Annotated in this window: 47 protein-coding genes and 1 pseudogene (2 of these 48 cut by a window edge); 22 read left to right on the forward strand and 26 right to left on the reverse strand. The window is 39.2% G+C overall.

Annotation, left to right across the window (positions count from 1 at the left end):
• Window positions 1–2,712, reverse strand: partial view of a M4 family metallopeptidase gene (locus LVD16_RS01570; RefSeq protein ID WP_233771830.1) — the 5' portion only. It extends 294 nt beyond the left edge of the window; 2,712 of the gene's 3,006 nt are visible here — the first part of the coding sequence; the start codon lies at window positions 2,710–2,712; its stop codon lies beyond the left edge, outside the window.
• A 225-nt stretch (window positions 2,713–2,937) separates the two neighbouring features.
• Entirely contained in the window at window positions 2,938–5,832 is a 2,895-nt protein-coding gene (gene gcvP / locus LVD16_RS01575; protein WP_233771831.1) for an aminomethyl-transferring glycine dehydrogenase, read from the reverse strand.
• A gap of 222 nt (window positions 5,833–6,054) precedes the next feature.
• Here gcvP and LVD16_RS01580 point away from each other — a divergent pair, with 222 nt between their 5' ends.
• A complete protein-coding gene (locus LVD16_RS01580) occupies window positions 6,055–7,572 on the forward strand; it encodes a M28 family peptidase (protein ID WP_233771832.1) in 1,518 nt (505 codons plus the stop codon).
• Between the two features lie 77 nt (window positions 7,573–7,649).
• Here the strand turns inward: LVD16_RS01580 and lipA are convergent.
• Both lipA and LVD16_RS01590 read right to left on the reverse strand, forming a co-directional pair.
• A pseudogene (gene lipA, locus LVD16_RS01585) lies at window positions 7,650–8,536 on the reverse strand (lipoyl synthase).
• A gap of 71 nt (window positions 8,537–8,607) precedes the next feature.
• Window positions 8,608–9,333, reverse strand: coding sequence for a hypothetical protein (locus LVD16_RS01590; protein WP_233771833.1), 726 nt, complete (start codon window positions 9,331–9,333; stop codon window positions 8,608–8,610).
• Window positions 9,334–9,429: 96 nt separating this feature from the next.
• On the opposite strand from LVD16_RS01590, the gene LVD16_RS01595 reads away from it, so the two are divergent.
• Window positions 9,430–9,825 (forward strand): OsmC family protein, encoded by a 396-nt coding sequence (locus LVD16_RS01595; RefSeq protein ID WP_233771834.1) that lies wholly within the window; start codon window positions 9,430–9,432, stop codon window positions 9,823–9,825.
• Here LVD16_RS01595 and ytxJ read toward each other — a convergent pair.
• The 3 genes from ytxJ to LVD16_RS01610 all read right to left on the reverse strand — a co-directional run bounded on the left by ytxJ (window position 9,815) and on the right by LVD16_RS01610 (window position 14,581).
• Entirely contained in the window at window positions 9,815–10,156 is a 342-nt protein-coding gene (gene ytxJ, locus LVD16_RS01600) for a bacillithiol system redox-active protein YtxJ (RefSeq protein WP_233771835.1), read from the reverse strand. The genes LVD16_RS01595 and ytxJ overlap by 11 nt on opposite strands.
• 3 nt (window positions 10,157–10,159) lie before the next feature.
• Complete coding sequence (locus tag LVD16_RS01605; protein ID WP_233771836.1) at window positions 10,160–12,466, reverse strand: hypothetical protein; 2,307 nt, start codon at window positions 12,464–12,466, stop codon at window positions 10,160–10,162.
• 138 nt (window positions 12,467–12,604) lie between these two features.
• Window positions 12,605–14,581, reverse strand: a complete 1,977-nt coding sequence (locus LVD16_RS01610) for an alpha-ketoacid dehydrogenase subunit alpha/beta (RefSeq protein ID WP_233771837.1) — start codon at window positions 14,579–14,581, stop codon at window positions 12,605–12,607.
• Window positions 14,582–14,662: 81 nt separating this feature from the next.
• Between LVD16_RS01610 and LVD16_RS01615 the strand changes: the two genes are divergently transcribed.
• From LVD16_RS01615 to LVD16_RS01640, 6 genes are all read left to right on the forward strand, one after another.
• Window positions 14,663–15,910: a M16 family metallopeptidase gene (locus LVD16_RS01615; RefSeq protein ID WP_233771838.1), complete on the forward strand. Its 1,248-nt coding sequence runs from the start codon at window positions 14,663–14,665 to the stop codon at window positions 15,908–15,910.
• Window positions 15,907–16,386 (forward strand): 2-C-methyl-D-erythritol 2,4-cyclodiphosphate synthase, encoded by a 480-nt coding sequence (ispF, locus tag LVD16_RS01620; RefSeq protein WP_233771839.1) that lies wholly within the window; start codon window positions 15,907–15,909, stop codon window positions 16,384–16,386. The genes LVD16_RS01615 and ispF overlap by 4 nt, the downstream gene beginning before the upstream one ends.
• Window positions 16,379–17,068, forward strand: coding sequence for a tRNA (5-methylaminomethyl-2-thiouridine)(34)-methyltransferase MnmC2 (mnmC2, locus tag LVD16_RS01625; protein ID WP_233771840.1), 690 nt, complete (start codon window positions 16,379–16,381; stop codon window positions 17,066–17,068). The genes ispF and mnmC2 overlap by 8 nt, the downstream gene beginning before the upstream one ends.
• A 219-nt stretch (window positions 17,069–17,287) precedes the next feature.
• On the forward strand, window positions 17,288–21,799 hold the full coding sequence (gene gltB, locus LVD16_RS01630; protein ID WP_233771841.1) for a glutamate synthase large subunit: 4,512 nt from the start codon (window positions 17,288–17,290) through the stop codon (window positions 21,797–21,799).
• Between the two features lies 1 nt (window position 21,800).
• The gene (locus LVD16_RS01635; RefSeq protein WP_233771842.1) at window positions 21,801–23,264 is read left to right on the forward strand and encodes a glutamate synthase subunit beta; all 1,464 of its coding nucleotides are present in this window, start codon (window positions 21,801–21,803) and stop codon (window positions 23,262–23,264) included.
• Between the two features lie 69 nt (window positions 23,265–23,333).
• Window positions 23,334–23,795: a GreA/GreB family elongation factor gene (locus tag LVD16_RS01640; RefSeq protein WP_233771843.1), complete on the forward strand. Its 462-nt coding sequence runs from the start codon at window positions 23,334–23,336 to the stop codon at window positions 23,793–23,795.
• A gap of 43 nt (window positions 23,796–23,838) precedes the next feature.
• Here LVD16_RS01640 and LVD16_RS01645 read toward each other — a convergent pair whose 3' ends face one another.
• The 4 genes from LVD16_RS01645 to rimO all read right to left on the reverse strand — a co-directional run bounded on the left by LVD16_RS01645 (window position 23,839) and on the right by rimO (window position 29,203).
• Window positions 23,839–25,587, reverse strand: coding sequence for an RICIN domain-containing protein (locus tag LVD16_RS01645; protein WP_233771844.1), 1,749 nt, complete (start codon window positions 25,585–25,587; stop codon window positions 23,839–23,841).
• Between the two features lie 135 nt (window positions 25,588–25,722).
• A complete protein-coding gene (locus LVD16_RS01650; RefSeq protein WP_233771845.1) occupies window positions 25,723–26,295 on the reverse strand; it encodes a 5-formyltetrahydrofolate cyclo-ligase in 573 nt (190 codons plus the stop codon).
• A complete protein-coding gene (bshC, locus tag LVD16_RS01655) occupies window positions 26,288–27,838 on the reverse strand; it encodes a bacillithiol biosynthesis cysteine-adding enzyme BshC (RefSeq protein ID WP_233771846.1) in 1,551 nt (516 codons plus the stop codon). The genes LVD16_RS01650 and bshC overlap by 8 nt, the downstream gene beginning before the upstream one ends.
• Before the next feature lie 48 nt (window positions 27,839–27,886).
• Complete coding sequence (rimO, locus tag LVD16_RS01660) at window positions 27,887–29,203, reverse strand: 30S ribosomal protein S12 methylthiotransferase RimO (protein ID WP_233771847.1); 1,317 nt, start codon at window positions 29,201–29,203, stop codon at window positions 27,887–27,889.
• A 153-nt stretch (window positions 29,204–29,356) separates the two neighbouring features.
• Between rimO and LVD16_RS01665 the strand changes: the two genes are divergently transcribed.
• Together LVD16_RS01665 and LVD16_RS01670 are read left to right on the forward strand one after the other, a co-directional pair.
• Window positions 29,357–29,806: a DUF6452 family protein gene (locus LVD16_RS01665; RefSeq protein WP_233771848.1), complete on the forward strand. Its 450-nt coding sequence runs from the start codon at window positions 29,357–29,359 to the stop codon at window positions 29,804–29,806.
• Window positions 29,769–30,506, forward strand: coding sequence for a DUF6048 family protein (locus LVD16_RS01670; protein ID WP_233771849.1), 738 nt, complete (start codon window positions 29,769–29,771; stop codon window positions 30,504–30,506). The genes LVD16_RS01665 and LVD16_RS01670 overlap by 38 nt, the downstream gene beginning before the upstream one ends.
• On the opposite strand, the gene ftsY is transcribed toward LVD16_RS01670, so the two are convergent.
• The 4 genes from ftsY to rpmB form a co-directional block, all read right to left on the reverse strand.
• Window positions 30,507–31,469 carry a signal recognition particle-docking protein FtsY gene (gene ftsY, locus LVD16_RS01675; protein ID WP_233771850.1) on the reverse strand — a complete coding sequence of 321 codons (963 nt, stop codon included), beginning with the start codon at window positions 31,467–31,469 and terminating at the stop codon, window positions 30,507–30,509.
• A 136-nt stretch (window positions 31,470–31,605) separates the two neighbouring features.
• Window positions 31,606–31,761, reverse strand: coding sequence for a DUF4295 domain-containing protein (locus tag LVD16_RS01680; RefSeq protein ID WP_233771851.1), 156 nt, complete (start codon window positions 31,759–31,761; stop codon window positions 31,606–31,608).
• A gap of 2 nt (window positions 31,762–31,763) precedes the next feature.
• Entirely contained in the window at window positions 31,764–31,946 is a 183-nt protein-coding gene (rpmG, locus tag LVD16_RS01685) for a 50S ribosomal protein L33 (protein WP_233771852.1), read from the reverse strand.
• Between the two features lie 28 nt (window positions 31,947–31,974).
• Entirely contained in the window at window positions 31,975–32,214 is a 240-nt protein-coding gene (gene rpmB / locus LVD16_RS01690; protein ID WP_233771853.1) for a 50S ribosomal protein L28, read from the reverse strand.
• A gap of 256 nt (window positions 32,215–32,470) precedes the next feature.
• Here rpmB and rocD point away from each other — a divergent pair, with 256 nt between their 5' ends.
• From rocD to hemB, 3 genes are all read left to right on the forward strand, one after another.
• Complete coding sequence (gene rocD, locus LVD16_RS01695; protein ID WP_233771854.1) at window positions 32,471–33,718, forward strand: ornithine--oxo-acid transaminase; 1,248 nt, start codon at window positions 32,471–32,473, stop codon at window positions 33,716–33,718.
• 7 nt (window positions 33,719–33,725) lie between these two features.
• Complete coding sequence (locus LVD16_RS01700) at window positions 33,726–34,583, forward strand: substrate-binding domain-containing protein (protein ID WP_233771855.1); 858 nt, start codon at window positions 33,726–33,728, stop codon at window positions 34,581–34,583.
• Between the two features lie 84 nt (window positions 34,584–34,667).
• On the forward strand, window positions 34,668–35,651 hold the full coding sequence (gene hemB, locus LVD16_RS01705) for a porphobilinogen synthase (protein WP_233771856.1): 984 nt from the start codon (window positions 34,668–34,670) through the stop codon (window positions 35,649–35,651).
• Here hemB and LVD16_RS01710 read toward each other — a convergent pair whose 3' ends face one another.
• From LVD16_RS01710 to LVD16_RS01735, 6 genes are read right to left on the reverse strand one after another with little or no spacing between them, the layout of a single operon-like run.
• Window positions 35,652–35,855: a hypothetical protein gene (locus tag LVD16_RS01710; protein WP_233771857.1), complete on the reverse strand. Its 204-nt coding sequence runs from the start codon at window positions 35,853–35,855 to the stop codon at window positions 35,652–35,654.
• A 19-nt stretch (window positions 35,856–35,874) separates the two neighbouring features.
• Window positions 35,875–36,252, reverse strand: a complete 378-nt coding sequence (locus LVD16_RS01715; protein WP_233771858.1) for a co-chaperone GroES — start codon at window positions 36,250–36,252, stop codon at window positions 35,875–35,877.
• Between the two features lie 2 nt (window positions 36,253–36,254).
• Window positions 36,255–37,553, reverse strand: coding sequence for a DNA recombination protein RmuC (locus LVD16_RS01720; RefSeq protein ID WP_233771859.1), 1,299 nt, complete (start codon window positions 37,551–37,553; stop codon window positions 36,255–36,257).
• Window positions 37,554–37,583: 30 nt separating this feature from the next.
• Complete coding sequence (locus LVD16_RS01725) at window positions 37,584–38,075, reverse strand: hypothetical protein (RefSeq protein WP_233771860.1); 492 nt, start codon at window positions 38,073–38,075, stop codon at window positions 37,584–37,586.
• A gap of 55 nt (window positions 38,076–38,130) precedes the next feature.
• Entirely contained in the window at window positions 38,131–39,291 is a 1,161-nt protein-coding gene (locus tag LVD16_RS01730; RefSeq protein WP_233771861.1) for a homogentisate 1,2-dioxygenase, read from the reverse strand.
• Between the two features lies 1 nt (window position 39,292).
• Entirely contained in the window at window positions 39,293–40,924 is a 1,632-nt protein-coding gene (locus LVD16_RS01735) for a S41 family peptidase (protein ID WP_233771862.1), read from the reverse strand.
• Between the two features lie 260 nt (window positions 40,925–41,184).
• Between LVD16_RS01735 and LVD16_RS01740 the strand changes: the two genes are divergently transcribed.
• From LVD16_RS01740 to LVD16_RS01760, 5 genes are read left to right on the forward strand one after another with little or no spacing between them, the layout of a single operon-like run.
• Complete coding sequence (locus LVD16_RS01740) at window positions 41,185–41,925, forward strand: iron-sulfur cluster repair di-iron protein (protein WP_233771863.1); 741 nt, start codon at window positions 41,185–41,187, stop codon at window positions 41,923–41,925.
• Window positions 41,925–42,344 carry a Holliday junction resolvase RuvX gene (gene ruvX / locus LVD16_RS01745; RefSeq protein ID WP_233771864.1) on the forward strand — a complete coding sequence of 140 codons (420 nt, stop codon included), beginning with the start codon at window positions 41,925–41,927 and terminating at the stop codon, window positions 42,342–42,344. Before LVD16_RS01740 ends, ruvX begins: the two co-directional genes overlap by 1 nt.
• A gap of 42 nt (window positions 42,345–42,386) precedes the next feature.
• Complete coding sequence (def, locus tag LVD16_RS01750; RefSeq protein ID WP_233771865.1) at window positions 42,387–42,941, forward strand: peptide deformylase; 555 nt, start codon at window positions 42,387–42,389, stop codon at window positions 42,939–42,941.
• Complete coding sequence (locus tag LVD16_RS01755) at window positions 42,941–44,089, forward strand: methionine aminotransferase (RefSeq protein WP_233771866.1); 1,149 nt, start codon at window positions 42,941–42,943, stop codon at window positions 44,087–44,089. Before def ends, LVD16_RS01755 begins: the two co-directional genes overlap by 1 nt.
• Window positions 44,077–44,865 carry an amidohydrolase gene (locus LVD16_RS01760; RefSeq protein ID WP_233771867.1) on the forward strand — a complete coding sequence of 263 codons (789 nt, stop codon included), beginning with the start codon at window positions 44,077–44,079 and terminating at the stop codon, window positions 44,863–44,865. Before LVD16_RS01755 ends, LVD16_RS01760 begins: the two co-directional genes overlap by 13 nt.
• Here LVD16_RS01760 and LVD16_RS01765 read toward each other — a convergent pair.
• The gene (locus LVD16_RS01765) at window positions 44,862–45,227 is read right to left on the reverse strand and encodes a hypothetical protein (protein WP_233771868.1); all 366 of its coding nucleotides are present in this window, start codon (window positions 45,225–45,227) and stop codon (window positions 44,862–44,864) included. The genes LVD16_RS01760 and LVD16_RS01765 overlap by 4 nt on opposite strands.
• Window positions 45,224–47,419, reverse strand: a complete 2,196-nt coding sequence (locus tag LVD16_RS01770) for a T9SS type A sorting domain-containing protein (protein ID WP_233771869.1) — start codon at window positions 47,417–47,419, stop codon at window positions 45,224–45,226. Before LVD16_RS01770 ends, LVD16_RS01765 begins: the two co-directional genes overlap by 4 nt.
• 112 nt (window positions 47,420–47,531) lie before the next feature.
• Here LVD16_RS01770 and LVD16_RS01775 point away from each other — a divergent pair, with 112 nt between their 5' ends.
• Window positions 47,532–48,836 carry a UDP-N-acetylmuramoyl-tripeptide--D-alanyl-D-alanine ligase gene (locus tag LVD16_RS01775; RefSeq protein ID WP_233771870.1) on the forward strand — a complete coding sequence of 435 codons (1,305 nt, stop codon included), beginning with the start codon at window positions 47,532–47,534 and terminating at the stop codon, window positions 48,834–48,836.
• Here the strand turns inward: LVD16_RS01775 and LVD16_RS01780 are convergent.
• Genes LVD16_RS01780 through LVD16_RS01790 form a run of 3 tightly spaced genes read right to left on the reverse strand, consistent with a single transcriptional unit; the run spans window position 48,831 to window position 54,089 of the window.
• The gene (locus LVD16_RS01780) at window positions 48,831–49,709 is read right to left on the reverse strand and encodes a YicC/YloC family endoribonuclease (protein ID WP_233771871.1); all 879 of its coding nucleotides are present in this window, start codon (window positions 49,707–49,709) and stop codon (window positions 48,831–48,833) included. The two genes, LVD16_RS01775 and LVD16_RS01780, sit on opposite strands and share 6 nt — an antisense overlap.
• Window positions 49,710–49,748: 39 nt before the next feature.
• On the reverse strand, window positions 49,749–53,012 hold the full coding sequence (locus LVD16_RS01785) for a BamA/TamA family outer membrane protein (protein WP_233771872.1): 3,264 nt from the start codon (window positions 53,010–53,012) through the stop codon (window positions 49,749–49,751).
• Between the two features lie 21 nt (window positions 53,013–53,033).
• The gene (locus LVD16_RS01790; protein WP_233771873.1) at window positions 53,034–54,089 is read right to left on the reverse strand and encodes an NAD(P)/FAD-dependent oxidoreductase; all 1,056 of its coding nucleotides are present in this window, start codon (window positions 54,087–54,089) and stop codon (window positions 53,034–53,036) included.
• 76 nt (window positions 54,090–54,165) lie between these two features.
• Between LVD16_RS01790 and LVD16_RS01795 the strand changes: the two genes are divergently transcribed.
• The 3 genes in view from LVD16_RS01795 to porU are tightly spaced (at most 59 nt apart) and all read left to right on the forward strand, a layout consistent with a single transcriptional unit that may run on beyond the window.
• Window positions 54,166–54,813 (forward strand): MBL fold metallo-hydrolase, encoded by a 648-nt coding sequence (locus LVD16_RS01795; protein ID WP_233771874.1) that lies wholly within the window; start codon window positions 54,166–54,168, stop codon window positions 54,811–54,813.
• 8 nt (window positions 54,814–54,821) lie between these two features.
• Window positions 54,822–55,514: a CDP-diacylglycerol--serine O-phosphatidyltransferase gene (gene pssA / locus LVD16_RS01800; RefSeq protein ID WP_233771875.1), complete on the forward strand. Its 693-nt coding sequence runs from the start codon at window positions 54,822–54,824 to the stop codon at window positions 55,512–55,514.
• A 59-nt stretch (window positions 55,515–55,573) separates the two neighbouring features.
• Window positions 55,574–57,671, forward strand: the 5' portion of a protein-coding gene (gene porU, locus LVD16_RS01805; protein ID WP_233771876.1) for a type IX secretion system sortase PorU. The gene runs 1,307 nt beyond the window's last position; 2,098 of the gene's 3,405 nt are visible here — the first part of the coding sequence; its start codon is at window positions 55,574–55,576; its stop codon lies beyond the right edge, outside the window.

Raw genomic sequence — 57,671 nt, forward strand, 5'->3', positions numbered from 1 at the left:
TGCAGCAAAAGAACTAGTAATATTAACTGTATAGTCTTCTACTTCACCATAGTTAAAACTACCGCAAGAAGAAGGTGCAGTGTTGTATCTCATTACTACTCTCATTCTAGTACTACCTAAAGTAGCTGAAGAAGGCACAGCAATAGTTGAGGATAATGTACCGCTACTAGTAGAAGAACCACTTACAACTTGTTCTCCTGAGTCTGCAAAGTCACCATCTTGGTTAAAATCTATGTACACCTTCCAGTATTCTCTGTAAGAATTTCCTGAGAAAGCTGCGCTGAAGTTGATAGTGTAAGAACCACCTCTACCAAGGTTTGTACTTTGAGAAGTGAAATTACCATAACCCCCGTTTGATCCTGTACTGTTAGAGATAGAACCTAATTGTACCAGATCGATCCACTCATAACTGGCGTTATTTCCAGAAGCAGTACAGTAAGTAACAGGTCCGCTACCTGTAGTTGTGAAACTAGTTGTAGCTGGAGAAGAAGTATTTCCTGCTGCATCTTTTGCTCTTACAGATACAGAGTAGCTTGTAGAAGCACTTAAGCCAGTAAGATTATAAGATGTAGAGCCAGTAGAACCTACTACTGAGCCATTCAAGTACACATCGTAAGCAGTAACTGCAACGTTATCAGTAGAAGCTGACCAGCTTAGTGTAGCACTAGAAGAAGTTATGCTGCTAGCAGAAAGGCTTCCTGGAGTTGATGGTGGCTGAGTATCTCCAGCGCCTCCACCTTCTACACAGAATGATACCGTTTCAGAAGAACCGAAGTTACCACCGCTAGCTAATACGTTTGAGCTACCATTGTCAACCAATGAATAACTACCATTTCCGTAAGAGCAGCAGATTCCGTCTCCATAAGCATCTGTAATAGTGAAGTTATAGTCACCATCCGCTAAGATGAACGTTCTTGTGATTGTAGAACCGTCAGGCTCTGAACCATATGTTCCACCAGAAGCAACTGTACTGCCTCCACTATTTTTTAGAGTCCAGCTGGTTTCTTCAGGGTAGTTATCTAATACCAATGTTAAAGTAACTGTACCAGTAGCACACTCATCGGGAGTACCGCCACCGCCATACTCTGAACCAATACCTACTGCATACCAGGCATTCTGTGTAGCAATAGCTTCCGCTGAACCAGCTCCGTATAATGACTCTGCTGCTTGAATACCATAATTTCTGGCATCAGCATAGTCAGAATTTGATGATAGATAAGCACTTTCTAATAAATAAGCGATCTCGGCAGATTTGTCGATGCCGATTCCAGTTACACTAAAGCTATCTCCATTGTCATTAGTTCCTGTTTTACCTTCAGTAAGAATATAGAACCAATGGTTAAGCACACCACTGTTAGTATGAACACCACCGTTATCAGCAGATCCAGTAGCCCAGTAAGATCCTTTATAAGTATCTGGCTGACCTTGAGAATTAGGATTTTCTAATGAACGAATAATTGCGCCAAGATCTTCACCTAAAGTCCAGGTTTGCTTTTCAGGAGCTGCATAATATTCTACGCAAGCAGCCCAGATATCACTAAAACCTTCGTTCATAGCACCAGACTCATATGAATAATTTAAGTTGGCAGTGTAAGTACATACAGCGTGACCAATTTCATGAGCCGCCACATCTAAACTAGTAAGTGGAGAAAGGCTTGTACCATCACCATAAGTCATTCTTGATCCATCCCAGAAAGCGTTATCATTATTAGGATAGCCGTAAGCTATAAGGTTGAAGTGTACATAACTTCTGATAGCCGCTCCGGCGTTATTGTAACTATTTCTATTGAATTTTGTAAAGAAATAGTCGTAGGTCATTTCAGCTCCCCAATGTGCATCTAAAGCAGCATTGTCTTTAGCGGAGTTATTCCATTCGCCAGAAGTCCAGTTGTTATCATTATCTACGAAATCTACGGCATTATTATAATTAGTACCGTTGTTCATATCATAGGTTAATACACCACTTCCTCTGCTCATGTCTCTTAATCTGTATCCACCAGAAAAGCTATCTGTATGAATAGATCTGCTTCCACTATATCTTGTAGCAGCAGTTCCTACTGCATCAGCATGGTGGATGATGTCGTTCTCTCTAATAATTTCACCAGACTTAGCATCTACATAAACATAAGAGCGACTTAATGGATTAAGTGCATAAACATCAAACTTGTAAGCTAACTTTTGATCAACAATCACAAGCTCGCCTTTAGGCTTCTCGTATGCAATCATTTGAGCTTCAGATGGCTTTTCCCATAAGTAAAGCTTAGCACCTACATGCTGCAAAGCTCTACCAAGCGCCTCTGAGTCAGATACCGATGGGGAGATATCTATTTTCTCGAAAAGCTCATATTCACCATTCATTGATTTGATGATACCATCTTTGGAGTGAACGATGTAAACTCCATCTTCTACTTTAATACCGTCATAGAATTGTTGAAAACGAGTATGCTCTACACCAGTTTTATCAACTATGGCTTTAGCTGATCTTAACTCATGACCATCTTTTAAACCTAGTTGGTTTTGGAATACATTCTGTACCTCCGAGGTTCTCATAACCTGTTGATCAGAATTAAAAGTAAGCTGTTTGTAGATACCCTTCTTCTTGTCTTTGGTAGGTTTTAAAACTTGCCCGTTACCCTGGGAGTAGGCTGTGGCTACAGCCATAAGGATTAAACATAGCGACACCAACAGTCGCCTACAGTAAATGTGAGACATATTGAATTGGTTTAGGTTAAAAATAATCTCACAAATATGCCAAATAAAATTTCAAATAAAAGGCAATAAACCTATAATTTAGCCGTTTTTAGGTGTTTATACTTAGAAAATAAGCAAGCAAATATGCGCTTTTCAGAATATTATTCGGATAAAAAATTTCGATTGATTTCATTTAAACCAGTTTAGCATAAAAAAAGCCGGAAGATATCTCCCGGCTTAATTTTTTTATGCACCCAGCACCTCTGGGCTGGCATATTCTTCTAGTGGGAGGCAACTACACACCAGATTTCTATCTCCGTAAGCATTATCCACTCTACCTACGGTTGGCCAGAACTTACCATCATAAATATAAGCCAATGGATAAGCAGCTTTCTCTCTACTATATGGTTTATCCCAGTTCGTAGCTGTAATAAGAGCAGCAGTATGAGGTGCATTTTTCAAAACATTGTTCTCCTTTTCGAAAACACCATTTTCTACTTCTTGAATCTCTTTTCTGATTTCAATCATAGCCAGACAGAATTTGTCAAGCTCTTCTTTGGTCTCACTTTCAGTTGGCTCTATCATCATCGTTCCTGCCACTGGGAATGATACTGTAGGTGCATGGAAACCATAATCCATTAACCTTTTAGCAATATCTTCCACCTCAACCCCAAACTTCTTGAAGCCTCTGCAGTCAATGATCATCTCATGAGCACATCTACCATTTTTACCTGTATATAACACAGGATAATGACCAGAAAGCATTTCCTTGATATAGTTAGCATTAAGAATAGCTAGCTGAGTAGCCTTCTTCAACCCACCTTTACCCATTAAAGCAATGTATGCATAAGAAATGGTTAGGATACTTGCACTACCCCAAGGAGCGGCAGAAATAGGATCAATGGCTTTTTCACCACCTGTTTTTATCACAGGGTTTCCTGGCAAGAATGGCGCAAGCTGCGAAGCCACCCCGATAGGTCCCATTCCAGGTCCACCACCACCATGAGGGATACAGAAGGTTTTATGTAAATTCAGGTGACAAACATCTGCTCCAATATTAGCTGGACTAGTAAGCCCTACCTGAGCGTTCATATTAGCTCCATCCATATAAACCTGTCCGCCGTAGTTATGAATCACTTCACAGATTTCCATAATTTCTTCCTCGAACACTCCGTGAGTAGAAGGATAAGTTACCATAAGCGCAGACAGCTCATCTTTGTGCTGCTCAGCTTTAGCCTTCAAATCTTCTACATCTATATTTCCTTTCTCATCACAGTTTACGATAACCACTTTCATACCGGCAAGAACTGCACTAGCAGGGTTAGTACCATGGGCAGAAGATGGAATTAACGTAACATTTCTTTGTGTATCACCTCTGCTTTCATGGTAAGCTCTGATCACCATAAGTCCGGCATACTCACCTTGAGCTCCACTATTTGGCTGTAATGAAACCGCAGCAAATCCTGTTATCTCGCAAAGCCAATCAGTCAGGTCTTTGAATAGTTCCTGATAACCTTCTGCCTGATCTACCGGAGCAAATGGATGTATATTTCCAAACTCTGGCCAGGTAACAGGGATCATCTCTGTGGTAGCATTTAACTTCATGGTACAAGAACCCAATGAAATCATAGAATGCACCAATGATAAATCTTTGTTTTCTAATTTCTTGATGTATCTAAGCATCTCATGCTCAGAATGGTGTATGTTAAAGATTGGGTGAACCAAATATTCTGTACCTCTAACCAACTCAGCAGGCCATTGCATTTCAAGGCTTTCGCTTTCTTTAGCCACATCATATGAAGAGCTATTAGAAGAAGCCGCAGCAAATACATCTAAGATGGCTCCAATATCATCTATTCTGGTAGTCTCATCAATAGAAATACCAATATGACCATCAAAATATCTAAAGTTGATTTCTTTTTTAAGGGCTTCCGCCTTCACTGCATCTACATTGGCAACCTTCACTTTAAGGGTGTCAAAATAATTCGCATTTAACTGCTCAATGCCCTGTGCCTTCAACCCTCTCTCTAATAGAAGTGCTAAACCGTGGATACGCTCAGCAATTTTCTTTAATCCTTTAGGTCCGTGATAAACAGCGTACATTCCAGCCATTACCGCTAAAAGTACTTGAGCAGTACAAATGTTAGAAGTAGCTTTTTCTCTTCTGATATGCTGCTCTCTGGTCTGAAGAGCCATTCTATAACCATTATTACCCTGGCTATCAATTGACGCTCCTATTATCCTTCCTGGAATTTGTCTCTTATAAGTTTCCTTAGTTGCAAAAAAAGCAGCATGTGGACCGCCGTATCCCATAGGCACGCCAAATCTCTGGCTACTTCCCACTACTACGTCAGCTCCCATTTCACCTGGAGACTTCACAAGCAACAAGCTCATAAGATCTGCTGTCATGGCTACGAAAACATTATTTTCTTGAGCTGAAGCTATAAAAGATGTATAATCTTTTATTTCACCGTTGTTATCAGGGTTTTGTAAAAGCACTCCATATAATTCAGAATCAGTTATATCAAGCTCGTTTACATCTCCCACTACAAGCTCAATTCCTACTGGCAGAGCTCTATTTTTCATTACACTAAGTGTTTGAGGAAATACATTCTTATCCACAAAGAACTTAGCAGCTTTCTTTTTATTACCCTTTCTAGCACCAGCAAGCATGGCTACAGCCTCAGCAGCAGCAGTACCTTCATCTAGCAAAGAGGCATTAGCTAACTCCATACCGGTAAGGTCCGCTATCATGGTTTGGAAGTTAACGAGAGCTTCCAATCGGCCCTGCGCTATTTCCGCCTGATATGGCGTATAAGCCGTGTACCAACCTGGGTTTTCTAATATGTTTCTTAAAATTACCGGAGGCACTATGCAGTTATAATAACCTGTACCGATATAAGACTTGAAAATTTTATTCTTTTGAGCCAGTTTCTTAAAATCATCAAGAAACTTATACTCCGTTTTGGCTAAAGGTAAATTAAGTTCATTCTTTAACCTTATTGACATAGGAATAGTCTGATCAATAAGTTCATCCAGCGACCCGGCCTTTATTAACCCAAGCATCTCTTTAATTTGCTCATCATCAGGGCCAATATGCCTTGTTTCAAATCTTTCCAGATTATTAATTTCAAGTTTCATTAGTGGAATAAATTCTAGTGAAAAACACTTCCATTTTGCCTGCCAAAATGAAAGCGCAAAGGTAGCATATATTTACAAGAAAAGTACACCCTAAAAACGCCTTAAAAATGTAATCATAATCTATAATTGCCGTTTATAACAATTCGACATTAAAAAGAGTCTGCCGGCATATTTTTTTCTATTTTTGAAAGCATAGTATAATCATGATTTTATAAAAGAGATATGCGAAAGCTCAATTTATTGCTGATTCTGTTTACAGTCAGTGTAAGCGCCATGGCGCAGGATAAGGTGGCTGAAAAATATGCAGCGACTATTACGAAGGAAGACCTTCATGAGGATTTGTCTGTTCTGGCATCCGATGCATTAGAAGGTAGAGAGACAGGGAAGAGAGGCCAAAAAATGGCTGCAGCCTTCATTAGTGCAAACTTTGAAGAGTTGGGTCTACGAGCTCCGGTAAAAAATGGCAACATGCAGAGCTACCTACAACCGGTAGAATTATACTCTTCTGTACCTGGAGACACATATGTAGAAGTGAACGGCAAGAAAAAGAAAAACTTTGAAGATGTTCTTTTCTATGGTAAAAGTGGTGCAAAGAAAATTACGTCAGCTGATATTGTTTTTGCAGGCAAAGGAAGTGCAGAAGATTTTGCAGCCGTTAAAGCAGAAGGAAAAGCTGCATTAGTATTTGTAGACAACTTAAGAAGCCCTAAACTGATGCAAAATTCAGAAGAGGCTAAAGTGTCTATGCTTTTTGTAGTGACAGACTCTACTGCTGAATCATTTCAAAACACAGCTTCTCGCTTCAAAAGATACCTTAGTGGCGGTAGACTTTCTTTAGAAAAGCCTGGCGAAGGAGGCGAAACACAAGGCATGTTCATTGTGAGTCCTCAAGTGGCTACAGAAATATTCAACACATCATTAGACAAACTTTATGCTGCAGCTGAAAAAGGGAAAAGTGGTTTAAAAAAAGTCAAAGCTGCTAAAATCAAATATCAGACTGAGCAAAAAACTAAAGAAGTAAGGTCCGAAAACGTACTAGGATACCTTGAAGGTAGTGACAAAAAAGATGAGCTTGTAGTTATAACAGCCCACTACGATCATGAAGGTATTAAAAATGGCGAGGTTTACAATGGAGCTGATGACGATGGCTCTGGAACTTCAGCAGTTTTAGAATTAGCTGAGGCATTTGTTAAAGCTAAAGAAGATGGTAACGGACCAAGAAGAAGCATTCTTTTCATGACCGTAACAGGTGAAGAAAAAGGATTATTAGGCTCAAGCTATTATACCAGCCATCCTATTTTCCCACTTGAGAATACAGTGGCAGATTTAAACATTGACATGATCGGAAGAATAGATCCTAAGCACGAGGAAAACTCTAACTATGTTTACCTGGTGGGCTCTGATCGTTTATCTACTGAACTTCACGAGATCAGCGAAAAGGTGAACGAAGTATACACAAAGTTTGATTTGGATTACACTTATAATGATGAGAATCACCCTGATCGTATTTACTACCGTTCAGATCATTGGAACTTCGCTAAGAACAACATTCCAATTATATTTTATTTCAACGGTACTCATGAAGATTATCATCAGCCTACTGATGATGTGGATAAAATCAACTTCGATCTTTTACAAAAAAGAGCTCAATTGGTTTTCCATACTGCCTGGGTTTTAGCCAACAGAGAAGATAGAATAGTAGTTGATAAGCTTCAGGATCAAAAACTAGACAAGAACTAAGTCAATTATTCTTTATATGTAAAAAGGCCGATGATTTATCAATCATCGGCCTTTTTCATTTTCTTATTATCCTTATATTAGATAGGAACGTTCACATGTCTTTCAGCATGGTAAGAAGATCTTACCAATGGTCCTGATTCTACATATTTCAAACCTCTCTTTAAGCCTTCTTCTTTATAGGCAGCAAATTGATCAGGATGTATAAATTCAGCTACTTCAAGGTGCATTTTAGTAGGCTGTAAGTATTGGCCCAATGTTAAGATATCCAACCCATTTGCGGCAAGGTCATCCATTGCTTTGTGCACCTCATCAACAGTTTCACCTACACCAAGCATAATGCCTGATTTAGTTCTTTTACCTGCTTCTTTAGTTTTCTTTATCTGCTCTAAGCTTCTGTGATATTTAGCCTGAGGACGAACTCTTCTGTAAAGTCTTTCTACTGTTTCAACGTTATGCGAAACTACCTCCTGACCTCCTTCAATCATTCTATAGAGCGCAGCCCAGTTTCCTTTAACATCTGGTATAAGCGTTTCAATGGTCGTTTCAGGACTTAACGCCTTAGTCTGCACCACTGTCTGGTACCAGATTTCAGCACCTCTATCTTTAAGCTCATCACGGTTTACTGATGTAATCACAGCATGCTTCACACCCATTAAATTAATGGCTTCAGCCACTCGCTTCGGCTCCTCCTCATCATATTCAGGTGGTCTACCTGTAGCTACTGCACAAAAAGTACAGCTTCTGGTACATACATTTCCTAGAATCATAAATGTGGCCGTACCTGCACCCCAACATTCTCCCATGTTAGGACAGCTACCACTTTCACAAATAGTATGTAATTTATGGGTATCTACCAGTTTTCTTACCTTAGCATATTCCTTACCAATGGGTAGTTTAACTCTAAGCCAATCTGGTTTACGCTTCTTTTTTCTTCTCCTGCGGATATTACTGGTAATTCTATCATAGTAAATGATACGATTGTTCAAATTGCAAAACTAGGGAATAAACCTTTACGATTAGGCGAATTGTCTTCTATTATCTTCTTTTTCCGTAGAAAAGAGTAATGAAGGCTGTTGGGAAAAAGTTTTTGTCATCAGCGCCATTTACCAGCTCCACTTTTCCTGCATAGGCATCTAGCAAAAAGCCTAACTCAAAACCAGTAACATGGCTTTTCTGAGAACCAAGCTCAAAGCTTAATCCTCCTTTTAGGTTAGCACCTATTCTAAAACTAGACTCGAAGATTCCCTGCATGATTCTACCAGAACTATAAATGTCATTGTCGCTCTTGTTTTTGGCAACAAACTCCTCATAGGGAGCATAAGCTAAATCATAACTATTTGATTCAAAGTAGCTAATGTAATATGGAGTAACAACACCTATGGAAGGACCAATAGCACCGAGGGCTTTAATTTCAACCCCTTGCTGAGGAGCTTTTCTAAATAAAACCAATTCACGGCCGTATTGAAGTCTTATAGCGTAGAGATAATTTAATTTTCTGGAAATGAACTGACCACCCGTATAACTGGTGACCCTTAACTCTGCAGGATGCTTCACATTCATAAGCTCTATACCATAGCTCTGGTACATTCTGTCAGAGATTCTTTTAGAACTTCTTGCTACCACACCACCTATAAGTCCGCCCGCAGTATTCTTATTTACCCCCCAAATAAACTCCGTCTCATAGTTATCTGCCTCCAGCTTTTGAGAGAAGCCTAAAACAGGTAACGACATCAAAAAAATAACCAACAGCTTTTTGCCCATAATCAAGCAATTGAAAGTTTATATTGTATAAATTTAAGGATTTTAATCGTATTAACGAAAATCACTCAATTATAGTTTTATTTTATGACACACTCAATGACTACTGAATATTTAGGTGAACTAAGGACTACTGCAACTCACTTAAAATCAGCAAATCAGGTAATAACAGATGCCCCTACAGACAATAATGGAAAGGGTGAAGCTTTCTCTCCGACTGACCTTGTTTCTTCCGCTTTGTGTAGCTGCATGATGACCATAATGGGCATTAAAGCAGATCAGGAAGGTGTTGATTTAAAAGGACTTATGGCCAATGTTACCAAGGTTATGAGTGCTAGCCCCAGAAAAATCAGCGAAATAAAGATTGAGTTTACACATGACAGTTTAGAGGCAACTCCGAAGCAAATTGAAGTGCTTAAAAGAGCTGCCTTAACTTGTCCTGTAGCATTAAGCTTATCCTCAGATCTAAAGCAAACTGTTACGTTTAACTTTTAGCCTTTTCTTTAAGGTCGTTATAATTAATAGACATGTGGGAGCTATCAAAGATGGCTTCCCCATTTTTTATTAAAATAGCTTGTGGAGATTCATGTGGGACATTAAAGTCACTTGCCACTTTATCTGATATACTTCTGTATTGGATCAGGTCCAGATAGTAAGGCTTTAAAATTTCATTATCAGAAGCTGACCAGGAACGCTCCACTCTATTCAGAGCCATGCTGCTGATAGAACATCTGGTGCTATGCTTAAACAATAAAACCGGCTGCGTTTTAGATTCCTCTTTTATTGCTTCTAATTGTGCTTCGTTATCAATTTTTATCCACTCCATATATTAATCGTTCCAAAGATCTTTCTCTCTTTTATCGTATCTAGGCTTTTTGCCATTATACTTTAGATTATCAGGCTGATTCTCTTCTTTCTTAAAGAGCTTCGACCATAGAATCTTAAAGCTAAAAAACTTATCCTTCTCCTTCTTACCGTTTGAATGCAGGCTTAAATATTTAAAATCAGGATGTCTGTCACCCACTCTTTTAGACCTCATTTTTATGTTACCCTGGTAATCACTCGCTTTAACAGCTGCTTTTGACGGACCTTTACCTTTTAAAGCTCCTTCGGCAGAATGAGGTCTCGTTTTATAAGTAACATTAGTTTTAAAACGGCCTTTAAAAGCCATGCCTTTAGCAGTGCCCTCTCCTCTAGGTCTATTTTTCAAAGACGCATCAGCGGCTGAAGGGTTTTGTTTAAACTGCCTTTTATCTTTAATGGTTCCGGTATATTTACCAGTTTTGAAAAAGTTCTTATCTGGCTTTCTTACCTTCAGAGCCTCCTCGGCAGAGTTCGGATTCTTTTTATATTTAAATCCCCTCTTCATATCACCACGATACTTATGCGCATCATCAGGACCATCATCATTCATGTAAGAGAACATTTTGATGTTACCTTTAAAGTTGGCTGACTTCTCAGCGTTCTTTTTAATCTGATCCTTCTTATATTTTATATTACCCTGGAATGCTGCAGATTTCCTATCCTGAGTAACTGGCTCACGGCTCTTAATAGGACGCTCCTTATTATTCCATAACTGGCCGCTTACACTACCGCCACCTTTAATAGGTCTTCCTCCTTTAATATTTCCTTGGAAACGCGCTGTGCTCCTATCTTGCGATCGAGGCTCTCGGCTTTGCACTGGTCTACCATTATTATTTCTTGGCTGACCGCTTATGCTACCTCCACCTTTCAAAACTTTTCCTCCCTTCACATTTCCCTGAAAACGGGCAGTGTTTCTATCCTGAGATCTTGGCTCACGGCTTTGAACGGGCCTTCCATTATTATTTTTAAGGTTTCCGCTGATACTACCTCCACCTTTCAAAACTTTTCCACCTTTGGCATTACCCTGGAAACGAGCTATCCTCTGATCTTGTCTTCTCGGGCCTCTACCCTGAACTGCGCGACCACCATTATTTCTTGTACGATCACTAATACTACCTCCTCCTTTGAGAATTCTACCGCCCTTAACATTACCTTGGAACCCAGCTATACGCGTATCCTGAGATTTAGGTCCCCTTCCCTGCACAGCTCTACCTCCATTATTCCATCGCTTGCCACTTACGCTGCCTCCTCCTTTATAAACCTTTCCTCGCTTGGTCTTTCCTCTGAAACCAGCACCTAAACTTGGAGCTTTAAGTTGGGGAAGTGCACTTCCTGCTCTTTCCTTTCTGGAGCTCACTGATTTAAATCCTCCTCCTTTCAGTTTGCCATTAAAAGCTCTATCTCCTTTTCTTTTTCTGGTAGGATATGCCTGAAACTGCGATCCACCAAAGTCTGGTCTTTTGGATCTGCTATTTCTTAGTTTATGACCACTAATATCATTCCTCCAGGCTCGTTCTCTACCTCGAGTAGCTGATACATGTCCGCCTTGCATTTTTCCATTATAGGCTCTATCTCCCCTTCTACCACTGGCTGATGTATATTTGATTCTTCCCGGACGCTGAAGGATCGGATTGATACTACTTTTCTTGGCTCTAAATTTTCGCCCAGTAATATCTCCTTGATAGGCACGCTCCCAAGGTGTTTTTCTTCTAAATGCTGAATATGGATTTTTCTTTCTCCTTACGTTATACGCACCAGAGGCTGATCTCGGTGAAATGCGAGAACTCTTAACTTTTCTTTCTGAAGGCCGGGAAGCCGATCTTCCAGATCCTATCCCTGGCCTGTACCTGGCCTTTCCTGTAAATGAAGTTCTTACTGATTGAGTATTAAAAGCTCTGCCGGCAGCTGAACCTGCTTTTTCTCTTTTTCTAGAGGAATACCTGGGAGTTTGACGGGAAGCTTTTGCTCTGCTGCCTTCACTGGACCTTTTTCTACCAGCATAAGGATCGGGTTTAGCTATTTTAGCGCCCCAGTTAGGCCTATCTGATCTTTTAGTGCTAAATCTTCTTCCAGTGATGTCTCCTTGATAGGCACGTTCTCCCTGTCTCGATCTGATTTTAAATCGAGTAGCTCTTACCTTTTGGCGGTTAGACTTGCCCTTATCACCTCTCCTTTTAAGCCTTCTGTTTTTTTTGTTTTTGGCACGATTGACCTTCTCGTACTCCGTTCTCTTACCCTGAGCTTTTGCTTCAGGTGAGCTAAGTACGAACATGAAAAGCACCAAAACACTACAGATTAAGGTCCGTAATATAGACAGTTTGCTAAAAAATGGTATTTGATTGTACAATCTCAATCCGGCTGATCACTTAAAAAATTAGAACTCAGTAAGCCTTTAAACGCTCTAATTTAATTAAAATTCCACCAATTCCTCAATTTTTTGTGCCAGCCTCTGTTTTGGAAGGAAGTTTTCTTCCAAAGGTGCCGCAAACGGAACCGCCGTATCCAGACTTCCGACTCTGAAAACCGGCGCATCCAGGTCCTTAAAGCAATATTCACTGATCCATGCGCTTATCTCTCCGGCTATTCCGCCAGTAAGACAATCTTCATGAAGCACAATTACTTTTCCTGTCTTTTTTACGGTGGCACTCACAGCCTCCTTATCCCATGGAAGCAGGCTTCTCAAATCAAGAATATCAGCTTCTATACCTTTATCGGCCACCACCTCTTTAGCCCAGTGCACCCCCATACCATATGTAATAATAGAGAGATCCTTACCTTCATTGATCAAAGCGGCCTTCCCTATTTCAGTAGTATAATAATCATCCGGCACCTGAGCGGTTAATGAGCGATATAAGTATTTATGCTCAAAATAAATTACCGGGTTAGGATCTTCAATGGCTGCAGCCAAAAGGCCTTTTGCATCAATGGGATTAGATGGATATACAATTTTTAACCCTGGAGTATGAAAAAACCAGGCTTCATTGCTTTGACTATGATATGGACCCGCTCCCACGCCAGCGCCTGTAGGCATTCTTACAACCACATCAGAATTTTGCTGCCATCTATAATGAGATTTGGCCAAATTATTAACGATCTGATTAAATCCACAAGTAACAAAGTCAGCAAACTGCATCTCAATGACACTTTTCTGACCTTTAATAGATAAGCCAAGGCCTATACCAATTATCGCTGATTCACAAAGTGGTGTATTCCGCACTCTTTCTTTGCCAAAGGCATCTAAAAAGCCTTCAGTAATTTTAAAAACACCCCCATATTCAGCAATATCCTGTCCCATAATCACTAGCTCAGGATATTTCTCCATGCTTTGGTGAAGGCCATCCGAAATAGCATCAACAAACCTTTTGTCCGATCTATTTTCAGTACTAGGCTCTACAACTTGCTGTACATGAGGGGCATACATGTCATTTATTTCTTCCTCAAGTACCACTGCAGGCAGGCTTTCTGCATAAGCTTGATTCAACCCTTCATCAATATCTGCCTGTATCTTCTTTCTCAGTTTTTTAATAAAAGCCTGATCTATCACCCCTTCTTTCAAGAGATAATCTTCATAATTCACTAATGGATCTTTCAATGCCCACTTATCCATCAGTTCTTTTGGAACATACTTAGTGCCTGACGCCTCCTCATGGCCTCGCATTCTAAAGGTCATGGCCTCCACAATTATAGGTTTCGGATTGTTCCTTATGCTTTTTGCCAGCTGAGAAAGTGTGCTATATACTTCTAATACATTATTGCCATCTATTTTAATAGCATCAATTCCATAACCAATACCTTTATCCGTAAAACTTTCGCATCTAAACTGCTCAGAACTGGGTGTTGACAAACCATAACCGTTATTCTCAATCACAAAAATCACCGGCAGATCCCAGACAGCCGCTACGTTAAGGGCCTCATGAAATTCACCCTGGCTAGCACCGCCATCTCCAGTGAATACAATGGTAGCTTTTTGTTCATTGGCCAGCTTATTTGCCAGAGCTATACCATCAGCAACCGAAAGCTGAGGTCCCAAATGGCTAATCATACCCACTATGTGAAACTCATTCGTACCGAAATGAAATGAACGATCGCGACCTTTTGTAAAACCAGACAGTTTTCCCTGAAACTGTGAAAAGAGCCTATGGTAAGGAATGCCACGAGAAGTAAACACACCCAAATTTCTATGCATCGGAAGGATATATTCATCATCTTCCAGCGCTTGAGTGGCTCCTACCGAAATAGCTTCCTGGCCAATACCTGAAAACCACTTACTTATTTTGCCTTGCCTCAGCAAAATCAGCATCTTCTCTTCTATCATCCTGGGCCTGAGAAGCCCTTCGTATAATGATTTTAAAATCTCATCAGAATATTCCTTACGGTCAAAGTTCATACAGCAGCGTTATCGTTTCAAACAAATTTAAAGCATTGACCATATCTGCAAAATGATGTTATATTTTTATTTTTGTTTCACATGATTGAATTCAACAGCTTCACACTAGATAATGGCCTTCGGGTAATAGTACATGAAGATAAAAGTGTACAAACCGCAGTACTTAATATAATTTACGATGTAGGATCTCGAGATGAGGACCCTGAAAAAACAGGATTCGCCCATCTTTTTGAGCACTTAATGTTCGGTGGATCCAAACACATAGAAAGTTACGATGAACCGCTACAGCAAGCGGGTGGAGAAAATAATGCTTTTACCACACCTGACGTAACTAACTATTACATGACTTTACCTTACCAAAACCTGGAAACCGGTTTTTGGCTGGAATCAGATAGAATGCTCAGCCTTTCTTTCGACCCGCAGGTACTTGAAACACAGCAAAAAGTAGTTATTGAAGAGTTTAAGCAACGATACCTAAATCAACCATATGGAGACTTATGGTTAAAGCTCAGGCCTTTAGCTTATAACACTCACTCTTACCAGTGGCCTACTATTGGCAAAGAAATTAGCCATATAGAAGAAGCAACCATGGAGGATGTAAAGTCTTTTTTCTATAAACATTACATCCCTAATCAGGCCATCCTGGTAGTTGCTGGAAATGTAGACACTGAACAGGTAAAAGAATTGGCTAACAAATGGTTTGGGCCTATTCCTGCAGGAGCTCCTTACAAAAGAGCCCTTCCGAAAGAACCTCGCCAAAATGAGAGAAGGTTTTTCGAAATCCAGGAGGACGTACCAACCGATGTGCTGACCATGGCTTTTCACATGCCTGGAAAATACGATCCGGACTACAATGCTGTAGACCTTATAAGTGACATTCTAGGAAGGGAAAAGTCTTCCAGACTATACCAAAAGCTGGTGAAGGACGAAACCTATTTCAGCTCTATTAATTCTTATATCACCGGAAGTATCGATCCAGGGCTTTTAGTAATAAGTGGTCAGGTAGCTGATAGTGTAAGTATAGAAGAGGCTGAGAAAAAAGTATGGGGGGTGATTCAAGACTTTTTAGATCATGGCATTGAGGCAGAAGAACTGGAAAAAGTAAAGAATCAGGCTGAGTCGACCTTAGTTTTTTCAGAAGTAGAAATTTTGAGCAGAGCCAGAAGTTTAGCATTTGCAGCTTTATCAGGCAATGCCAATTATGTGAACGAAGAAGGTGAGCTGATTCAATCCGTAACTCAGGAGAAAATTGCATCTTTGGCCCCTGAAATTTTAAGAGAGACAAACTGCTCTGTACTTTACTATAAGGCTAAAGAGAAAAAGATATGAAGATAAGAACAGGTTTTGGGTACGATGTGCATCAGCTGAAAGAAGGCTATGACTTTTGGTTAGGTGGAATTAAGCTGGAGCATACTAAAGGAGCTGTAGGTCATTCAGACGCAGATGTTCTTATACACGTAATCTGTGACGCCTTATTAGGTGCTGCCAATATGCGTGACATAGGTTTTCACTTTTCTGATACTGATCCTAAGTTTAAAGGCATTGACAGCAAAATTTTACTGAAAGAGGTAATGGTTCTCATTAGAGAAAAAGGCTGGGAAATTGGAAATATAGACAGCACCATTTGTCTACAGCAGCCTAAAGTGAACCCACATATTCCTGCTATGAAGAGCTGCCTTGCCGAAGTAATGGGAATATCAGAAGAAGATGTATCTATTAAGGCTACTACTACGGAAAAACTAGGCTTCGTAGGCAAAGAAGAAGGAGTTTCAGCATTCGCTACAGTTTTAATTATTAATGAGTAATAAGCCTGACATAAAGATTATCACCACTGATGATGGTTCTCATTCGCTATATGTAGCGCATTTGAATGAGACCTACCATTCTTTTCATGGTGCTATTCAGGAGTCTCTCCATGTTTTCATTAAGCATGGGCTAGATGCTTACACTCAAAATAAAAAGCAAGAAACATATTCCATTTTTGAAGTAGGCTTAGGCACCGGCCTTAATGCCCTACTTACTGCCGACTATTCAGAAAAAAATATTCTCCATATTGAGATGACATCTATAGAGGCATTTCCTCTTTCCCCCGAAGTTACAGACCACCTTAATTACGGTCAGCAAATTAAAAACGAGAAAGGAGAAAATTGGCTCAAGCTAATCCACAACACGCCTTGGGCCACTACTGAACCTATCCACCCTCAGTTTTTGTTAAAAAAGATAGAAGATAAGCTAGAAAATTTCCCTTTAGAGGATGAAGCATTTGATGTAGTTTATTTCGATGCCTTTGCTCCTAACAAGCAAGAAGAAATGTGGAGCTATGAGATTTTGAAGAAAGTTTCAAAGTCTATAAAGCCTCAAGGAATTTTCGTTACCTACTGCGCCAAAGGTCAGCTAAAAAGAGATCTGGCACAGCTAGGATTCCAGGTAAACACCCTGCCAGGCCCTCCCGGAAAAAAGGAGATGATACAGGCTGTAAAAGTGTGAAATTCACACGTTTGCAGAATAAGAATTTTCGCAATCGATTTAAGTTTACTATAATTTTAAAAAACTAGGGCTTCGATTAAAAAAATCATAAAAGAACCTAAACTTTTATGCAATACGCTCGGTTTTTCGTTAATTACGTTAAATTTTTACAGTGTATTCTAGTAAGAGTCGCTCAAACGGCTAAATACCATTAGCCAATCCCTAAACTAATTTATGCTTATGAAAAGTGATCAACAGCGGGGGTTGTACACCCCGGAGCTAGAACATGACGCCTGCGGAATAGGTTGCATTGCTAATATAGACGGAAGTAAAACCTCTGCCATTGTACAAGATGCCATAGATATGCTTGAGAATATGGAGCATAGGGGTGGTACTGGTAGTGATCCGGAAACTGGAGATGGAGCAGGTATTCTAATTCAAATACCGCATGATTTTCTAGCTACAGAATGTGAGAAGCTAGGTTTTGAGCTTCCTGAAGCAGGAAAGTATGGAGCAGGAATGATTTTCTTCCCCGTAAACCCAGCTGTAAGAAATGAATGTCGAGAAATACTCGAAAAACACGCTGAAGAAATGGGATTCATTCTATTAGGCTATAGAAATGTTCCCGTTAATCATAATATTCCAGGTTCTGGCGCCAGAAATGTAGAGCCTGTAATAGAGCAGATTTTCCTTAAGCACTCTGATAATAACATCACCACCGAAGCGCTTGAAAGAAAGCTATTCGTACTTAGAAATTATACTACTCACTATATAGGCCATAATGTAAAAGGTAATAACACGGATTTCTTCGTGCCCAGCCTTTCCAGCAAAGTTATGGTTTATAAAGGCCAGTTGAGAACTAACCAGCTGCGCCCATATTATTATGATTTGCAGAATGAGCACGTTACGTCTGCATTATCAATTATACATTCCAGGTTTAGTACAAACACGTTCCCTAACTGGAAGCTTGCTCAGCCATTCAGATACATGGCTCATAATGGTGAAATAAATACCATTAGAGGTAATGTGACGAAAATGAAATCTAAAGAAGCTATGATGAAGTCTTCGCTGTTTACAGATGAAGAACTCAAAATGCTCCTTCCCATAACAGACCCAGCCCATTCTGATTCAGCCAACTTCGATGCACTTGTAGAAATGCTCGTTCTAAGCGGTCGGTCTCTCCCTCATGTAATGATGATGATGGTGCCTGAGGCCTGGGAAGATAATCCCTTAATGGATGCCGACAGGAAGGCATTTTATAAATACCATGCCGCTCTTATGGAGCCCTGGGATGGTCCTGCAGCTTTAGTGTTTACTGATGGAAAGCAGATAGGTGCTACCCTAGACAGAAATGGTCTGCGTCCGTCAAGATACTGTATTACTAAAGACGGTAGACTTATCGTTTCTTCTGAGACTGGTGCCCTACCTGTAAAACCAGAAAACGTAGAAAGCAATGGCCGTATGCAGCCAGGAAAAATGCTTTTGGTTGACCTGGAAGAAAAACGTGTGATCTACGATGAGGAGATCAAAGCTAAAATTAGTAAAAGAAGTCCTTATGATAAATGGATAAGAGACCACAGAACTAAGCTTAGACTTATTCCTGCTCCTACTAATGTAGAAGTGTCATTTAACAAAGAGACCTTATCATTAAGACAAAAGGCCTTTGGATACACCTCTGAAGAACTAAAAATTATATTAGGTGTAATGGCCGTTAGCGGCACAGAGCCAATCGGTTCTATGGGAGCAGACACTCCTTTAGCTGTGTTATCTGATCAAAGTCAGCACATTTCTAATTACTTCAAGCAGCTATTTGCTCAGGTAAGTAATCCACCGATTGACCCGATCAGGGAGCGTATGGTAATGTCATTATTTACCAGAGTGGGTGAAAGCTTAAATATTCTTGAAGAAAGCCCTGAACATACCAAGCAGATTCACATATCTCAGCCGGTTTTATTAAACTCTGATTTACAGAAATTTAAAAACCTGGCTAATTTCGGTTTTGACTACACAATCATCAATTCAGTATTTGTGGCTGATGGTGAAGCTGGTAGACTTGAAGAGGGATTAGATGCCATCTGTACCGCGGCAGAAGAAGCTGTACGTGCAGGCAAAAAGGTATTAATTATCTCTGACCGAAAAGTAGATGAAAACCATGCCCCTATCCCATCGCTATTGGCTACAGGAGCTGTTCATCAGCATTTAGTGAAGAATAAGATAAGAACCAAGGCCGGTATTATAGTAGAAGCTGGTGACGTGAGAGAAACACATCACTTTGCAACTATTATTGGTTACGGAGCAAGTGCTATTAACCCATATCTTGCACTTGAGTCTATCAAGGATTTAAATGATCAGGAGCTTCTTGAGCAAAAAGTATCTGAAGAAGATGCATTTGCAAATTATCAAAAGGCCATTGGTTATGGTTTGTTGAAAGTACTCTCTAAAATGGGTATCAGTACCTTACAGTCATACCAATCTGCTCAGATTTTTGAGGCATTAGGACTAAGTAAAAAAGTTATCCACAGATGCTTCAAAGGAACTATATCTAGAATCGACGGTCTGGATTTCGATGGCCTGGCAGTAGAAGTGCTTGCCAGACATAGAAGTGCTTACCACACAAATACAAAAACGTTAGAAACTGGTGGTGTTTATCAGTGGAAGAGAAGAGGAGAAAGACATACTTTCAACCCTGAAACCATTCACCTTTTACAGCATTCTACCAGAACTAACAACTATGAGCTATATCAAAAATATGCTCATAAAATCAATGACCAAACCCGTGATGCGCTCACGCTTAGAGGTCTTTTAGATTTCAAAAGCCGAAACTCTATTCCTATTGAGGAAGTAGAGCCTAAGGAAGAGATCTTCAAAAGATTTGCTACCGGCGCCATGTCATTCGGATCTATTTCTCACGAAGCTCATACTACTTTAGCCATAGCTATGAACCGCATAGGCGCTAAGAGTAACAGTGGTGAAGGAGGAGAAGATGAGGTTAGGTTTGAAAGAAAAGAAAATGGCGACTGGGAAAGATCTGCGATCAAGCAGGTAGCTTCAGGCCGTTTCGGTGTAACCAGCTATTACCTCAGCAATGCTGATGAGATTCAAATAAAAATGGCTCAGGGAGCCAAGCCTGGTGAAGGTGGTCAGCTACCTGGTCATAAGGTGGATGACTGGATTGGAAAAGTAAGACATTCCACCCCTGGCGTAGGACTTATTTCACCTCCGCCTCACCATGATATTTACTCTATCGAAGATTTGGCTCAGCTTATTTACGATTTAAAGAACGCAAATAGAGCAGCCAGAATAAATGTAAAACTAGTTTCTGAAGCTGGAGTAGGTACTGTAGCTGCGGGTGTAAGTAAGGCTAATGCTGATGTAGTACTTATCTCAGGTGCTGACGGCGGAACGGGTGCTTCACCACTCAGCTCTATCAGACACGCGGGATTACCTTGGGAGCTAGGCTTAGCGGAGGCTCATCAGACATTAGTTAAAAATGACCTGAGAAGCCGTATTGTAGTACAAACTGATGGTCAGCTAAGAACAGGTAGAGATTTAGCCATAGCTACTTTACTTGGTGCTGAGGAGTGGGGTATTTCCACTGCGGCCTTAGTAGTAGAAGGTTGTATCATGATGAGAAAATGTCATCTAAACACCTGCCCTGTAGGTATTGCAACACAAGATAAAGAGTTAAGAAAGCTCTTCACTGGGGATCCTGACCATGTCGTTAACTTCTTTAATTTCCTAGCTGAAGATTTAAGACAAATCATGGCTCAGTTAGGTTTCAGAACCATTAATGATATGGTGGGCCAAACGGACGTGCTGAAGGTAAGAAGTGACATAAACCACTGGAAATATAAGAGTCTTGACTTAACCCCGATATTATTTAAAGAAAACGTGTCAAGTCATGTAGGTATCTACAAGCAAGTAGATCAAGACCATGAATTAGATATGGTTTTAGATTGGGAATTAGTAGAAGCGGCTAAAGCTGCCATAGAAAGCAAGGAGCAAGTATCTAAGAGCTTCCCAATTAAGAATACAGACCGTGCTGTTGGCGCCATCTTATCTAATGAAGTAAGTAAAGTTCATAAAGGAGAGGGCTTACCGGCAAATACCATCGAATTTAAATTCCAGGGCTCTGCTGGTCAAAGCTTTGGGGCGTTCCTTACTTCAGGAATCACTTTTGATCTGGAAGGAGAGGCTAATGATTACTTCGGTAAAGGTATGTGCGGTGGACACCTTTCAGTATATCCAGATAAAACTGCCACTTTTAAAGCTGAAGATAACATCATCATTGGTAATGTGGCCTTCTATGGCGCAACTAAAGGTGAAGCTTACATCCGTGGAATGGCGGGTGAAAGATTCTGCGTAAGAAACTCAGGAGTAAGTGTAGTGGTAGAAGGCGTAGGTGACCATGCTTGTGAATATATGACAGGTGGTAATGTAGTAGTACTTGGACCTACTGGTAAAAACTTCGCAGCAGGAATGAGTGGTGGTATAGCCTATGTTTATGATGTGAATGGCCAGTTTGATCAACTTTGCAATAAAGGAATGGTTGGTCTGGATCCACTAGAGGAAGAAGACAAAACACAGCTAAGCCAAATGCTTGAAAACCACGTAAAACACACTGGCAGTGAACTAGCTAGAAAAGTTTTAGACAACTGGTCTTCAGAGATTGGCAAGTTCATCAAAGTCATTCCTCACGACTACAAGAAAGTTTTATTAAAAAGAAAAGAATCACTAAAAGTGGCTGTATAACATGGGACAAAAAGACGGATTTTTACAATACAACAGAGAGCTGCCATCTTCCAGAGATCCACAAAAAAGGATTAGCGACTATCGTGAAATCTATGAGGAATTCCCTGAAAGCAAAACGAAGCAGCAAGCAGCACGTTGCATGGATTGTGGCATCCCTTTTTGCCATAGTGGCTGCCCATTAGGAAATATTATTCCTGAATTTAATGATGCCGTATATAGAGAACAGTGGGAAGAGGCTGTACAAATATTAACCTCTACCAATAACTTCCCGGAGTTCACAGGTCGTATATGTCCTGCTCCTTGTGAAGCCAGCTGTGTACTCGGTATAAATAAACCACCTGTAGCTATTGAGCATATAGAAAAATCTATTGCAGAAAAAGCCTACGAGCTTGGCTACATCAAACCCCAGCCGCCTAAAGAGAGAACAGGCAAAAAAGTAGCTGTAATTGGTTCTGGGCCCGCAGGTTTAGCTACGGCAGCTCAATTAAATAAAGCAGGCCATCTGGTAACTGTTTTTGAAAGAGCTGATCGTGTTGGTGGACTTTTAAGATATGGAATTCCTGATTTCAAGCTTGAAAAATGGGTGGTTCAGAGAAGAGTTGACATCATGGAGCAAGAGGGTATTATTTTCAAAACCAATAGTAATATTGGCACTGACATACCAGTTTCAGAGCTCAATGATAACTTCGATGCGGTAGTAGTATGCGCAGGATCTACACAACCAAGAGATTTACCTATCCCTGGTCGTGATCTTCAAGGCGTATATTTTGCCATGGATTTCCTAACCCAGCAAAATAAAGAAGTAGCTGGTGACACTGTAGCTGATAAAATCACTGCTAAAGATAAAAACGTTCTGGTTATTGGTGGTGGAGATACAGGTTCTGACTGTATTGGTACTTCCAACAGACATGGAGCACAGTCTGTAACTCAGATAGAATTACTCACTAAGCCCTTGACTCACAGAACTGAGAAAGACCCCTGGCCTTTATGGCCTATGACTCTCAGAACCTCATCTTCTCATGAAGAGGGTGCTGATAGAGAATGGGCTATTCTTACCAAAGAATTTATTGGTACAGACGGAAAACTTGAAAAAGTAAAGCTGGTAGACATTGAATGGACCACAGCGGAAGATGGAAGACCTTCTTTCAAAGAAATTGAAAATACTGAAAGGACTATTCCATGTGATTTGGCTCTTTTAGCCATTGGTTTCGTGGCTCCTGAAAACAAGCTTTTAAAAGAACTTGATATTGAAACTGACCCTCGAGGTAATGCTTTAACCAGAGGCTACCAAACCAGCAAAGAACATATATTTGCCGCTGGTGACGCCAGAAGAGGTCAGTCTTTGGTAGTGTGGGCTATTTCAGAAGGAAGAGAGGCCGCTATAGCTGTAGATCGCTATTTGATGGGTGCTAGCCAGCTAGAGGCGAAGGATGATTCCTTCTTAAATATCGCGGTGGAAAAATAATTATCCACTTACCTATTGCTTCATTTATAAAGTTCATCAAATTTTGCAGATTATTTTAGACAAAGCAAAATGGAACAGCAAATAGGCCTTAAGCGGAAGCTATACGAGTATTGTGTAAATTTCGTAGACCAACGCATTAAAAATGCGAAGGAAGCCATGGAATCAGCTCAAGAAGCCGCCAATGATGAAACGAAAAGCTCTGCAGGTGATAAATATGAAACAGGCAGAGAGATGATGCAGCAGGAAATGGAAAATAACGCCGTTCAGCTAGCAGAAGCCAGAAAGTTAAAAGAGATATTAACTGGTATTACACCAGGAAAAATCTATACTAACATTCAATCTGGAAGCTTAGTAACTACCAACAATGGTATCTTTTACATTAGTATAGGTGCAGGAAAAATAAATATCGATGGGAAAGATTATTTCGCCATTGCTCCTACATCTCCACTAGGGACTCAGCTCTTAGACAAAGCTATTGGAGATAGCTTTGAGCTAAATACCCGAAAGTTTACCATTCAAGAAATACATTAATGTAAATAAGTCTCAAAGGTTAATCCTTTGAGACTTATTTTTTCTAGCGTTCTATAAGCACCTTTTCAGATCTCAGCTCCTGTCCATTGTGTGAGATTGAAATTATATAAATGCCCTCCTCTAACTGACTGACATCGAGTTGATTCCTATCAGATTTAAGCGACTTTTTTAGCAAAACCTTTCCTGCATTATTGAAAAGCTGTATTTCAGCATCTCCTTCTAAATCTGGCCAATCAATGTGCAGCATTTCATTGACCGGGTTTGGGTAAACACTGAATAGAATCTCATCCTCGCCGCCCTTTTCTAAATCTATTCTTAATGCCGAAGCTGATACTGGCTCAAACCGAAACATTTGATTGGTCTGACCACTGAGGCAATCCCATTGGTTAAGGTTAGCTCCATCTGTGGTGGACGCACCCGAGATGTCAAGACATTTGTCGCTTAGTCGGGATTTAATTCTAACCCAGCCTCCGCTGCCAGCATTAGAAAAATAATAGAGTTGGCCATTGCCTCCCCAATAATCATATAGACTCACATTAGCTCCATTTCCTGTAGACATATTCCAGATATCCAGCGATTTATCGAGGTTATTAACAGGATGAAAGCTCCAGTAACCATTACCGCGATCCGTAGCTCTCCAATGCTGATAGCTACCTCCCCAGTAAGTCCATTGATTTACATTAGTGCCGTTATCAGTAGAGAAGTTATATAACTCCAGGGCCTTACCCTGATCATGCCTAGGTGTAATTCTGTAGGTTCCACCATTCACAATGCCACTGGAACAAGCGCCGCACGATGGTCCATCATCTCCACCACCACCTGATCCGTTAACATTTACGGTACAATTAGAAGTTCTTACTTGCTGCACATCCGGATTTCCATTTACTACCGTGCCGCTCAGTACGTGCGTATTTGTAGCATCTTCCAGAAAAATGCCATGGCTGGTGGTATTAGCTATATCCACCCAATTAATAGTGCAATCATGGCTCCCTGAAACACTGAAAAAGCCACGGCCAGAATTGCGGGAATAAACCCCAGCACAGGTTGTGGATCCATTATCATTGGCCACTCTAAAAGTAGCATAACCACCACCATAGCAATTGTAGTTTCCTGTAACTACTCCTACGGTACAGTTTTGAGATTGATTAAGAAGAACTCCGCAACCTCCAGTATTAGTAACGGTCACATCACCTATGCTTACACCGTTTAAACCATAAGTTTCTATAGCATGTCCCGCACTGCCATTAATGTTAATATCTCCATTAATGGTGAGATTGCCTGCCGCCGCAGTGGATGCATCAACTCTAATACCCAAGCCCACAGGGCTGTTATTACTCAGGTTCATAGTGATGTTTGTAAGTGTAACATTAGAGCAGCCTCTGAACCAAAGTCCGTAGCGTGGATTGCCCGTGACCACAAGATTTCTAACCGTTATTCCATTTCTTCGATCAGCATGAATGACTACGGCTAAGTCTCCATTACTATTACAATTAACGGTATGACCATGAAAATCGATAGTTTGATTGGCCAAAGGTCTAATGGCATAAACATTTCCACCATCATTACCAGAGTCTCCTGAGTTTCTGACATTAATAGTAGCACCAGAGCCGGCATTACTACAGGCTGCATTTACTGCATCAAACATACGAGAACCTGTGTAGACAGTATTTCCATTTATTCGGGCAGACCAGGTGTTACCCGAACGAGTTACCTCTCCTTGAGACCACGCCCAGGAAAAGGTGACAAAAAAAAGCACAAGAGTAGACAGCAGAAATTTCAGTGAAAATTTCATAAGGTAGTAGGTTTAGGTTAATAAAGATTGAACACACCCCAAGAAGAGGTGCTCTATGAAATTAGAAAAGGCAAGCTAGAAAAGAGGGAGAATGTAATAAAAAGTGTATTTAAAACACTTAATTGATGATGCTACTTATTTTTTAAAATAATAAACACTGAAAGGCGTAATACAAATATTCAAAGGAATGTCATGTGTACCTGAAAACGGAATTTGATCTAAAGGTGGTCCGAGAGAAACACCTACTTTTAATACTTCTGGGATTTTAGATAAAAAGCGATCATAATAACCTTTACCATAACCTATCCTGTGCCCGGATCGGTCAAAGCTTATCAGCGGAACCAGAACCATATCTAACTCATAGATATCCGCGAGCTTACCCTGTTCAGGTTCTGGTATCCCCCATTTACTGGTTTGTAATATTAGATCATCATCATACCAATAGTGCTCTAGCTCACCCTGAGGCAAACTTTTTGAAATAGCGACTTTTGAAACACCCTGATCTTTCATTACTGAAATTAAGGATAGAGTATCTACTTCATTCTTATCTACAATTGAAAGAAAGGAATGAGCAGCCTCAAACTGATGATCTTTAAGAAAGAGTGAGAAATTCTGAACCAAAAGTTTATTCCTCTTCTCAAATTCTGTAGAACTTAAGGCCAGTCTTTTCTGCAAATAAACTTTTCGAAGGGTATTCTTGTCAATCATGGTGCACAATATTGAACCTGAAGTCCAGCGGTTCTAAATAGGCAATTAATTCATTGACAAAATCGGGATTTACCATGTAAAAATTAAGGAAATTATCTATTCTTTCCTGAGGTGTTGCGTTTGGAAAAATTTCGTCAAACACGGCGCTCAATTGCCTCATTCTATCCGATTGATTTTTCTTTTCGGCTCTGATGAATTTTTTCTCAATAATATCAAGACGGTTGGCAGTTTTGGTTTGCTGGGCCTCCACGTGCTGACTCAATGTAGGATCTATGGCTTGAGCCTGCGCTTTAATCTTATCAAACCATTCTAAAATGGCGTCTTTTTGTCCATTGAGTTGTATATCCTTGTCGGTACTTTTAGTCACAAGCTCAGCCTCTAGCTTGCTTTTCGGTTTGAACAAATCTTCAATAGAAATGCCCACCTTTCCCATTTTAGTTTCAATGGGTGAAGTTAATACCAGTGCAAAATTACGAGGCATTAGCATTGGGAAAGCCACTTTGAAGTGATCGAATATGGTTTTTAACTGCAACCAATACCCTACTTCAGAAGGACCTCCGGCATAAGCCAAGTTCGGCAATATTAATTCCTGATAAAGAGGCCTTAGGATAACGTTAGGACTAAAATACTCTGGGTTTTGATCGATTAAATCATTCAACTCATCTGCTCCAAAGCTGATCTCTGTATTAAGCACCTGATATTTACCATCAACTTCCTCTATTCTCTCTCGAACGTCGTCCTTAAGGTAGAAAAAGTTAATATCTCTGGCATAAACCTGCGTTTTATATCCCGTCTCTTCAAGTTTTATTGACTGCTCATCTACTAATGGCTTAACCGCCGTATCGAAGATATCTTCTCTGATTACAGGTTTTAGCGCTGCTTTTAACTTTGGGTGGTCGCCATCAACAACTACAATTCCATGTTCTCCGAAAAGGTGATGAACATAGCTTCTAACGGCCTCTGCTAAATTTTTACTTTTTGTATAGGCATTGATGAAAAATTCAGGCATTCCTGGCACCGCAGCCAAGATTTGCTGCAGCTCTTTGGTGTTAAATCTACCGACCGCGCCTGTTTGTTCTGTTTTCCAGATGTGCTTTTTACCATTTAATCGGAAATAACTGATTTCATCAAAGTCATGATCCTCAGTAGCCATCCAATAGATAGGCACAAAATTATAATCTGGGTATTTGTGTTTTAGATCTTTACAGGTGTTTATAACCGTTACGATCTTATAAATAAAATATAGTGGTCCTGTAAATATATTGAGCTGGTGGCCAGTAGTGACGGTAAACGTGTTGTCCTCGGCCAGTAGCTCTATGTTTTCTGGCTCCTCCCCAATATGTTGGTACTGCTCTTTCAAAGCATCAACCAACACAGATCGAGACTCCTCAGAAAACTGCTTCTGCTTGATTTGATCTTCAAAGTTTTCTACCCTTGGAAAGAGATTGTAGAATTCTTTAAGTTGACTTTTCTCTGTAATGTAATCTTGAAATAGAGATGAGAATTGATTAGTCTGAGCAAAGTCAACTTTAGATACTTTCATAAAAAGGTTTAATTAATACACGCCAATGAGCACCAGCAAGCCGCTCTGTTAATCTTTCGCAACACTTCCGTATAAATCAAATTCTGTGGCATCTTCTATTTTTACCTGAACAAAATCACCTAGCCTTATATGTCCGTCTTTGTTGTCTATGATCACTTCATTATCCACCTCAGGAGAATCAAACTCTGTTCTGCCTATGAATTTTCCGCTTTCCATTCTATCAACAAGAACCTTATAAGTCTGGCCAATACGCTGCTGGTTTAGCTCGTAGGAAATTCCTTCCTGTAATTCCATTACGGCATTAGCTCTATCTTGTTTCACCTCATCGGGTACATCATCAACAAAATTATATGCATGGGTGTTTTCTTCATGTGAATAGGTGAAGATTCCTAATCTTTCAAATCTCATTCTCTCCACAAAGTCATACATTTCTTCAAACTCCGCTTCTGTTTCTCCAGGATAACCGGCTATCAGTGTAGTTCGTAATGCTATATTTGGCACTCTTTCTCTAATGGCATGAATCAGTGCCTCTTGCTTTTCACGAGTGGTACCTCTACGCATATCTTTCAAAACTCTGGTAGAGCCATGCTGCAAAGGCATATCTAAATAATTACAGATATTAGAACGCTCGGCCATTACATCCATAACATCCATAGGGAAACCTGTAGGGAAAGCATAGTGCAACCTTATCCAGTCGATACCTTCTACATCTGATAAATGCTTAAGAAGATCGGCCAGATTTCTTTTTCCATAGATATCTAATCCATAGTAAGTAGAATCCTGTGCAATTAGTAAAAGCTCCTTAGTGCCATTTTTGGCCAGGTTCTTCGCTTCAGTAACCAGTTGTTCAATAGGTTTAGAAACGTGTTTTCCTCGCATTAATGGAATAGCACAGAAAGAACAAGGTCTATCACAACCCTCGGCTATTTTTACATAAGCATAATGATTAGAAGTAGTAAGGATTCTTTCGCCTACCAACTCCTGCTTATAATCTGCCTTAAATTTCTTGAGTAGAAAAGGAAGCTCCATTGTTCCAAAGAAGGCATCTACCTGTGGTATTTCCTGCTCCAGATCGTCTTTATAGCGCTGAGAAAGACAGCCAGTTACATAGAGCTTTTCAATAAGCCCTTCTTCCTTTGCATCTGCGTATCTTAATATGGTATCTATTGACTCCTGCTTGGCATTATCAATAAATCCACATGTATTCACAATCACCACATTAGCATCATCGTTCTTATCTTCATGAGTGGCATTAATCTTGTTGCCACGAAGCTGCGTAAGCATTACTTCAGAATCTACCAGGTTTTTGGAGCAACCCAGTGTTACGATGTTTACTTTATCCTTCTTTCTACCTTTAGTTTTCAAACTATGCTATTTAAAATGTACGCAAAATTACTAAAAGTACCTCTGAATCTAAAAGAGAACCACAAGTACCCTGGATTATTTAATATGTTAGACATTTACCTTCACCAAACAACGAGGAGATAGTGCAAAGTTCTATATTTGCGATTAATTAAAATGAAGTATAGATTAATTTATATAGTTTGTGCCTGTGCTGCTCTATTCACGGCCTGTCTTGACGACGCCGACTGCAATAGCGAAGCCTCCACAAACGTAACCATCGGCTTTTTCAACTCAGAAAATGCTTCTGACACCATCAGAGTTTCATCTTTAAGGGCTCTGGGAATAGAAGACACTGTCTTTTATGCTCCTGATCTGTACTCATCATTAACTATACCTTTACGAACTGATAGAGACAGCAGTGTCTTTTCATTCATCACCACCTACGGACCGTCTACTTTAACATTTAAGTATCATGTAGGCACCAGACTTGTTTCTGAAGATTGCGGACTGGAGACTGTAATCTCTAACTTGAGCGTAAAGTCGACCGGCGTTGACTCAGTGAAGGTTATTAATAATATTTTATCAAATGCCAGCACCGGAAATGATGTTAAAGTATTTAATTAGTTTAGTCCTTATAGCCACATCATTCTGTACCCTTGCCCAAACTAAGGGACAAGTAAAGCAAAAGGCAGATTCTTTACTTGCTGAACTAGATTCCAGCACTATGTACATTCCTACAGGAATTAGGATTGGTACGGACGTTATCAGTATGGTAAAAACCTTCAGTAAGGATAATTACACTGAGCTTAACTTCTACGCTGATATTGATTTCCATAAATATCTATTCAATGTAGAATATGGACAGGTAGAAAGATCATTATTTAATGACAGCGCAGCTTATCATGTAAAAGGATCTTATTTCAAATTCGGTCCGGATATTAACTTCTTATACAAAGATCCGGACAGAAGTGCTCTATTCTTTGGATTAAGATATGCCTTCACTAAATTTTCAGATGACCTTTCTTATATTAAGAACGATCCTACCTACGGACTACACGCAGCAAGAATTGAAAATGATGCAATCAACGCCAAGTGGTTTGAACTAGTAGGCGGTCTTAAAGTAAAAATATGGAAGACTATGTGGCTAGGCTATACCGCCAGATTTAAGTTTGGCGTTAACAGCTTTGAAGATGAAAAGCTCATTCCTAATACCATACCAGGATATGGTAGAGCTGATGAAAAAGTGACCTGGGGATTTAACTACTGGTTGATCTTTAGGATACCGGTAAGGAATTCACCGGTTCCGTTTTATCCGAAAAAGTAATTATTGCTTCTTGAAGAAAGAGTCTACAAACTCCATTTTATGAAATACTTGTAGGTCTTCTACTTTTTCGCCTACACCTATATACTTTACAGGTATTTTAAATTCATCAGATATTCCTATCACCACACCACCTTTGGCAGTACCATCTAGTTTGGTTATGGCCAAGGAAGTAACTTCTGTAGCTTTTGTGAATTCTCTAGCTTGAATGGTAGCATTCTGACCAGTACTACCATCTAGCACTAGCAATACTTCATGTGGAGCCTCAGGAATAAATTTCTGCATCACCCTTTTAATCTTAGAAAGCTCGTTCATAAGATTAACTTTAGTGTGAAGTCTACCGGCTGTATCGATGATTACTACATCAGCGCCGTCATCTACCCCCTGCTTTACAGCGTCAAAAGCTACGGCAGAAGGATCAGTATTCATACCTTTCGAAACTACAGGCACTCCTACTCTATCACCCCAAAGTTTTATCTGATCTACAGCAGCTGCTCTAAAAGTATCTGCCGCTCCCAGTACTACCTTAAGACCTTGATTTTTAAACTGTGCAGAAAGCTTTCCAATGGTAGTGGTCTTGCCCACTCCATTTACACCAACTACCATAATTACATAGGGTCTTTTTACATCCGTAGGGATACCAAAATCCTGGATATCTTCAGTGTTATTTTCAGCTAGAAGGCCTGCTATCTCTTCTCTAAGAATATTATCAAGCTCTTCCACGCCCATATACTTATCTCGGGCTACTCGCTCTTCTATGCGCTCAATAATTTTAATGGTGGTGTTAACACCAACATCAGAGGTGATTAATATTTCTTCTAGTTCATCAAGTACCTCTTCGTCTACCTTAGACTTACCAACAACTGCCTTACCTAATTTAGAGAAAAAGCTCTCCTTAGACTTTTCAAGCCCCTTATCCAGGGACTCCTTCTTTTCTTTTGAAAATAAACCTCCAAAAATTGCCATAAAATTATCTGTTTGAACCGGCTGTTGGTTTCTGCGCCACCTTTTCGGTTATAAGTATCGGGTGAAAATAACAAAAAAGTCCCTTCCGAGTACTATTCAGAAGGGACTTTAATAATGCTTTTATATAAGCTATTGTTTACTTTTTAGCTAAAGTATCTTTTACCTGATCAACAGGAACCATCTCTTCCCTGAAAGTATAAGCACCAGTCTTCTCAGATCTTACCGCTCTAATTACTTTCGCAAAATTCTTACCTTCTTTTTTCTGAAGGGTTGCAACTACTTTCTTAGCCATAGTTATTTAATTTCTTTGTGAACAGTATATTTTTTAAGAATAGGGTTATACTTCTTAAGCTCTAAACGCTCAGTAGTGTTTTTTCTATTCTTTGTAGTGATGTATCTTGAAGTTCCTGGTTTACCAGTTTCCTTGTGCTCAGTACACTCTAAAATCACCTGAACTCTGTTACCTTTCTTAGCCATGATAAATGTTATTTAATGCTTTAATTACTTAAACCAATGTGTTACCGTTTGCCCTGGCTTTTTTCAAAACGGCTGTAATACCATTCTTATTGATGGTTCTAATAGCAGAAGCAGATACCTTTAAAGTTACCCACTTGTCCTCCTCAGGGATATAGAATCTCTTCTTTTGAAGATTTGGATTGAATCTTCTTTTGGTTTTATTGTTTGCGTGTGAAACGTTATTTCCCACCTGAGGTCTCTTTCCGGTAATCTGGCAAACTCTTGACATCTTTATAAAAAATTAAATTTGTACCTTTTTTATTTGGGTCTGCAAATATCGGAAAATTTTTAAGAATATTCAAAGTGCTATTTAAATTATTCTATAGAAAAATTTATCTAAGTGCATGAAAGCGCCCAGACAAGCCTCTATTTCCCTTTATTCTACGTGCAAATTTATTACTTTTGCGCCAAATTAATAAGCACCACGCCTTAATTAATATATAATTAACTAAAATAATAGATACACATTTAACTATTAAATAGATATGAACACTACTGTAAATCAAAAATTAGGCTCGCAGGAAGCTATTCAACTAGAAGATAAATATGGCGCTCATAATTATCATCCTCTTCCGGTAGTTTTATCTAAAGGTGAAGGTGTATACGTGTGGGATGCTGAAGGTAAAAGATATTTTGATTTCCTTTCTGCCTACAGCGCTGTAAATCAGGGACACTGCCATCCCAAAATTATTAACACATTAAAAGAACAAGCAGAAACTCTTACGCTTACCTCCCGTGCCTTTTATAATGATGTATTAGGTGCTTATGAGCAGTTTGTAACCAGCTATTTCGGTTTCGAGAAGGTTTTACCTATGAATACTGGAGCAGAAGCTGTGGAGACTGCCTTAAAAATATGTCGTAAGTATGCTTATGAGAAAAGGGGAATAGATGAAAATAAAGCCAGAATCATAGTTTGTGATGGCAACTTCCACGGCAGAACCACTACAATAATCTCTTTCTCCAATGATGAGGATGCAAAAAACAACTTTGGCCCTTACACTCCAGGTTTCATTTCTGTAGCATACAATGATCTTGAGGCACTAGAAAGAGTTCTTCAAGAAGATAATATCGCAGGATTTTTAGTAGAGCCTATCCAAGGTGAAGCAGGTGTAATGGTTCCGGATGAAGGTTATTTAAAGAAGGCCTATGAATTATGTCAGAAGTATGGGGTTCTTTTCATTGCGGATGAAATTCAAACAGGTATAGCAAGGACAGGTAAGCTGCTCGCTTGCTCACATGAAGATCTTAAGCCAGACATGCTTTTATTAGGAAAAGCCCTTTCTGGTGGTGTTTATCCAGTATCAGCAGTATTGGCTGATAAGCACATTATGGAAGTGATAAAGCCAGGCCAGCACGGCAGTACATTCGGAGGAAATCCGCTGGGCTGTAAGGTAGCTATGGCAGCTCTTGAAGTGGTAGAGGATGAGAAACTAGCAGAAAATGCTGATAAATTAGGGATTATATTTAGAGCTCGCATGGAAGAGCTTATAGCCAAAACGGATCTGGCTACATTAGTGAGAGGTAAAGGACTTCTAAATGCAGTTGTTATCAATGACACACCAGATAGCTCTACTGCCTGGGATTTATGTGTAGCATTAAAAGATAATGGCCTTTTAGCTAAACCTACACATGGAAACATTATCCGATTTGCCCCTCCATTGGTAATGAATGAGGCACAACTTAGTGAGTGCTGCGATATAATAGAAAAAACGTTTTTAGAATTTAATAAGTAAGAAGCAGATGTTAAGAGTAGGCGGGGTTCCAGAACACTTTAACTTACCTATCCATTTAAGTATTGAAAATGGAGCTTTTAAAAAAGAAGGAGTTGAAGTAACCTGGACAGATTATCCTGGTGGAACCGGGGAGATGAACAGAGCTTTAAGAAATGATGAATGTGATGTATGTATTTTACTTACAGAGGGCATCATCAACGACATAATTAATGGCAATCCATCAAAAATAATCAGCCCTTATGTGGTTTCTCCACTTATCTGGGGAGTACATACAGGCAAAAATAGTGACGTACATCATTACGATCAGATATTTGATAAGAATATCGCAATTAGTCGCTTCGGATCTGGCTCTCATTTAATGCCTACTGTAGATGCTCTTACTAAAGGTAAAAAAATGGCTGAAGAGCAATTCATTCCGGTTCAAAACCTGAATGGAGCTCTTGAGTCATTAAACAATGGCAATACCGATATTTTTTATTGGGAAAAATACACTACCAAACCCTATGTGAAGCAAGGCTATTTGCGCCGAATAGGTGAATTCATTTCTCCGTGGCCGTGCTTTATGATAGCTGCCAGTGATAAAGTGATAGCCGAACAGCCAGAAATATTAGATAAGTTTTTAAGGGTAGTGCATAAGGCATGTGCAGAGTTCATGAAAAATGAAGATGCCATCACCATGACTAGCGAAAGATATGATATACCATTGCAAGATGCTAAATATTGGTATCATGCCACAGAATGGGCTACTGACGGATGGGTAAGTGATAAGATGCTGAGCAGTGTATTGTTTACCTTAAAAGAAGCAGGTATAGCCGATGAATCTGCCAATTTGGATAATGTAATCTGGAAAAGGCAAAGACAATAAATAACCCGATATTTTAATTTATTACTAGGCAGGATCTTATGCTTCTTATCTAAATTTGCCCTGTCCACATAAAGACCTTCAATTATGATCACCAGACCAAGAAGAAACCGTAAATCAGCTGCTATACGCTCGTTAGTAGAAGAGACAAAAGTGACCACTGACGATCTAATTTTGCCTCTATTCCTGCTCGAAGATCCAAAAGGAAAAGTAGAGGTAAAATCTATGCCAGGCATTTACAGGCTGGGCATTGACCAGATGCTGAAAGAAATTGAAGAGTGCCTCAGCCTAGGAGTAAAAGCTTTTGACATCTTCCCTGTGGTAGATGAAAGCCATAAAGACAAATACGCCACAAAAAGCCATGACAATAGTTTCTTTTATCAGCAAGCATTAAAGAAAGTGAAAGAAACTTTCCCAGAGGCTTGCGTGATGACTGACGTGGCCATGGACCCTTACAGCTCTGACGGGCATGATGGCCTAGTAGACAAGGACGGCAAAATCCTTAATGATGAAACGCTGGACATCTTAGGTAAAATGGCACTTTCTCAGGCAGAATCTGGTGCAGACATCATTGGGCCATCTGACATGATGGACGGACGTGTGGGTTATATCCGAGATGTATTAGATGCCAATGGCTTTACAGATGTATCTATCATGTCATACACAGCGAAATATGCCAGTGCATTTTATGGACCTTTTAGAGATGCTTTGGACTCTGCTCCTAAAAGTGGTGACAAGAAGACCTATCAAATGAATCCTGCCAACCAAAGAGAAGCTTTAATAGAAGCAGATTTGGATGTGCAGGAAGGTGCAGATTTTCTTATGGTAAAGCCCGCATTAGCTTACCTGGATATTATCAAGCTTCTGAAAGACAGTTATGATCTGCCTATAGCTGCCTATCATGTAAGTGGCGAATACTCCATGTTAATAGCTGCTGCTCAAAATGGCTGGTTAGATAAGGTGCCGGTAATGAATGAAATGCTTGTGAGCATGAAGCGAGCTGGTGCAGATATCATTCTTACTTACTGTGCTAAAGAATTTGCTCAGCTAAAAAAAGAAGGGAAACTGTAATTAGATTTCCCTGATTTCAAAATCATCTCCACGGCCAAATCTAACCAGGTCGTGGATTTCATATTGTTCCAGCGTATAGAGATCTTTCAGCAGAAAGTTCTCATCATTTATTCTCTTCAATGTTTCAAACTCATAAACTTCTCCATAGTTTATCAGTTTGTACCTCCACCCTACACGCATGGCATTTATTGATAATCCTTTCATGCTTCTCTAACAACTCTTATTAAAAATCCTCCTCGCGCTCCAGCATTAAAATAGAACTTTGCGAGACTATGAAATATCTTTCATTCTCATAAATCACTTCTATAGCTCCTTTTTGAAGAAAGATAGCTAAATCACCTTCTTCAGCCTGTAGGGGAATATATTTTGTTTGTTCATCTTTACCCTTCCATGCATCCTCCTCATCAGAGGGCAAAGGGAGAGGATAACCAGGACCAACTTTGATAATATAACCGCTCTGTATTTTTTCCTTCTCCTGAACGCCAGGAGGCAAAAACAGACCACTATCAGTTTTATCTGACTGCTTTACCGGCTTCACCAGCACACGGTCACCTACTACTATCAGTTTTTTCAATTTGCTGTCAGGAGTTATACTCTGCATAATTAACTGTCTGCTCTGTCTATTAGTTTTGGATCAATAGTTTTACTAGCCTTAGCGCCTAGCTCTCGTAATCTTTCTGACTTTCTCACTAGATTATCTTTTCCTTCATACAGTTTTTTCATGGCATCTGTATAGGCATTCTGAGTGATTCTGAGGTTATTACCTACTTTTTTAAGATCCTCAATAAAAGCCACAAACTTATCATATAAATTACCGCCCTGGCGTGCAATCTCTAAAGCATTCTGACTCTGGTATTCGTTCTTCCAAATATTAGCAATGGTTCTTAACGTAGCCATAAGTGTAGATGGGCTCACTATGACAATGTTCTTATCATAAGCATCGTTGAAAAGCTGAGCATCTCCCTGAACAGCGGTACTGAAAGCTGGCTCTATAGGAATGAACATAAGAATAAAGTCTAAGCCCTGAACACCATGAAGCTGCTGATACTTTTTTAGATCCAGGCCTTTGATATGGTTCTTCATAGAAAGAAGATGCGCCTTTAAATTGATCATCCGCTCTTCTTCATCGCCACTTACATATCGCTCATAGGCAATCAAAGACACTTTCGAATCTATAATAATATTTTTATCATCTGGCAGCTTTACAATTACATCGGGCTGTAGTCTTCTGCCCTCCTCATTAGTAAATGATTCCTGAATAAAATACTCACGCCCTTTTTCCAAGCCTGATTTCTCTAAAATACTTTCTAAGATAAATTCACCCCAGGTACCCTGAGTTTTAGTATCTCCTTTAAGGGCCTTAGTAAGATTTTCAGCTTCTTTGGTCATCTGCTGATTGAGCTCCCGAAGGCCACGAAGCTGCTCTCTTAAAGCACTGCTCTGTTCAAGACTTTCTTTGCTGTTCAGCTCCACCTTTTTCTCAAACTCAACTATTCGTTCCTTCAGAGGATTTAATAGTTCACCAAGATTTACCTTATTCTGATCAGTAAATTTTCTGCTTTTCTCTTCAAAGATTTCATTGGCCAGGTTTTTAAACTCTAAGGCAAAACGTTCTTGCAGTTTCTCCAGCTCCTGCTTTTGCTCACCAAGTTTTTCCTTTAAGTTATTATAATTAGCCTCGGTGGTGGAAAGATTATTATTGAGTTCAAGCACCTTATTTCTCTCGGCGGCTAGCTCTTGCTTAATCTGACCAGATTCTGCCACCAAAGTAGTGATTCTCTCTTCTGCTATTTTTTTCTCAGCAGAAAACTCCAAAGTATTACTTGAAAATTTAAATTTTGCTATAAACCAGGTAGCAACTCCACCTATAAGCAAACCCACGACTAGCCAAATGATTTCCATGGGTCAAAGATGCTTGAAAATATCTAAAAATTAAACTCCCGAGCTAGCTAAAGCCAGGTCTCGCTCCTCTTCTTCAGGCATGTATTTAGAGAATTCTATTTTCCTCCTGAGATTATATACTTCCTGATCTATGCGCTTAAAGTTAAAGGGGTACCATAATGAAGATTTGAAATAAATTTCTTTTCCAAAGCCAAAATCACGATAAAGTTGAATGACATGCACACCGGTGAGGCTTTTTAGTTCGATGTCTCTTACCTCAGTATATGGTAATTGGATCTCCTGCCCCTGCTCTACCAGATAGAGGAAATGATCATCATATTCTATGTTCTTAAGCTTGGCCGTGCGCAGCCAGAATATCTTATAGAAGAAGAAGCTGTAATAGGCGATATTAAATAAAACGAAACCTTTATTTTCCGATTCAAAAACTGCAAAAATCATAGCTCCTAATAATACTATCCAAATCAAAAAGTTGAAGACTATATAATATCTCACCTTCTTAGAGGACAATATTCTAGATCGCATAGCTTTTCACGGTAGGTTAGTTACTTAATTTAATCATAAAATCGCATTAATTCAATTATTCTGACCAACTCATGGGGTAGTTTTCATCTAAAAACCTCAGTGCGTCTTCTGTTAAATAAAGCGGCCTGAAAGTGTCAACCATTACCGCATATTCTTTCGTTTCCTTAGCTCCTATACTTTTCTCAACTGTACCTGGGTGAGGCCCGTGAGGAATACCACCTGGATGCAGAGTAAAAGATCCTCTCTCTATTCCCTTTCTACTCATAAAATCTCCCTCAGCATAAAACAGCACTTCATCTGAGTCTATATTAGAGTGATTATATGGTGCAGGAATAGCCTTTGGGTGATAATCAAACAAGCGCGGCACAAATGAACAGATCACAAAGTTGTGTGCCTGAAATGTTTGGTGTACGGGCGGTGGCTGATGTATTCTACCAGTAATTGGTTCAAATTCATAAATAGAGAAAGCATATGGCCATAAATACCCATCCCAACCTACAAGGTCGAAAGGACTGTGCTCGAAAAGGTATTCATGTAAATGATCATGTTTTTTAATCAAAACGGTATAGCTACCTTTTTCTTCTTCAGTAATAAGCTCTTCCGGAGGACGGATATCTTTTTCGCAAAATGGCGAATGTTCCTGTAGCTGACCAAGATCATTTCTATATCGATTTGGTGTTTCTATTGGCCCTGCAGATTCTATAACAAGCAGCCTGACATCAGCACCTTCATCCCACTGAAACTTATAAATTACAGTTCGAGGTATAACTACATAATCTCCTTTCTTCACCCTTAGCTTACCAAACTGAGAGAGCAGATAACCATTACCATCATGAATATAAATTACTTCATCACCTTCAGCATTCTTGTAATAGTAATCCATATGTCGCTCCTCAGGATTACATAGCGACAAAGTCACATCAGCATTCTTAAGTAGCGGCAATCTTGCATCCAGAAAGTCTTTACCTGTAGTTTCTATCTTCGAAGTGTTCAGGTGAGTCTGCTTCAAGCCATAATCTGTGACAATAGAAGTAGCTATAGATCTCGATTCACCCAACGACTTGATGCTGGTTGGCGCATATATGTGATACAAATTAGAATAAATGCCAGAAAAACCTCTCGATGACACTAGTTCTTCCTTGTATAGACTTCCATCTGGCTGCCTAAACTGAGTATGTCTTTTGCTGGGTATCTCTCCTAATCTATGATAGTACATATTACATTTTGGTTCGTTCTAACTTCTCTGCTTCATCAAACAGTTTCACCGCTTGTTTCAGCACTTCATTGGTTTGATTAAAAATTGGGTAAAAACCATCATTACCCCATACTTGCCTGGCTATCTGAGCTTTAACGTGCAGCTTAAACAAGTCTTTCATACGCTCCATCTCGGGTAGATTTGGCTTAACGCCATTCGCCTTTCCGGTGGCAGCTAAATCGCTAAGCATAGGATCAGTAACCTGGAAATTCTTAATGAAATCCTGATAATCCATGGCCTCCAGCTTAGCCTTATTCATACCAACATATTTAAAAGTATACTCTTGTACCGAGTTGCTAGTAAATAATCTATTGAGGTATGGAGATGTATGTGTAGTATCTAAAGGCACAAAGAAATCTGGCATTATACCTCCTCCTCCATACACAGCACGTCCGTGCTTAGTTTCAAATTTCAGAGAATCATTGAAATGAATGCTATCCGCACTAAAGAACTCTCCATGATTATATCTATCAAGCATGTCTTTTCCATAGTCATCCAAATCATCATATGGCTTTTGAATAGATCTGCCACTCGGTGTGTAATAGCGTGAAATAGTTAGTCTCATTTCTGAACCATCACTTAAGTCCATAGGGCTCTGAACTAGTCCTTTTCCAAAAGTTCTTCGTCCAACTACCAGGGCTCTGTCGTTATCTTGCAGCGCACCTGTTACAATCTCAGAAGCTGAAGCCGATCCTTCATTCACCAATACAATGAGGTCTCCTTTTTCAAATTCTCCTTTGTTTTCAGAGTTAGCTTCCATATCAAAGCGAGACTGCTTGCCTTTGGTATAAACAATCTTTTGCTTATCCGGCAAGAATTCATCAACCATACGAATAGCATGGTTCATGTACCCACCAGGGTTACCCTGCAGGTCTAACACCAGGCGCTTCATACCATCCTTTTTCAGCTTCTTCAAAGACAATAAAAATTCTTCATATGTAGTAGCTGAGAAACGGTTTACCTTAATATAGCCAGTTTCGTCATCTATCATATAGCTGGCATCTACTGACTGCTGAGGAATTTTATCTCTGATAATATTAAAGTCGATTGGCTCTTTTTTGCCCTTTCTTTTTACAGTAACAAGAACTTCCGTGCCCTTCTCTCCTTTTAGATGCGTTTGTACATCTCTATTTGTGAAACCCACTCCCGCAACGTCTTCACCGTCTATCTTTATAATCTTATCTCCAGACATTACACCTACAGACTCACTTGGGCCTCCACTTAATGGTGTTACTACCACTATTGTATCCTGAAAGATATTGAACTCAATGCCTATTCCTTCAAAGTTTCCTTTGAGGTCCTCATTAGCTCTTTTCACTTCGCTGGCAGGGATATAAGCACTATGCGGGTCCAGCTCAGAAAGCATGTGAGTGATGGCATCATCCACCAGCTTATCCGTATTCACCGTATCTACATAGTTCTGATCTATCAGCGTAAGTACTTCTTTAAACTTCTGTAGGTTAGAACTTAAATCATTCTTCACTACTGACGGAGAGTCTGTGAAAGTAGCCCCGATAAGTATTCCCGCGGCTATTCCTATGCATAAAATAATAGGCAGCCTTATTTGAAATTTTGAATTTTTGTATTCGCTCACTCTAAAAAATAATTTTTATTAAACACCTCGCTCCTGGAGCCTAATTACAGTTAATATTTTAACGAGACCTTCGCCTCATTTGTTAACCTCATGGGTTTTAAAAATCTATGTTCTATAAACACATATTCTACCCCTAATACTATTAAAAAATTAGTTCATAAGACTAAAAAATCATTTATTTTAATCTGATAATTGACTTAATTTCTTAAAATGACTTTTGTATATTTACAATTAACGTTTAATAAAATTAACTATTAATCTTGAATCAGAGAAAAATCAACGAACTTGTAGACACCAACTATGTATATGCATCAGTGCTATACTACTTTGGCATTAAGTTTTACGATTACTCTGAGAAAACACTGGAGCAAGCCTGCAAGGAAAAAGGGCTTAAGGTAGAACGTGTTACCAGACAACTGGAAGCAGTACAATCTGAACCTGCCGAGCCAACATTATTGAATCAATATCCGATAGATTTAATAATGGAGTACTTGAAACATGCTCATTATGTATTTATTAAACAAAAGCTCCCTTACATAGCTCAGATCATTGAGGGCTTTAAAGCTGATCATGAGAACTACAATGTAATAGAGAAAGATCTAAAATTTGTTTTCCCGCTATTTGTGGAAGACTTTATTCATCACATCTACGAAGAAGAAGATAATTTATTCTTCTATATCACATCGTTAGACAACTTCATTAACGGCGATGGTAATATATCTAAGCTGTATTATCTAATGGAGAAACACTGCTTACAGAGATATGCCATAGAGCATGAAGAGCATGATGATGAAATGAAAGGCATAAGAAGAATTACTAATGGTTATGCTACTGATGAGCAGACTCCACTTCACGTAAAAGTAATTTATTCTGAGCTGGAAGCTTTGGAAAAAAGCTTGATCATACACGCCAGAGTAGAAAATGAGATTCTATTTCCAAAGGCTCTTATGCTTGAGAAGGAGGCTAAAAACAAATTTTCATTCAATATAGGTTTTAATTAGTGGGTAGAATTATAGGGATTGATTATGGCGCCAAGCGTACTGGCCTGGCAGTTACTGACCCATTAAAAATCATTTCATCGCCGCTGGAAACAGTTGATACTAAAGAACTTTTCCCGTTCCTGATAAAATATTGTTCTGATGAAGATGTAGAAGGCATAGTAATAGGCATGCCTAAAAATCTTCAAAATCAGGATACTGACTCTACCAACAAAGTAAGAAAGGTGATAGATAAACTAAAGCGCAATTTTGAATCTATTCCTATTCATGAAGTGGACGAGAGATTTACCAGTAAAATTGCCACTAACAGCCTCTTATCTGGAGGAATGAAAAAGAAAGACAGACAAAACAAGGGCAACATTGATAAGGTAAGTGCAGCCCTGATACTACAATCCTATTTGGATAGCTCTTCTTCTTTTTAAAATTATCCTTAATTTTGTATTTCATTCAAGAAAAAGTGTAATATGATTTATCCTATTGTGGTTTATGGTGACCCTGTATTAAAGAAAAAAGCAACTGACATAGTAAAAGGGGAAATTGATGTAGTTCAGCTTAGTGAAGATATGTTTGAAACTATGGAAGGTGCCAGTGGAATAGGACTTGCCGCACCCCAAATAGGTAAAAGCATTCGTATGTTTGTGGTAGATGGAAGACCCATTGAAGAAGAAGGAATGGAAGACTTCAAAAAGGTATTCATTAACCCGCAAATGATAGAAGAAACAGGAGAGAAATGGCCATTTGAAGAGGGCTGTTTAAGCATCCCCAATATCAGAGAAGAAGTAAGTAGAAATGAAAGAATTTTAATTCATTACTTCGATGAAAACTGGAATGAGCACAAAGAAGAATTTGATGGCATGAAGGCTCGTATCATACAGCACGAGTACGATCATATTGAAGGTGTTTTATTTACAGACTATCTTTCGCCATTAAAAAAGAGAATGCTGAAAGGAAAACTTCAAAATATTACCAAAGGAAAGATGAAAGTGGACTATCGGGTAGCTATTCCGGCTAAGCGATAATGTCTAACTTAAAATCCAAGCTTCCGAAAGTAGGCACTACTATATTTACTGTAATGTCTCAAATGGCCCAAGAGCACAAGGCCATTAATCTATCTCAGGGTTTTCCTGATTTTCCGATAGATGATCAACTTCCGGAGCTGGTAAATAAATATATGTTACAGGGGCATAACCAATATGCCCCTATGACAGGCTCCCCGCAACTCAGGGAGCAAATAAGCAAAACCTACAATTCAAAGTACAATTTAAATCTTCATCAGGACGCTGAAATCACTATTACAGCCGGTGCTACAGAGGCATTGTTTGTGGCCATTCAGGCATTAGTACATCCTGGAGAAGAAGTAATAGTTTTTGATCCGGCTTATGATAGCTACGATCCCGCTATTCGTTTAAGTGGTGGCATACCGATCCATCTCAACCTACAGTTTCCTAATTTCAATATTGATTGGCAGCAAGTAGAAGACACCATCTCTGAAAAGACCAGGCTAATCATTATCAATAATCCGCATAATCCTACAGGAAGCGTACTGAGCAGAAATGACTTATTACAACTGGAAGCTTTGGTCAAAAAACATGAGCAGCTATTTGTACTGAGTGACGAAGTCTATGAACACATCACTTTCGATGGCAAAAGTCATCAGAGTGTACTTCAGTTTCCCGCTCTGTACGAGAAAAGTCTTGTTGCATTTTCTTTCGGCAAAACGTTTCATATTACTGGCTGGAAAGTAGGATATGTAATAGCGCCGGAATATCTGAGTAGAGAAATTAGAAAAGTGCACCAATATGTAACTTTTAGTGTTAATACCCCGGTACAGTTGGCTTTGGCCGAATTTCTAAAAGATGAGAAAAATTATCAAGGCATTGATACCATGTACCAGGCTAAGAGAGATTTATTCTTAAAAGGAACTCAAAATTCCAGGTTTGAAGCCATACCAGCCAGTGGCACTTATTTTCAGTTATTGTCCTACAAAGATATTTCTGACAAACCTGATGTTGAGATGGCTGAGTGGTTGACGAAAACACATGGAGTAGCTTCCATTCCAATTTCGGTGTTCAGTGATAGTGAACAAGATAATCAGGTTCTACGCTTTTGCTTTGCTAAAAATGAAGAGACCTTAAAAAAGGCAACTGAAATATTATGCAAGATTTAAAAATTTCCATCATACAGTCAGAGCTACATTGGCAAAATACTCAGGCCAACTTAGCCATGTTCGAAGAAAAAATCTGGCAAATTGAGGGGCCAACCGATTTGATCATTCTTCCTGAAATGTTCACTACGGGTTTTAGCATGGAAGCAAGTAGCCTTGCAGAACCTATGAACTTCACTACCTTCAGATGGATGCGCCAAATGGCCCAGCAAACAAAAGCATGCGTCTGCGGAAGCTTCATAGCTAAAGATGGTGAGAATTTTTTCAATCGACTACTCTGGATGAAGCCTTCAGGAGAATTTCACACCTACGATAAGAGGCATTTATTCCGAATGGCCAATGAACATGAACATTACTCTGCAGGTAAACATCGGTTGGTGGTGGATTTAAATGGTTGGAAAATCTGCCCTTTTATCTGCTATGACCTTCGCTTTCCTGTTTTCAGCAGAAATTTGAATAACAAAGGCGAGCTAGCTTATGACCTGGCTATATATGTGGCTAACTGGCCCCAGGCTAGAGTTCAAGCATGGGATATTTTATTAAAGGCAAGGGCCATCGAAAATCTTTGCTATGTAGTAGGCGTGAATAGAGTAGGTAAAGATGGAAACGAAATTCCTTACAATGGCCATTCCGCTGTTATTTCACCCAGAGGTGAGGAAATCTACAGCAAAGCGGATATTGAAGATATTGCAACCCTTAGTTTGAGCTATGATGAGCTGGCAGAGTTTAGAGTTAAATTTCCCACGCAGTTAGACGCAGATCAGTTTACACTAAATTAATCCTGCAGCCAGGTTATAGCATTTTCCACATCTTCTAAAGGCAAAACCTTTTCTTTACAAGGCCTCAATAAATTAGTGATTAAAGGGTGTGCCTGAGAATAAAGAATTTTAACAGGCTGCTTAGAAAACACCAGGTATTTAAAAATTTTAAACAAGCTCTTAACGTCAGCTGAGTCATCTTCTACAGCAATAAGCACCACCGCTTTTTCCGATTGCTCAAGTCCCTTCAGCATGGATGATACCGTTAGATCATCAGAATAATTATCCAGGTCAAGAACGCTGGTATTATTGGGAGACACAGGTACGTCATTACCGTAACTAAACTGATTATCAGTTATTTTAATATTCAGGAATACTCTCAATGGTCTATTACAAATCTTTTACTCACTATCTTATCACCCGTTTTCACCATCATAATATACACGCCGTTTGGTAAATGGCTTACATCAATTGAATATTTGGTTTGAGGCGCCATAGAAAAGGAAGAAGACATTATTTTTCCGAGTATGTTTACCACCGTTCCCTCTCCAGGATATCTAGAACTTACATTAATATATCTTCTACTTCCCATTAAAGGATTAGGAAATACATCAAGATCGGTCACATTTTCATGGCCCGCGCTCGTATCAACATTTCTTATTATGAAAACCCCACCCTGACCAGTGCCTAAGGCAATGGCCGGTTTATTTTCATTAAAAAGATTAACTGCAACGGGATATAATCTACTCCCGAACCGATAAGTTGTTAATTCATCCCCATCTTTTGGCTGCATAATCTCTACTATACCCTCCTCGGGGTTTTCCAGATGAGATTTAAAATCGCTATAGATAGTTATGGTTCCGCGCTGATCAGTGAGCAATAAATCTTGCTTGCCATCAGCATTTAAATCTGCCACTTCCATAGCCGGATTAATTCTGGATGTACTAAAATCCAGACCATAAAAAGAATCATCTTCTAATATAAATGAAGGATTGTCACTATCACCCACATTAGGATAATACTCCACTTTTCCAGTAAGTTTCCCTATGAGCAAATCCGCCTGGCCATCACCATCTATATCCGTAATTTCATAATTTTCATAGTAATCACCTGGTTCACTCATGGTGAAAAACTGCTTGGCTGATTCTGAGAATGACATGCCTCTGGAAGAAGTATTTATGGCATAAAAAAGGTTGGTCGAATAGGTTAATAAACTAGTTGCGCTAAATATTAAATCCAACTTACCATCATTATTAATATCATACGTTTTAGGCTTTATGTTAATTACATCAGACTGAGATAAGCCTAAGTAATCCTCATCTTTTAACCTGTAGGCAGGTGCTACCACGGTACCATAATTTTCATATAATCTGAGCTGAGCATGTGTACCTCCGTTCTGGCTCAAAAACTGGCCAATTATCATATCTAAATCACCATCTCCATCTTCGTCAAAGAAAGCGGGACTGGCATTTTCTATGACATCTATCATTTGATCAGTGAGAAAATCTTTTTGCATTAATGTATAGCTGGTTCCGGTATTTTTATACCACCAGTTGCTCTGAGAAAAGTCAATCTGTCCTAATGAACTGGTGGGAGCATTTGAAGAAACCATAAAATCTTCCAAGCCATCCATATCTACATCGGCTCTAAACACAGCCGGAAATATCAAATCATCAACGGGGTCGGCAGCAGTAGGAAAATCTGCACTAACTGATTGAAAAGAAGCTTCTTCCTTATCACCTACATTTTCGAGGTAATAGCTGGTGGTACATGTTTCTTCCGAAATTACCAGGTCAAGATCTCCGTCGTTATCTCTATCATAGAGAAACATGCTTTTACCGCCCTGATGAGCTTCTCGCCCTCCACTTACACCACAATCATCATTATTAAAGGCGAAGGTGCCGCAAGAACATTCTTTAAGTCCTCCCCATTGCTGTGAAACTCTTTCCAGCTGTAAAGAATCACATCCACCGCCGTTCTCAACACTAAGATTTCTATGAAACTCTATGGTAGAATTAGAGCTGGGTCTAAAGACTAATATATCAAGATCACCATCGCCATCCACATCTTCAATAGCAGGTAAATCGGTACTGTTCATCTGTAAATTAATATTGGCCGTGAAGCCCTTTGTTAATAAAGGTGAAGGTGACGGCTCTCTACTATTAAACAATCGCCATTGAAGAGGACCACCTTCTTCAGTGATATTTACATAGGCCTTCATACCCAGAGCATCGCTGGTAAAAATGTCTTGCTTACCATCGCAGTTAAAATCACGAAGTATCATCCAACTATTTACACCTTCAGGGAAATAATAGGCATATTCAGGCTCGTAAGCCCAAGTACCGTTAGAATTTATAAAGGTCAGGATCTTACCACCGGTACGGTCAAATACCACCAGATCTAGTACGCCGTCATTATTTAGATCTAAATTATTGTATTGCCCGGAGTTTACTCCACCCGCAAAAGGATATTGAAGCCCATCTACCGGAACAGCATTTTCTATTTCATAGGCAAACTGAGCATGAAGTGCTGTGATGGTAAAAAGAAAAAGGCAAAGAGTTAAAGTAGACTTCATGAGCAAAAAAGTGTTACCATTCTAACGCAGGCGAAAAATTAAGGTTTGGAATTCAGCCTCAGGATATGATAAGGTAAATTGTGGCACAATACCATTTTTCATATAACTTAGCATGAATAAGATTTTACCTATGAGAGACATTGAATTAATTTATAACGCATATCTTAAAAGTGGCCACGTTTCTACTGACACCCGAAAAATACAACAAGGTGACGTATTCTTTGCTCTCAAAGGAGAAAATTTCAATGCTAATGAATTCGCCGCTGATGCTTTGGCCAAAGGAGCATCAATAGCTGTGATAGATGATGAAGCTTACAAAAAAAGTGACGCCTATATTGTGGTGGAAGATACTTTGGAAACCCTTCAAAAACTGGCCAACCATCATAGAAAGCAGTTGACCATCCCTGTAATCGGACTTACAGGTTCTAATGGAAAAACTACCACCAAAGAACTTATAAATGCAGTATTGAGCAAGAAATTTAACACACTTGCTACAGCAGGAAACTTCAATAATCATATTGGTGTGCCTCTTACATTGCTCAATATTACTCAAGACCATGAAATAGCGATCATTGAAATGGGAGCCAACCATGTAGGAGAAATAGCAGCCTTATGTGAGATTGCTAACCCCACTCACGGACTGATCACAAATATTGGAAAGGCTCATTTAGAAGGTTTTGGAGGATTCGAGGGCGTAATTAGGGCAAAAAGTGAGTTGTATCACTACCTGATTAAAACCAACGGTACAGTTTGGATCAACTCTAATAATGAGATTCTTAGTAATATGGCTAAGAGATTTGAAAGCCCTTTATTCTACCCTGCTCAGGGAGACTACTATCATTGCGAGTTTAAAAATGCATCTCCGTATGTAGAGTTCACCGCCGAGAATGGTAAAGAGATTAGCACTCAACTAATCGGGAAATATAATTTTGAAAACATTGCTGTGGCATTATGTATAGGAAAGTTTTTCGATGTAGCTGAGCAAGATGCTAATGATGCCGTGGCTGAATACTCTCCAACTAATAACAGATCTCAGATCATAAAGAAAGATTCTAACACCATCATTTTGGATGCGTACAACGCTAACCCAAGTTCTATGGCATCTGCCATTGACAATTTGGCCATGATGGATGCTAAGAATAAGGTGATCATATTGGGAGATATGAAAGAATTAGGTCCGGAGAGCGATTTAGAACATGAAAAATTAGGAGCTACCTTATCTGACAAAGGCCTTACTAATATTTATTTATGCGGCGAACTTATCAAACCTGCCTTAAAGCATGTTCCATCTGCAAAACATTTCTCCAATAGAAGTGAATTAATATCGGCTCTGGAAAGTGAGCGCTTTACTGATAGCACCATCTTAATCAAGGCCTCAAGAAGTTTAGGGCTTGAGGCCATTGTAGATCATTTATAGAACATTCAAAATCTGTTCTTTAATCTTTTCAAGCTCCTCCTTCATAGTCACTACGTGCTTTTGAATTTGAGCATCATTTGCTTTTGAGCCAATGGTATTTATTTCTCGGCCCATTTCCTGTGAGATGAAACCAAGCTTTTTACCCAATGAAACATTCGCGGATAAAACCTCCATGAAGTGATCCAGGTGGCTTTTAAGCCTTACCTTTTCTTCAGTGATATCTAATTTTTCGATGTAATAAACGAGCTCCTGTTCCAGTCTGTTTTTATCAAGATTTTCCTCGTCTACAAACTTTTGCAAGTTGCCTTTAATACGCGTTCTTATTCTTTCTACACGCTCGGGATCAAGCTTAGCCACTTCTTCAAGATTATCTGCTATGCTTTTAACGTAGCTTTCAAACTTAGCCTGAAGCTCTGCACCTTCTCTGCTTCTAAACTCATGGCACTTATCAATGGCCTCTACAATTATAGATTTAAGTTGTGCCCATTCTTCTTCGCTAAGGCTTTCTGATTGATCATTAATGATTACATCAGGAGCACTTAAAGCTATCTTAAACAACTCTGTATCTGGAGCTACCACCCTGTCAGCCAGCTTTCTAAGGTTCATGTAGTATTTTTTAAAAAGCTCCTCATTATATCTCTGTTTGAGCTCTACATCTTTCTCATTAACATAGTCAATGTTGAGCACTACTTTCCCGCGCTGCAATTTCTCTGAAACAAGATTTCTAAGTTCAATCTCTTTTTCAGAAAAGGATTTGGGAAGCCTGAAGTTTAAATCTAAATATTTTGAATTAAGCGTTTTTACTTCAACATTAATACTAAGGTTATCGTCTGAAAGAGCAGACGCACCATAACCTGTCATGGATATGAGCATATTCTATTTTTTATTGAAAATGAGGCAAATTTAACTGACTTAAAAATCGTATCCTAACGTTACCATCAGCTTGGGTGATCCCACATTGTAATCTTCTACTGGCCAACCTACATCAAACTTCATGTAATAACCTAGCAATATGGTTCTAAGGCCAACACCATAACTATATAACCATGGATTTCTATAGTTCTTTAAAGATATGGTGAAAGAAGCTTGTTGAATGGTTTCCGTACTCACGCTATTATCTTCATGAAATGGCGATACACCAGTCCAGGCAGAGCCCGCATCAAAGAAGCCTATAAACTGTAAATTTCTAAAGAAATTAGATGATATAGGTCCATTGCTTAATGCTCTGATCAATGGGATACGAAGCTCACCATTAAATAAAAGCGTGTTTTCGCCAACTAAAGCAGCATATGGAAACCCTCTAAGGTTAGTGGCATACTTAGCGAAAATCACATCTGTTTTATAACCTTCAGAGCTAAAATCTAATGGATTATTATCTCCGCTGGTATTCTCTCTAAAGAAAAGCCAGTTGTCTACACCGCCAAGCAAAAATTGCTTAGGTCTGCTACCAAATGATTTACCATAAAACACTCTGGTGGCCAGTACTATCTCTTTATAAATTTTTTGATAATGTCTTAGGTCGGCAGTAAGGTTACTAAAAGATAAATCCTTGTCGCTGAGTCCTTCATAATGTTCTAGTTTCACTTTCGCCCGCGTTCCTTCAATGATATTCATGCCATTTATGATAGAGTTATCATAAACCAATTCTATATCGGCACCCAGATAATCATCGTTCTTAGGAGCTAAATTAGGACTTGGCACGTTCGGCCCAGTTACGTTGTCAAGATCAAGAGACCTTACCTGACTGTAGAAAGGATTAATACTCAGCCTGGCCTTCGTGCTGAATGGAATAGCCGCACCAAGCTGGAATTTATTCTGAACATATTTATGGATTAGATCATCAAAGGTATAAACCTTTCTATCATAGCGAATTTTATAATCTATATAGTACTTTAAGAACTGATACTGAGCGAAAATATCACCACTTTTAAAATCAAAGGTCGAATAAATACCCCCATTAAACTTATGGTTCTCAAGCATATCCATCATGCCGGTTTCAAGATTTAAGCCGATGCCTCTTAGCGGATCTACCACCATAGAAGTAACTACATTGTCAGCACTAAAACGTGATTCATAAGGGAAAGGGCCCTCTATTTTATTATCTGCACGTAGCTTACGATATTGTGTTAAGAATGACTCACCAGTATCTTCCTCTTTTACCACATCATTATCAAAAGTATAGTCATTGGTATTCACCAAATCTTTTTCTTCTTTCTGATTCTGGCCTGCTTTATCACTTTCAAACACATAATTATCTGTATCAATAAGTCCAGAGTCTAAAGAATCTAAAACCACTTTTGGTTCTGCTTTAGATTCTGCCAGCCTTTGTTCTACAATTTCTTTTACTGTAAGTGCGCTCTTTTTCTCATTGGTCTTCCTGGTTCTGAAGGCTTTTACCTGTTCTATTTGCTGCCTTACAGTGAGCGGTGTAAATATCTGTTGATCATAATTGAAATCCGGGAAATGGTAAATATAATCATGATCATTATCCAGCATGGTCAGCACCAAGGCCCCGGTTTCAAAATTAATATCGAAGCTTTTCACACTACTGGCATAGTTGGTAATCTGCGTGTAGATACCTGAACTTGGCGTGTAACTAAAAATGTTAACTATACCTTTTTGATCACTCAAATAAAAGATGCGATCAGTGCCTTTAGGTATTGGCTTATAGTCAGAACTTATAGTGTTAGTTACTCTGTGAACTACCTCTTTGGTAGTATCCAGATTATAGTAGAAAAGATTATAGTTATCCGTTACTCTTGAAAAATCTTTGTCTTTGATATCTAGGGAGTCCGTAGTACGGTTGGAGCTGAATACTATGGTATTAGTTCCGGCTATGAATCGCGGGTCAATATCATCGAAGACGTCATGCATCAGCCTTTTTGTTCTGTCTCTTCTGGTACTCATCAGATAGAGATCATTCAAGCCTCCTACTGTTGCGCTGGCCACCCAAAGCCTTCCATTATCAGAGAAACTTATATTCCTGATATTATCGAAGTTCCTCAAAGGTCTGGGTAGTCTACTCTTAGTATTTAGATCATAAAGCACGAAATAGTACTGCCCTCTTTTTGCATACACTATACCAAGTGTGGCATCATCAGCCCAATCAATCAAAGGCATCTCATAATTTACCGCCTGATCTATAACCTTGTACCCACCATCTAAAACTCTGTTTTCCTTTCCTGTATTAAGGTCTTTGATGAATACTTCAAAACTGCCTTTGTAATTTTTAGTGTATGCGAGTTTTGAACCATCAGGACTCAATTTAGCATGACGATATACAATGCCCTTTTTATTCTTAGTGTCAATGATTTTATTTTCATCAGATAAGTCTTGATAACTCTGTGCTACTTGCTGATCAATATCTGAATAGAACTCTTTCCATTCTACTAATAATCGATCAAAAGATTTCCCTAGCGTGATCCCAATACTTCTTTCCTCATTTCTGATGATTCTGGTATAGTTTAGAACACTGGAAACATTACTTCTTCCATATTTTTGAGCTATAAAATTCCAAACTGATTGGCCGGCCAGAGCTGCTTTTCTTCCAGTAAGTCTATTAAGTTTTTCTGGCTTTTTCGTTTTCACCAGTTCCCTCACATAATCATCCATTTCAATAGTCCATCCTTTTGCCACATATAATGCAGCCCCCTCAATGAACCATTCAGGCAAGTTGAGTAGCACGGAACTTTGAAACATATCTTTCAGGCTTCCGCCGAACATCATTTCATTTACAATGAGAGAACTTACTTTATATAATAGTTCCCCTTTTAATTCTTCAACGCTACCAGGATTGGCCACTTCTATACTAGATTTTATAAAGTTGGTCTGGCCGCCAGGGCTAATGGTCATGTTATCTACTCCAACATTGCTTTGTTGTAAGTCAGATACGGAATTGTATAAGAAAATTTTAGTTTTAGAATAGGGTGGGTAACCTATGAGATCCGTAATCCTTTCAAACTCTTCTTCAAGGTATTCGGTAACTTCTTTAGCAATATTATCACCGCCCTGATAGAAATAAACGTCAAAATTATCTGAGCTTAAATACTTCCAATTAAATTGCTCATACTGCTGCCTGTTTCTGCCAAACTTTTCTGATGCATTCTGAGCTAACACAGCTGGTCCTACCGTTAGCAGGAAACAAAGTATAGGGATAAACTTTTTATATAATCTCATTTATGAAAATCGACAAGGATTCTAATATAACGAAAAATAGCGACTAATATTTACCTCAGGAATAAGTTCTTGTTCCCCCTCTAAATAATCAACGTAATGTTTCGCAAAATATGGAGATAGGGATACTCCTTTAGTACCTAACCCATTAAATATACCAATAGTTTCAAATTCCGGATGTGTTCCTATAAACGGTCTTCTGTCTAATGTGGCCGGCCGTATTCCTGCCTTTTGATGTATTATATCATACTCAAAATCAGCTAGATCGGTCAACTTTCCAAGTATTTCCTCCCTGGCCTCAGTAGTGGGCTCAAGGTCAAGTTGCTTGTTATTATAATTAGAACCTACCTCATAGAAACTTTCACCTTTTTTAATTACGAAAACGCCGCGATTAAGGATGTGATTTAACTCCAAATTGGAAGACATTTGAATAATTTCTCCTTTCACAGGGCGGAATGGAAGCCATGAGAAATAAGGATTCTGTGTAGACTTAAGACCATCACAAAAGATCAGCTTTTTAACCATTATATCCTCGTAAGTAACATGATCAGGTTCTAACTTCACCTTTGCAGGTTCAAAATCATGCTCCCAAAAAGAATCTGTGCTTATCAGTAGGTTTTTAACTGCATTTAAATAGTTAGGAATATCTAAATAGCCGGAAAATCCCAGTTCTACCCCTCCATAGATGTCCTTACTGAAATCATAAAGTTGCTTCTGGTGTACTTTAACTATAAAATGGCTATACTCATCCGAAGCACTTTTACCCATCCATTCATTTTGCTCTTCTAGTGATATAAAGGGCCTGTAAATGGACATATGATACAAAAATTGAGCATCTAATTTCTCCTCCAATGAGGTATAATATTCCTTCAAGTACGGAAACAGAACATCCGCCTTCCACGTCTTAACCATTTTTCTGCCGGTAATAGGGTTAAACAGTCCGGCAGCTATTTTAGACGAGGTAATCTTGGCATTATTATCAATAACCATTACACTCTTACCTCTTTCTATCAAGTGATAAGCTAGCGCGGAGCCTGCCAATCCTTGCCCTACCAGCACGTAGTCATATATTTTAGCCATTGGACCTATGATTTAGATAAATGGTTTAATTTTGAAATCTTTGAAACAAATTTGACCTGACAAACTTAAGTATAATATGATACAGATAAAGGCTTTCGTGTTTAATCCATTTATGGAAAACACCTACGTGGTTTATGATGATGAAACTAAGGAGTGTGCAATTGTGGACCCCGGATGTTATGAAGACTACGAAAGAAAGGAATTATCAGATTTCATCACAGAAAACAATCTTAAGGTATCAAAGCTACTCAATACACACTGCCATATTGATCATGTTTTGGGCAACAAATATGTGAAGGATACTTACCATGTGGATCTTTACATTCACAAGCAGGATGATCCTACTTTAAGAGCGGTAGTGACATATGCTCCTCCCTACGGTTTCAATCATTATGAAAGCACAGAAGCAGATCAGTATTTAGAAGAAGGTGATTCGGTGAACATAGGTAACTATAAATTTGATGTACTCTTTGTTCCGGGTCATGCGCCAGGCCATATAGCATTCATTAATCACGACCAACATATTTGTCTAAGTGGTGACGTTCTTTTTCAAGGCAGTATTGGCAGAACCGACCTTCCTGGTGGAGATTTTGAAACTTTAATTCAGAGTATTCATCAGAAGCTATTTACTCTTGATGATAATTTTACCGTGTATCCAGGTCATGGGCCAACTACTTCAATTGAAATAGAGAAAAAAAGCAATCCATTTTGTGCCGTTAAATAATTAGAACATTGAATATTAAAAAACATATTCCAAATACACTTACTGCCAGCAATCTAGCGTGTGGATGCGTTGGTATCATTAAAGCTACTAATGGAGAAATAGTTTTCGCCACCTATCTAATTTGGGTAGCACTTGTATTTGATTTTCTTGATGGTTTTGTAGCACGGCTATTAAAAGTAAGCTCACCCATTGGTAAAGAGCTGGATTCACTAGCTGATATGGTCACATTTGGTGTACTTCCTGCCACCATCATGTACTACCTGATAGATGCACAAGATCCGCATTTCGCCTTACCTTACCTGGCGTTTATTATTGCAATATTTTCGGCTTTGAGGTTAGCAAAATTTAATATTGATGATAGACAAACATCTGTTTTCATAGGTTTACCTACCCCTGCAAACGCCCTTTTCATTTCTTCACTAGCCTTTTTTGTTAGCTCAGATTATAGAGACTTTATTACACTACCTGTGTTATTGGTAATTACGGTATTGTTTTCATTCCTTTTAGTAGCCCCCATTGAGTTATTTTCATTAAAACTCAAGTCTATGAAGCTAAAAGACAATATTTTCCAGTTTCTGCTAGTTATAGTAAGTGTGTTAGGCATAGTTTTATTTCAATTCTATGCAATACCGTTTATTATTGTAATATATATTGTATTGTCTATAATCAAAAACGTACTCCAGGGTAACAAAGAGGTTTAAGCGGGAAACGTTTAATTTTATTATCTTGTTGAGTTAAGATAAATTATTCAGCCCTTTTCATGTTGAAGTATATTCATGCGTTAAGCATAGTTTTTTTTGGCTTTTACAGCTTTTGCTTTGCACAATCATCGGTTTTAGAGAAAGGAGATTGGTATAAATTTCAAATTGATCAACACGGAGTTTATAAAATCACCTATAATCAGCTAAAAGATATTGGCATTAACCCGGATGCCATTGATCCTAAAAAAATAGCAATCTATGGCAATGGCGCAGGCATGCTCCCTCAGAAAAACAGTACGGAGCGACCAATTGATTTAGTTGAGAATCGCATCCTGGTAAAGGGAGAGAATGATGGAAAGTTCAATTCTGATGACTATATCATATTCTATGCAGAGGGTCCCGATGCCTTTTCCTATTCATCCGAAGGGCTGAGCTATACACGGAATATTTACTCTTCTCATAATTACTATTACCTCACCATTAAATCTGAGAATGGTAAAAGACTAATTCCAGCTGAAAATGAAGGTAATAACTTCAGTAAAATCACAGAGTTTGATGATTTCATTTATTATAAAGAGGAAAAAACAAACTTACTATCCTCTGGTCGAGATTGGTACAAACAAATTCGATCTGAGACCTTTAACTATAATATTCCAGGGCTTAAAACTACGACACCTGCCTATCTGACCTCTGCGGTGATGGTTCAATCTTTTGCAGAAAGCAGCTTTACTATTTCTGCTAATGGAGCCGAAATTGGAAAACAGACAGTGCCACCCGTTCCAAATTTTCTTACTCCAAGTACAGGAAATCCTAATAGGTATTCCGTTAAGGGAAATGAAGACTACTCTACTTATACAATTGATGCTTCCCATATCAATGGAAGCAGTTTAAATATTAAATACCAATACAACGAAAACAGCTCAGGGCGAGCTCACGGCTACCTCAAAGAATTTTATATTCAATTTAAAAGGGCCTTGGTATTAAATGAAAAGCCAGTGCTGTTTAGATCTATAAGCAGCATTGAGAATGAAAGCAACACTTTTGAAGTCAGCGGGTGCTCAGAACAGACATTAATATTGAATGTCTCATCACCGTACAGTGCCAGCAATCAGAAATACTCACTGAACAACGGCAAAGCTATTTTTGGAAGCACTAACAACATGTTTGAAGAATACGTGGTATTCAACCCTGCCAACCTGGATGCTCCAAACTTTGTTAGTAAAGTGGAAAATCAAAATTTACATGCTCTCAATACCCCCGATTTTTTAATCATAACTCACTCCGATTTCAAGAGCCAGGCCATGAGACTGGCGGCTCACAGAAGCTCCCAGGATAAATTATCTACCACGGTTGTTGAGCTGGAAAAAATCTATAATGAGTTTAGCAGTGGAAAACAAGACGTCTCCGCTATAAGAGATTTCATAAAGCATCTATATGACAAAAATCAAGGCTTAAAATATGTCCTTCTTCTAGGCAAGGGCACTTATGATTACAAGGACACCAATGATAGAAACGTGAATTTTGTTCCAGTCTACGAGTCAAGGAATTCGCTTTATCCCCTACAGACCTATTGTTCCGATGACTTTTATGGTTTTCTGGAAGATGATGAAGGCGAGTGGGCAGAAGTAGCTGGAGGCAATCACACTATGGAGGTTGGAATAGGACGAATCCCAGCAACAACACCTGAAGAAGCCAAACATGTTATTGATAAAATCATCAGTTATTCATCTGATAAAACTCTCGGTAGCTGGAGAAATAAGGTTGCCTTTGTAGCTGATGATGGAGACAACAATCTCCATGTTCGTCAGAGTAATGACCTGGCCACTTTTATGGACACTACATACAGTAAATTCAACTATGTAAAAGTTTTTCTCGATTCATACCAGCAGAATTCTTCGCAAACCGAACGAAATTCTCCAGATATGATTAAAGCAATAGATGAAACAGTGAAGAGCGGAGTACTTATAATGAATTATACCGGCCATGGTGGAACTAACTCATGGGCCCAGGAAAACATCTTGTATAACCCGCAAATTGAAAATTGGACCAATAAAAACAGATTACCTCTTTTTGTAACCGCCACATGTGAATTTGGTCGTCATGACGATCTGAGTGCCATTAAATCCGGCGGAGAAACAATTCTACTTACAGAAGGAA

This window comes from Fulvivirga ligni, from assembly GCF_021389935.1.
GTDB lineage: Bacteria > Bacteroidota > Bacteroidia > Cytophagales > Cyclobacteriaceae > Fulvivirga > Fulvivirga ligni.

Bases quoted from the DNA above. Each gene is read 5' to 3' on its own strand.
- gcvP (WP_233771831.1), bottom strand. From the start codon at position 5,832: ATGAAACTTGAAATTAATAATCTGGAAAGATTTGAAACAAGGCATATT.
- LVD16_RS01580 (WP_233771832.1), top strand. From the start codon at position 6,055: ATGCGAAAGCTCAATTTATTGCTGATTCTGTTTACAGTCAGTGTAAGC.
- LVD16_RS01590 (WP_233771833.1), bottom strand. From the start codon at position 9,333: ATGGGCAAAAAGCTGTTGGTTATTTTTTTGATGTCGTTACCTGTTTTA.
- LVD16_RS01595 (WP_233771834.1), top strand. From the start codon at position 9,430: ATGACTACTGAATATTTAGGTGAACTAAGGACTACTGCAACTCACTTA.
- ytxJ (WP_233771835.1), bottom strand. From the start codon at position 10,156: ATGGAGTGGATAAAAATTGATAACGAAGCACAATTAGAAGCAATAAAA.
- LVD16_RS01605 (WP_233771836.1), bottom strand. From the start codon at position 12,466: ATGTTCGTACTTAGCTCACCTGAAGCAAAAGCTCAGGGTAAGAGAACG.
- LVD16_RS01610 (WP_233771837.1), bottom strand. From the start codon at position 14,581: ATGAACTTTGACCGTAAGGAATATTCTGATGAGATTTTAAAATCATTA.
- LVD16_RS01615 (WP_233771838.1), top strand. From the start codon at position 14,663: ATGATTGAATTCAACAGCTTCACACTAGATAATGGCCTTCGGGTAATA.
- ispF (WP_233771839.1), top strand. From the start codon at position 15,907: ATGAAGATAAGAACAGGTTTTGGGTACGATGTGCATCAGCTGAAAGAA.
- mnmC2 (WP_233771840.1), top strand. From the start codon at position 16,379: ATGAGTAATAAGCCTGACATAAAGATTATCACCACTGATGATGGTTCT.
- gltB (WP_233771841.1), top strand. From the start codon at position 17,288: ATGAAAAGTGATCAACAGCGGGGGTTGTACACCCCGGAGCTAGAACAT.
- LVD16_RS01635 (WP_233771842.1), top strand. From the start codon at position 21,801: ATGGGACAAAAAGACGGATTTTTACAATACAACAGAGAGCTGCCATCT.
- LVD16_RS01640 (WP_233771843.1), top strand. From the start codon at position 23,334: ATGGAACAGCAAATAGGCCTTAAGCGGAAGCTATACGAGTATTGTGTA.
- LVD16_RS01645 (WP_233771844.1), bottom strand. From the start codon at position 25,587: ATGAAATTTTCACTGAAATTTCTGCTGTCTACTCTTGTGCTTTTTTTT.
- LVD16_RS01650 (WP_233771845.1), bottom strand. From the start codon at position 26,295: ATGATTGACAAGAATACCCTTCGAAAAGTTTATTTGCAGAAAAGACTG.
- bshC (WP_233771846.1), bottom strand. From the start codon at position 27,838: ATGAAAGTATCTAAAGTTGACTTTGCTCAGACTAATCAATTCTCATCT.
- LVD16_RS01665 (WP_233771848.1), top strand. From the start codon at position 29,357: ATGAAGTATAGATTAATTTATATAGTTTGTGCCTGTGCTGCTCTATTC.
- LVD16_RS01670 (WP_233771849.1), top strand. From the start codon at position 29,769: ATGCCAGCACCGGAAATGATGTTAAAGTATTTAATTAGTTTAGTCCTT.
- ftsY (WP_233771850.1), bottom strand. From the start codon at position 31,469: ATGGCAATTTTTGGAGGTTTATTTTCAAAAGAAAAGAAGGAGTCCCTG.
- LVD16_RS01680 (WP_233771851.1), bottom strand. From the start codon at position 31,761: ATGGCTAAGAAAGTAGTTGCAACCCTTCAGAAAAAAGAAGGTAAGAAT.
- rpmG (WP_233771852.1), bottom strand. From the start codon at position 31,946: ATGGCTAAGAAAGGTAACAGAGTTCAGGTGATTTTAGAGTGTACTGAG.
- rpmB (WP_233771853.1), bottom strand. From the start codon at position 32,214: ATGTCAAGAGTTTGCCAGATTACCGGAAAGAGACCTCAGGTGGGAAAT.
- rocD (WP_233771854.1), top strand. From the start codon at position 32,471: ATGAACACTACTGTAAATCAAAAATTAGGCTCGCAGGAAGCTATTCAA.
- LVD16_RS01700 (WP_233771855.1), top strand. From the start codon at position 33,726: ATGTTAAGAGTAGGCGGGGTTCCAGAACACTTTAACTTACCTATCCAT.
- hemB (WP_233771856.1), top strand. From the start codon at position 34,668: ATGATCACCAGACCAAGAAGAAACCGTAAATCAGCTGCTATACGCTCG.
- LVD16_RS01710 (WP_233771857.1), bottom strand. From the start codon at position 35,855: ATGAAAGGATTATCAATAAATGCCATGCGTGTAGGGTGGAGGTACAAA.
- LVD16_RS01715 (WP_233771858.1), bottom strand. From the start codon at position 36,252: ATGCAGAGTATAACTCCTGACAGCAAATTGAAAAAACTGATAGTAGTA.
- LVD16_RS01720 (WP_233771859.1), bottom strand. From the start codon at position 37,553: ATGGAAATCATTTGGCTAGTCGTGGGTTTGCTTATAGGTGGAGTTGCT.
- LVD16_RS01725 (WP_233771860.1), bottom strand. From the start codon at position 38,075: ATGCGATCTAGAATATTGTCCTCTAAGAAGGTGAGATATTATATAGTC.
- LVD16_RS01730 (WP_233771861.1), bottom strand. From the start codon at position 39,291: ATGTACTATCATAGATTAGGAGAGATACCCAGCAAAAGACATACTCAG.
- def (WP_233771865.1), top strand. From the start codon at position 42,387: ATGATTTATCCTATTGTGGTTTATGGTGACCCTGTATTAAAGAAAAAA.
- LVD16_RS01755 (WP_233771866.1), top strand. From the start codon at position 42,941: ATGTCTAACTTAAAATCCAAGCTTCCGAAAGTAGGCACTACTATATTT.
- LVD16_RS01760 (WP_233771867.1), top strand. From the start codon at position 44,077: ATGCAAGATTTAAAAATTTCCATCATACAGTCAGAGCTACATTGGCAA.
- LVD16_RS01770 (WP_233771869.1), bottom strand. From the start codon at position 47,419: ATGAAGTCTACTTTAACTCTTTGCCTTTTTCTTTTTACCATCACAGCA.
- LVD16_RS01775 (WP_233771870.1), top strand. From the start codon at position 47,532: ATGAATAAGATTTTACCTATGAGAGACATTGAATTAATTTATAACGCA.
- LVD16_RS01780 (WP_233771871.1), bottom strand. From the start codon at position 49,709: ATGCTCATATCCATGACAGGTTATGGTGCGTCTGCTCTTTCAGACGAT.
- LVD16_RS01785 (WP_233771872.1), bottom strand. From the start codon at position 53,012: ATGAGATTATATAAAAAGTTTATCCCTATACTTTGTTTCCTGCTAACG.
- LVD16_RS01790 (WP_233771873.1), bottom strand. From the start codon at position 54,089: ATGGCTAAAATATATGACTACGTGCTGGTAGGGCAAGGATTGGCAGGC.
- LVD16_RS01795 (WP_233771874.1), top strand. From the start codon at position 54,166: ATGATACAGATAAAGGCTTTCGTGTTTAATCCATTTATGGAAAACACC.